This is a genomic window from Methylocaldum sp. 14B (assembly GCF_002005105.1).
Classification (GTDB): domain Bacteria; phylum Pseudomonadota; class Gammaproteobacteria; order Methylococcales; family Methylococcaceae; genus Methylocaldum.
On the sequence record NZ_MSCV01000021.1, the window covers coordinates 57534 to 101875 of the forward strand.

At 57.3% G+C, this 44342-nt stretch carries 40 protein-coding genes, 1 tRNA gene, 1 pseudogene and 1 riboswitch (1 of these 43 only partly in view); of the genes and pseudogenes, 26 read left to right on the forward strand and 16 right to left on the reverse strand.

Annotated elements, in window-relative coordinates:
* Positions 1–984, forward strand: the 3' portion of a protein-coding gene (locus B2A78_RS15660; RefSeq protein ID WP_077730946.1) for a potassium transporter TrkG. Its footprint begins 474 nt before the window's first position; the window shows 984 of its 1458 coding nt (coding positions 475–1458); the start codon falls outside the window, past its left edge; it ends in the stop codon at positions 982–984.
* Between the two features lie 182 nt (positions 985–1166).
* On the opposite strand, the gene B2A78_RS15665 is transcribed toward B2A78_RS15660, so the two are convergent.
* Positions 1167–1242: transfer RNA gene (locus B2A78_RS15665), tRNA-Glu, on the reverse strand.
* A gap of 187 nt (positions 1243–1429) precedes the next feature.
* Positions 1430–2455: an isocitrate/isopropylmalate family dehydrogenase gene (locus tag B2A78_RS15670; protein WP_077730947.1), complete on the reverse strand. Its 1026-nt coding sequence runs from the start codon at positions 2453–2455 to the stop codon at positions 1430–1432.
* Between the two features lie 162 nt (positions 2456–2617).
* On the opposite strand from B2A78_RS15670, the gene grxD reads away from it, so the two are divergent.
* Positions 2618–2953, forward strand: a complete 336-nt coding sequence (gene grxD, locus B2A78_RS15675; RefSeq protein ID WP_077730948.1) for a Grx4 family monothiol glutaredoxin — start codon at positions 2618–2620, stop codon at positions 2951–2953.
* Here grxD and rnt read toward each other — a convergent pair.
* Entirely contained in the window at positions 2942–3592 is a 651-nt protein-coding gene (rnt, locus tag B2A78_RS15680) for a ribonuclease T (protein WP_077730949.1), read from the reverse strand. The genes grxD and rnt overlap by 12 nt on opposite strands.
* A gap of 151 nt (positions 3593–3743) precedes the next feature.
* Between rnt and B2A78_RS15685 the strand changes: the two genes are divergently transcribed.
* A complete protein-coding gene (locus B2A78_RS15685) occupies positions 3744–4550 on the forward strand; it encodes a VacJ family lipoprotein (RefSeq protein ID WP_077730950.1) in 807 nt (268 codons plus the stop codon).
* Positions 4551–4899: 349 nt separating this feature from the next.
* On the opposite strand, the gene B2A78_RS15690 is transcribed toward B2A78_RS15685, so the two are convergent.
* From B2A78_RS15690 to B2A78_RS15700, 3 genes are all read right to left on the reverse strand, one after another.
* The gene (locus tag B2A78_RS15690) at positions 4900–6060 is read right to left on the reverse strand and encodes a nucleotide pyrophosphatase/phosphodiesterase family protein (protein WP_077730951.1); all 1161 of its coding nucleotides are present in this window, start codon (positions 6058–6060) and stop codon (positions 4900–4902) included.
* An 85-nt stretch (positions 6061–6145) separates the two neighbouring features.
* Positions 6146–6556, reverse strand: coding sequence for a DMT family transporter (locus B2A78_RS15695; protein ID WP_077730952.1), 411 nt, complete (start codon positions 6554–6556; stop codon positions 6146–6148).
* Positions 6553–7425 carry an aldo/keto reductase gene (locus B2A78_RS15700; protein WP_077730953.1) on the reverse strand — a complete coding sequence of 291 codons (873 nt, stop codon included), beginning with the start codon at positions 7423–7425 and terminating at the stop codon, positions 6553–6555. The genes B2A78_RS15695 and B2A78_RS15700 overlap by 4 nt, the downstream gene beginning before the upstream one ends.
* Before the next feature lie 200 nt (positions 7426–7625).
* On the opposite strand from B2A78_RS15700, the gene minC reads away from it, so the two are divergent.
* From minC to B2A78_RS15720, 4 genes are all read left to right on the forward strand, one after another.
* Entirely contained in the window at positions 7626–8363 is a 738-nt protein-coding gene (gene minC, locus B2A78_RS15705) for a septum site-determining protein MinC (protein WP_077730954.1), read from the forward strand.
* A 29-nt stretch (positions 8364–8392) separates the two neighbouring features.
* Positions 8393–9202, forward strand: coding sequence for a septum site-determining protein MinD (gene minD, locus B2A78_RS15710; protein ID WP_077730955.1), 810 nt, complete (start codon positions 8393–8395; stop codon positions 9200–9202).
* Between the two features lie 2 nt (positions 9203–9204).
* On the forward strand, positions 9205–9483 hold the full coding sequence (gene minE, locus B2A78_RS15715; protein WP_077730956.1) for a cell division topological specificity factor MinE: 279 nt from the start codon (positions 9205–9207) through the stop codon (positions 9481–9483).
* A 474-nt stretch (positions 9484–9957) separates the two neighbouring features.
* Positions 9958–11646 (forward strand): AarF/UbiB family protein, encoded by a 1689-nt coding sequence (locus tag B2A78_RS15720; protein WP_077730957.1) that lies wholly within the window; start codon positions 9958–9960, stop codon positions 11644–11646.
* Between the two features lie 112 nt (positions 11647–11758).
* Here B2A78_RS15720 and B2A78_RS15725 read toward each other — a convergent pair whose 3' ends face one another.
* Positions 11759–12157 (reverse strand): hypothetical protein, encoded by a 399-nt coding sequence (locus B2A78_RS15725; protein ID WP_077730958.1) that lies wholly within the window; start codon positions 12155–12157, stop codon positions 11759–11761.
* A 218-nt stretch (positions 12158–12375) separates the two neighbouring features.
* A complete protein-coding gene (gene thiC, locus B2A78_RS15730; protein WP_077730959.1) occupies positions 12376–14250 on the reverse strand; it encodes a phosphomethylpyrimidine synthase ThiC in 1875 nt (624 codons plus the stop codon).
* A 57-nt stretch (positions 14251–14307) separates the two neighbouring features.
* Positions 14308–14456, reverse strand: a riboswitch (TPP riboswitch).
* 149 nt (positions 14457–14605) lie between these two features.
* On the opposite strand from thiC, the gene B2A78_RS25710 reads away from it, so the two are divergent.
* Complete coding sequence (locus tag B2A78_RS25710; protein ID WP_133716295.1) at positions 14606–14785, forward strand: hypothetical protein; 180 nt, start codon at positions 14606–14608, stop codon at positions 14783–14785.
* Positions 14786–14812: 27 nt separating this feature from the next.
* On the opposite strand, the gene B2A78_RS15740 is transcribed toward B2A78_RS25710, so the two are convergent.
* Complete coding sequence (locus B2A78_RS15740; protein ID WP_077730961.1) at positions 14813–15238, reverse strand: hypothetical protein; 426 nt, start codon at positions 15236–15238, stop codon at positions 14813–14815.
* 559 nt (positions 15239–15797) lie between these two features.
* Here B2A78_RS15740 and B2A78_RS15745 point away from each other — a divergent pair.
* From B2A78_RS15745 to nhaD, 7 genes are all read left to right on the forward strand, one after another.
* Entirely contained in the window at positions 15798–18044 is a 2247-nt protein-coding gene (locus tag B2A78_RS15745) for a CHASE2 domain-containing protein (protein WP_077730962.1), read from the forward strand.
* Positions 18045–18573: 529 nt separating this feature from the next.
* Positions 18574–21921 carry a tetratricopeptide repeat protein gene (locus B2A78_RS15750; RefSeq protein ID WP_077730963.1) on the forward strand — a complete coding sequence of 1116 codons (3348 nt, stop codon included), beginning with the start codon at positions 18574–18576 and terminating at the stop codon, positions 21919–21921.
* A 678-nt stretch (positions 21922–22599) separates the two neighbouring features.
* The gene (locus B2A78_RS15755) at positions 22600–23148 is read left to right on the forward strand and encodes a transposase (protein ID WP_077730964.1); all 549 of its coding nucleotides are present in this window, start codon (positions 22600–22602) and stop codon (positions 23146–23148) included.
* A gap of 369 nt (positions 23149–23517) precedes the next feature.
* On the forward strand, positions 23518–24117 hold the full coding sequence (locus tag B2A78_RS15760; RefSeq protein ID WP_077730965.1) for a hypothetical protein: 600 nt from the start codon (positions 23518–23520) through the stop codon (positions 24115–24117).
* 709 nt (positions 24118–24826) lie between these two features.
* Positions 24827–25078, forward strand: coding sequence for a hypothetical protein (locus B2A78_RS15765; RefSeq protein WP_077730966.1), 252 nt, complete (start codon positions 24827–24829; stop codon positions 25076–25078).
* Positions 25079–25326: 248 nt separating this feature from the next.
* Complete coding sequence (locus tag B2A78_RS15770; protein ID WP_133716301.1) at positions 25327–25992, forward strand: Crp/Fnr family transcriptional regulator; 666 nt, start codon at positions 25327–25329, stop codon at positions 25990–25992.
* Positions 25993–26582: 590 nt separating this feature from the next.
* On the forward strand, positions 26583–28022 hold the full coding sequence (gene nhaD, locus B2A78_RS15775) for a sodium:proton antiporter NhaD (RefSeq protein ID WP_077730967.1): 1440 nt from the start codon (positions 26583–26585) through the stop codon (positions 28020–28022).
* A gap of 181 nt (positions 28023–28203) precedes the next feature.
* On the opposite strand, the gene B2A78_RS15780 is transcribed toward nhaD, so the two are convergent.
* Positions 28204–28512: a hypothetical protein gene (locus tag B2A78_RS15780; RefSeq protein WP_240502555.1), complete on the reverse strand. Its 309-nt coding sequence runs from the start codon at positions 28510–28512 to the stop codon at positions 28204–28206.
* Positions 28513–28754: 242 nt separating this feature from the next.
* Here B2A78_RS15780 and B2A78_RS15785 point away from each other — a divergent pair, with 242 nt between their 5' ends.
* From B2A78_RS15785 to B2A78_RS26115, 3 genes are all read left to right on the forward strand, one after another.
* Positions 28755–29126 carry a cupin domain-containing protein gene (locus B2A78_RS15785; RefSeq protein WP_240502556.1) on the forward strand — a complete coding sequence of 124 codons (372 nt, stop codon included), beginning with the start codon at positions 28755–28757 and terminating at the stop codon, positions 29124–29126.
* Positions 29127–29141: 15 nt separating this feature from the next.
* Positions 29142–29417 (forward strand): cupin domain-containing protein, encoded by a 276-nt coding sequence (locus B2A78_RS15790; RefSeq protein WP_077730968.1) that lies wholly within the window; start codon positions 29142–29144, stop codon positions 29415–29417.
* An 84-nt stretch (positions 29418–29501) separates the two neighbouring features.
* A complete protein-coding gene (locus B2A78_RS26115; protein WP_166642451.1) occupies positions 29502–29660 on the forward strand; it encodes a hypothetical protein in 159 nt (52 codons plus the stop codon).
* A gap of 462 nt (positions 29661–30122) precedes the next feature.
* Here the strand turns inward: B2A78_RS26115 and B2A78_RS15795 are convergent, their stop codons facing one another.
* From B2A78_RS15795 to B2A78_RS15810, 4 genes are all read right to left on the reverse strand, one after another.
* The gene (locus B2A78_RS15795; protein WP_077730969.1) at positions 30123–30809 is read right to left on the reverse strand and encodes an HAD family phosphatase; all 687 of its coding nucleotides are present in this window, start codon (positions 30807–30809) and stop codon (positions 30123–30125) included.
* Positions 30806–31084: a hypothetical protein gene (locus B2A78_RS15800; RefSeq protein WP_077730970.1), complete on the reverse strand. Its 279-nt coding sequence runs from the start codon at positions 31082–31084 to the stop codon at positions 30806–30808. The genes B2A78_RS15795 and B2A78_RS15800 overlap by 4 nt, the downstream gene beginning before the upstream one ends.
* Before the next feature lie 130 nt (positions 31085–31214).
* Positions 31215–32177 carry a nucleotidyltransferase domain-containing protein gene (locus B2A78_RS15805; protein ID WP_077730971.1) on the reverse strand — a complete coding sequence of 321 codons (963 nt, stop codon included), beginning with the start codon at positions 32175–32177 and terminating at the stop codon, positions 31215–31217.
* 7 nt (positions 32178–32184) lie between these two features.
* Positions 32185–33435: a multifunctional CCA addition/repair protein gene (locus tag B2A78_RS15810; protein WP_077730972.1), complete on the reverse strand. Its 1251-nt coding sequence runs from the start codon at positions 33433–33435 to the stop codon at positions 32185–32187.
* Between the two features lie 68 nt (positions 33436–33503).
* Here B2A78_RS15810 and B2A78_RS15815 point away from each other — a divergent pair, with 68 nt between their 5' ends.
* From B2A78_RS15815 to B2A78_RS15850, 8 genes are all read left to right on the forward strand, one after another.
* Positions 33504–34310, forward strand: a complete 807-nt coding sequence (locus tag B2A78_RS15815) for a sulfite exporter TauE/SafE family protein (RefSeq protein WP_077730973.1) — start codon at positions 33504–33506, stop codon at positions 34308–34310.
* A gap of 91 nt (positions 34311–34401) precedes the next feature.
* Complete coding sequence (locus B2A78_RS15820; RefSeq protein ID WP_077730974.1) at positions 34402–34689, forward strand: SelT/SelW/SelH family protein; 288 nt, start codon at positions 34402–34404, stop codon at positions 34687–34689.
* 403 nt (positions 34690–35092) lie between these two features.
* Positions 35093–35647, forward strand: a complete 555-nt coding sequence (locus B2A78_RS15825; protein ID WP_276205401.1) for a GspH/FimT family pseudopilin — start codon at positions 35093–35095, stop codon at positions 35645–35647.
* The gene (gene pilV, locus B2A78_RS15830; RefSeq protein ID WP_077730976.1) at positions 35647–36114 is read left to right on the forward strand and encodes a type IV pilus modification protein PilV; all 468 of its coding nucleotides are present in this window, start codon (positions 35647–35649) and stop codon (positions 36112–36114) included. Before B2A78_RS15825 ends, pilV begins: the two co-directional genes overlap by 1 nt.
* 2 nt (positions 36115–36116) lie before the next feature.
* Complete coding sequence (locus B2A78_RS15835) at positions 36117–37211, forward strand: PilW family protein (protein ID WP_077730987.1); 1095 nt, start codon at positions 36117–36119, stop codon at positions 37209–37211.
* Entirely contained in the window at positions 37208–37741 is a 534-nt protein-coding gene (locus B2A78_RS15840; RefSeq protein ID WP_077730977.1) for a PilX N-terminal domain-containing pilus assembly protein, read from the forward strand. The genes B2A78_RS15835 and B2A78_RS15840 overlap by 4 nt, the downstream gene beginning before the upstream one ends.
* 14 nt (positions 37742–37755) lie before the next feature.
* Positions 37756–41778 carry a PilC/PilY family type IV pilus protein gene (locus tag B2A78_RS15845; RefSeq protein WP_077730978.1) on the forward strand — a complete coding sequence of 1341 codons (4023 nt, stop codon included), beginning with the start codon at positions 37756–37758 and terminating at the stop codon, positions 41776–41778.
* Positions 41779–41790: 12 nt separating this feature from the next.
* Positions 41791–42243: a type IV pilin protein gene (locus B2A78_RS15850; protein WP_077730979.1), complete on the forward strand. Its 453-nt coding sequence runs from the start codon at positions 41791–41793 to the stop codon at positions 42241–42243.
* A 768-nt stretch (positions 42244–43011) separates the two neighbouring features.
* On the opposite strand, the gene B2A78_RS15855 is transcribed toward B2A78_RS15850, so the two are convergent.
* Both B2A78_RS15855 and B2A78_RS26120 read right to left on the reverse strand, forming a co-directional pair.
* Positions 43012–43449, reverse strand: coding sequence for a type IV pilin protein (locus B2A78_RS15855; RefSeq protein WP_276205400.1), 438 nt, complete (start codon positions 43447–43449; stop codon positions 43012–43014).
* A 10-nt stretch (positions 43450–43459) separates the two neighbouring features.
* Positions 43460–44342: pseudogene (locus B2A78_RS26120) on the reverse strand (hypothetical protein); the annotation flags it as partial.

Below are 44342 nucleotides of genomic sequence, written 5' to 3' on the forward strand. Positions count from 1 at the left end.
CAGCTGTTTATGGCTGAAACGCCCGGCCCCATGAAAGACAGCCAGCTCACGCCGCGCATTACCGAGACGGCCAAGAATCTCTGGCTGGTTTACGGCAGCATCACCGTGGCCTGCATTTTTGCCTTGAAATGGGCAGGGATGACGTGGCTGGACGCTGTCTGCCATGCATTTGCAACCTTGTCGCTCGGCGGGTTCTCCACCTACGACGCCGGTGTCGGCCACTTCAATTCGCCCGCAATCGAGGCGGTTTTGATCGTTTTCATGCTGCTGGCGGGGATGAACTTCGCCACGCATTTTCTGGCGCTCCGCGGCAGGAGCCTGATGCCGTACAAGCATGATGTCGAGTTGCTACCTTATCTGGTGCTTGTGGTGGGCAGTTGCGTGGCAATTGGGCTTTATCTGTGGCTTCAGGGCACTTATGCGGATTTTCCGACCGCCCTTCGCCACGCGAGCTTCAGCTTGGTGTCCATCGGCACCGACTGCGGGTTTGTCACCGCCGATTTCAACGAGTGGCCGATTTTTGCGCCGCTGTGGATGTTCTTCGTGAGTTGCGTTGCCGTCTGCACCGGATCCACCGGCGGCGGCATCAAGATGATGCGGACCCTGATTCTCGTCAAACAAAGCCAGCTCCAGATGTTCCTGCTGACTCACCCCACTTCGGTCAACCCGCTCAAACTCGGCAATATGGTCATTCAGTCACCGATCGTCCTGTCGGTGCTCGGATTTATTTTTGTCTATTTCATGAGCGTCGTGGTCCTTACCTTATTGCTCGTAATCAGTGGACTCGATTTCCTGTCATCGTTCTCCGCCGTGCTCGCCAGCATCAACAATGCGGGTCCGGGGTTAGGAGAAGTAGGGCCTGCCACGAATTATGGCGGATTGACCGACTTTCAAACGTGGATCTGCACCTTGGCCATGTTTCTTGGCCGCATCGAGGTGTTCACGGCGCTGATCCTGTTCACGCCGGCCTACTGGCGCAAATGAGCGTCACTCCAGAGGTTTGACGCGCTGGATGCAGCGCGATGTGGCCGCGGCACGAAAAGCGCTCCGGCAACTGCTCAAGGAACCGATTCGGTGTATTCCGGTGGAACGGAAAGGCAAGAAAGTATTGCGGGCGGAAGGACAAACGACCGTCGGGACCTTACTGTCCCAAGGTTATATAAACTTGGCGTCCCCAAGGGGGTTCGAACCCCTGTTGCCGCCGTGAGAGGGCGGAGTCCTGGGCCGCTAGACGATGGGGACGTAGCGGAAGGCCTAATAGATTAGCGCGAGACGTCCGATTGATCAAATCCAATTTTTCCTATTCGCGCCTTGGCGAACAAGGTCCGTCTGCGTTTGGCCCCATGTAAGTCGGTCATGGGGCCAATCTTGAGATACTGTGTTGGGCTGCCTGGCAGCAGAAAACTTCTACGAGAACGGTGCTTTCCGATCAGCCTTGCTCGATGAGCTCGCGGATTATGGCATCGGCCATATGTTGCGTTCCGTAGGGCGAATTCGCGTTTAGGTCGGGCGTCACGATTCTGCCGTCGCGGATGACCTTACGGACGGCTTGTTCGATCTTCCGGGCAGCGTCGAGCTCCCCGATATGTTCGAGCATCATGGCGCCCGCCAGGATCATGGCCGTCGGATTGGCAATGCCCTTGTCGGCAATATCCGGCGCGCTGCCGTGCACGGCCTCGAATAAAGCGGCATCGGTGCCGATGTTCGCGCCTGCGGTCAATCCCAACCCGCCGATGAGACCTGCCGCCAAGTCGGACAGAATATCCCCGAATAAGTTGGTGGTAACGATCACATCGAACACTTCCGGCCTCATGACCAGTTGCATCGAGCAGGCGTCGACGATCTTGTCTTCGAACTCGATCTCCGGATAAGCCTTGGCGACTTCCCGACCGATTTCCAAAAACAGCCCGGAGGTACACTTCAAAATGTTGGCTTTGTGCACCAGCGTCACTTTTTTGCGCTGGGTTTTGCGCGCATATTGAAAGGCGTATTCGATGATCCGTTCGGAGCCTTTCTTGGTAACGATCGCGATGCTTTCTGCTCCCAGTTTTTCCGCATCGACCTTGATGAAATGCTCGATACCGGCGTAGAGGCCTTCCGTATTCTCGCGAACCGTCACCAGGTTTACATTTTGAAACGGTGTGCTGGTGCCTTCGAAAGAAATGGCCGGACGAACATTCGCATACAAGTTGAATGTCTGTCGCAAGGTTACGTTGACGCTTCGGTAACCCCCGCCGACCGGCGTGGTCAGCGGGCCTTTGAAGCAAATTCGATTGTTCCGGATTGATTCGATGGTCGCATCGGGCAATGGATCGGCATGTTTTTCGACAGCCGCCATGCCGGCTAATTGCCGATCCCAGTGGATTCTTACGCCGGTCGCTTCGATCACGCTGACCGCGGCATCGACGATGGAAGGTCCGATACCGTCACCGGGAATGAGGGTAATCTGATGCATGCAGAGAATTCCTTATTTATTTTGAGTGATGAAATTGTCGCTTTAGCGGATTATCCAACAGTAAACGACAAAGTTTAAGCATCAGAGTCGGCCTTCCGAGCGCCGATCATTTCTGATAGATTCACTAAGGTATTTTATCCACTTTAATTTGAGACAGCCGGTATGGACGTTACAGAACGCATCAAGAAACAACTCGCCGAGAATCCGGTGATCCTTTACATGAAGGGGTCTCCCGATTTTCCTCAGTGCGGCTTTTCGGGACGGGCAGTGCAAATTTTGGAACGCTGCGGCGTCGAGTACGCTTACGTGAACATCTTCGAAGATCCCGAGCTGAGAGAGGGGCTGAAGGTATTTTCTCAATGGCCGACGTTTCCGCAGCTTTACATTAACGGCGAGCTGGTCGGCGGAAGCGATATCATGTTGGAGCTGTTCGAAAGCGGCGAGTTGCAGAAGCGGCTGAGCGAAGCGGCTCCTACTTCGGTGGATTCATCCGAGTAAATCCTCCGGGCTGCCTTTTTCAATCGTTACCAGGTCTTTCCAGCGATTTACGATCGTACAGAACAGGCGAGCGGTTTGCTCGGCGTCATAAATCGCGGAATGCGCTTGGTCGTTGTTCCACTCGAATCCCGCCGCTTGCACCGCCTTCGCCAGCACGGTTTGGCCGTAAACCAGACCGCTTAAAGTAGCGGTATCGAAAGTGCTGAAAGGGTGAAAAGGATTCCGCTTGATCCCGCACCGCGCCACTGCCGCGTTCAAAAAACCGATGTCGAAGGCGGGATTGTGCCCGACCAGGATCGCCCGAGTACACTCGGTGCGCCGGACGGCGGCGCGAATGGGCTGGAAGATCTTCGAGAGCGCTTCCTTCTCATCCACCGCGAATCGAAACGGGTGATAAGGATCGATCTTGTTGAAACTCAAGGCAGCCGGATCCATGCGAGCACCTGGAAACGGCTTGATATGAGTGGAATGGGTCTCACAGATCTGGAGATGGCCGTTGCCGTTCATCTCGGGAATAACCACGGCAATTTCCAGCAAAGCATGTTCCGAAGGGCTTAGACCCGAGGTTTCGACGTCGACGACGACAGGCAAATAGCCGCGGAAGCGGCGCGCCAAACTGGCGAGATGATGATCAGGCATTATTCGATCGCATTTTTTTCTCGACTAGGTTCGCTAAGCTCATTATATTTTCCCGTCAACTCGAATTTAAGTTCACGGTAGCTCGAAGCTTCGCCCTGGATATGCTAATTTTAGAGAAAGCCTGATCGACTTCGGGAAAGGAACAAAAAAAATGAAAACAACTCGCCAGTTACGCCCTTCATTGCCGGTCTTCGGACTCGCGCTTATCGTGAGTCTTGCCGGCTGCGCGACCGCCACCAAGCATGATCCACGCGACCCTTGGGAAGGGTGGAACCGCGGCGTTCAGAAATTTAACGATACTCTGGACGATTATGTCATGAAGCCCGTCAGTCAGGGCTATCAATATATCACGCCGTCGTTCGTCGATAAGGGTATCACCAACTTCTTCAGCAATGTGGACGACATTGGCGTAATCGCCAACGACCTATTGCAATTCAAGCTTCTCCAAACCGGGCAAGACACCGGCCGATTCCTGGTCAATACGGTTCTGGGTGTGGGCGGATTCATCGATGTCGCCTCCAAGCTCGATCTACCGAAACACAACGAAGATACTGATCAGACCTTGGGCGCCTGGGGCATTCCGTCGGGTCCCTATCTGGTTCTGCCGTTCATCGGACCAAGCACGCCCCGCGGCGCCCTCGGCTTGGCCGGAGACACCGCCGCCAACCCCATTAACTGGATCACTCCGGCCGCGATTCCCTATGGAACGGGCACTCTGAAAACGGTCGACATGCGCGCCGACCTGTTGAGCGCCACCAAAATCGTTGACGAGGCCTCGGTCGACCGTTACGAGTTTATTCGTAACGCTTACTTTCAGCAGCGCAATTACCTGATCCATGACGGCAACCCTCCTCTGGAGGATGAGTTCGAGCAGGAAATGGACCTTGAATTGGAAGGCTTGAGCCCAAGCAACGGAGATACCGAAAAGAAGGAAAAACCGGAAAACGAACAGCTTTAGCCCGTTTTCCGAATCGGTGTAAGGGATTCGGATATGTAGGTCGGCAATCCCTTGCCGACGTATCGGCTCGGCGAAGGGCTTTGTCGGCAAGGGATTGCCGACCTACGTTCTCCCCTCCTGGCACGAATCCGTACACCGGGATGGAAAACGCTCTAAGCGCTACGTCAGAAGACGCATAAACCGGCACCGGACGTTCCCGTGCCGGTTTTTTTCTTTGCACGCCTACCTTCGAATCCATTCGCATCGTGACAGACAAAGCTTCGACTCTTCGGGTCGAAGTGCGATCTCCGAGGCCGCATCTAACCGAGTGTCCGCATAACCCGAGCCTACTCGTACGCAGCCTTCCCGCCTAAGCCGCCGCCACGATAAGCGGGACGAACATCTCCTCCGGGCTCATGCCGCCGTGGACACCGATCTGCCGATATGGGCGTTCGCCAGGGAGCCAATCCTTTATCACGTAATTCTCCTTCATGATCAGCATGTAATCGCCTATGCGTTCGGTCAACCGCGGGTGAGGCGTGCCTGAACCGAAACAGCCGGAAGCGAGAAGATCCCGACTGAGATGCAATTCGAGATAAGCGGTCAAGTTATCTTGTACATAACGTTCGAAGCGTTGCGCCTCTCCCGATTTCACATAGCAATATGCAGCCCGTCTTTCACCGCATAAAGGTAATATCAGGCATTCATTCAGCTCCGAATGATCGTCCAACTCGATGGCACGCTCGGGGCTGGTATCGATTTGACCGTGGTCCGCCGCGACGATGAGCAGTGTATCGCTTCCCGCAATGTTTCCGAAAAACGCCTCGAAGGCGCTGTCCAGTTCAGCCAGATGCTGTTCCGCCTCCGGGCTTGCCGATCCATTCTCATGGCCGATATGGTCGAGCTCAGACCAGTAGGCATAAATGAATTTGCGATGAACATCCTTCCGGAGAGTCCGAACGATCACGCCGAAAAATTCCTCGATCGTATCGAAATCTCGCAATTCGGCTCTGCCTTGATGCGCCAAGTTGAAGTCCGAATGGGCTATACGGCGCGGGGAAACGATATAGCAAGGCAGCGGAATGCGATTGAAGATCGGCACATGGCCGAAAAATTTTTCGGCTTCGATGCCGCATTTCCCCAGCGGTATCCCGCCGTATCGAGGCACACCAGGCAATACCGACAGTACGGCACCCAACTCCTTGAAATACATGTGCCATCCGGTCAAACCGTGCTGTTGCGGCGCCAGTCCGGTCAAGAAGCTCGTTATGGCCGTCGCGGTAGTGGACGGAAAGACCGATGTCATGCGTCCGCGGAGATGTTGCCGCAAGAAACTGCCGCGGTCCTGCCTGATCAAGTATTCATAACCGAGTCCATCGACTACGATCAGAACAACATTGCGGTAAGCGCCCACCTCCGCCGATGACAGGCCGTTGAGGGGCGCATAGCCGTTCGGCTCACCACCGAGCCCGGTAATGAGCGAGCTGAGCAGATTTACGATGCCGGCGCCTTGATAGTCCGGTAATTGCATGCGCGTTTTATTCCCTGGCAAGCATCATTGCCGGTATGGGCTACGCAACCTTAAGGCGCGTTGTGCAGAACCGACTAATCGCTCTTCAAGTGCTAACCAATACCATCGCGATCAGACCTAGTACGATCCCGATCGCTTGCTTGAGAGTAACCGACTCGTTCAAGAAAAAATAGGCCAGAACCACGGCGACGGTCGGATACAAGGCCGTAGCCGTGGAGACCAACACAACCGGGCCTTTGGTCATGGCATAAAGATAAGCGAAAGCTCCCATGGCCCCGAGGATCCCGGTGCTCAACGCCAACACCATGCCGCGCGGCTCCGTGGCCGGCTTGAAGACGAAAAGGGCCAGAACAACCAGCGCTACGACGAGCCCGCCGGCAGCCTCGTAAATAATGGCGCTTTTGGGATCGATATAGCGCGTGGTGAGTTTCGGCAGAAATGCCCAAATTCCCCAGCAGATGAATGCCGTCGTCGCGGGCAAAAGCCAATGAGTCACCGAAGTTCCGGTATGTTGTCGATTGCGCGAACATCCTCCGGATCGAGGTGGACGTGCAAGGCGCGCATGCTGTCCGCGATGCTGGTCGGCTTGCTGGCTCCCGGAATGGGAATGATATGCTCGCCTTTGGCCAGCAGCCAGGCCAAGGCGATGCCATAACGGGACGATCGGTACTTTTCGGCCAGACGTTCGAACAATTCGCTGTGACCGAGACGAACGTGACCGTAGTGTCCGCCTACCGGACTATGAGGGATATAGGTGATGCCTTTCAAACCGCAATAGTCGATCACGCCGTTGGCGAAATCCTGCTTTTCGAACGGATTGCAACGGTTCTGGACGGAAACGATAGGCGCGTGATCGAGAGCGGCCTGGAGAATGTCCAGGCTAGTGATATTGGATAGCCCGATATGCCTGATTTTGCCTTCGTCCCGGAGCTTTATCAGCTCTTCCAGAGAAGGCAGCAAGCCGATATTGGGATCGACGGCATGAAGCTGATATAACTCGATGCAATCCGTCTTCAGGTCTTTGAGGCTTCGTTCGCAGGACTCCCGCAAAAATTTCGGGTCCCCGTCGATCACCCACTCGCCGCCCGGGCGCCTGAGACCGCCTTTGGTTGCGATGACAACCTGATCCCGTTTGCCGAGTTGGTCCAGAACTTTGGCGATGAGGCGTTCATTGTGCCCGATGTCGGAATCGTCCAGACAATAAACGTTTGCCGTATCGATAAAATTGCCGCCCTCGGCGAGAAAGGTCTCGATGACTTGAAACGCTTGTTCTTCGCTGGGCCTGCCTTGGATGGACAACGGCATGGCACCTAGCCCGACGGGCACAACCCTAATGCCGGTACCATCTATCTCTCTTTGGCTCATGAAGCTTCCCTCCTGGCTACGCGCGACGCAGCAAACTGGCGATCGTTTCGAAGATCATAGCATCGTTGGCGCGTGCCCTGCTCGCTCGATGGAACCTCAGTCGGGAAATTCGCTTTTCGCGGCTTGCGTTTACGCAAATTTTAAGGGAGTGATAGAATGCGCCCATCGCAAATTCCGCCGATGAGCCCCGCCCAATCAGGATGCCCGTCAAGTCTAACGAACAGTCGGCCCGGTCCGTTTCGCTCGAAATCAAATCGGGTTCCATTACGCTGCCGATCCTGAAGCTTTCGAACAGCGACACCGCGCTTGTCGCCCAACAGCTCAGAGACAAGATCCGGCAAGCACCGGAATTTTTCCGTAATGCCCCGGTGGTGATCGATCTCAGCGACCTGCCCAACAACGCCTATGTCGATTTCTTCGATTTGATCGACATCCTGCACGATCATCATTTGGTTCCGGTCGGCACCCGCGGCGGAAGTTCAAGGCTGCAAGCGGCGGCGCAAGACGCGAAACTGGCCATATTTCCGGAACATAAGCACGAAACCGTCGCCGGACCAGCGCCTGCGCCTTCCGCTTCGAAATCCTCATCGCGCGCGACGGCCAAGCTGCCGAGCGGAAGCAAACTGATCGAGCAGCCGGTCCGTTCCGGGCAGCGGATTTACGCCTCCGGCGCCGACCTGATCGTTCTGTCCCAAGTCAGTCCCGGGGCGGAGGTCATGGCGGACGGAAATATCCATATTTACGGCTCACTCCGCGGACGTGCATTGGCGGGGGTACAGGGAAACCTGGATGCGCGGATTTTCTGCGCGGACCTGCAAGCAGAACTGATTGCCATCGGCGGACACTACAAGATCAGCGAAAATTTGGACGAATCCATGCGCGGCAAGCCGGTGCAAATTTATCTGCGCGACAGTTCGTTAATCATCGAAAACCTGTAAACAAAGCTTTTTGAATCTGGAGAGCACGAGTGGCGAGAATTATCGTTGTGACTTCCGGAAAGGGGGGTGTTGGCAAAACGACCACCAGCGCCGCCGTTTCCATGGGATTGGCGTTGAAAGGCCACCGCACCGCTGTCATCGATTTCGACATCGGGCTGCGCAACCTGGATCTCATCATGGGGTGCGAGAGACGCGTGGTCTATGACTTCGTGAACGTCATCAATCAGGAAGCCACCTTGAATCAGGCCCTGATCCGAGACAAACGCTGCGAGAACCTTTACATTCTGCCCGCTTCGCAAACCCGCGATAAGGATGCGCTCACCCTGGATGGTGTCGAGCGAGTTCTGAACGAGTTGTCCGAAACCTTCGAATACATCGTCTGCGACTCCCCCGCCGGCATAGAACGCGGCGCGAATCTGGCGATGTATTTTGCCGACGACGCGATTGTCGTCACCAACCCGGAAGTTTCTTCGGTCCGCGACTCGGATCGCATGCTGGGCATACTCGCCAGCAAGTCCCGCCGCGCCGAACAGGGACTTGAACCGATCAAGGAATATCTCCTCTTGACCCGCTATTCCCCGCAACGGGTCAAACTGGGCGAAATGCTCAGCGTGGACGACGTACAGGAGATTCTCTCCTTGCATCTGCTCGGCGTAATACCGGAATCGAAAGCCGTGCTCAGTGCATCCAACGCGGGAACGCCGGTCATTCTCGACGACAAGAGCGATGCCGGCCAGGCATATGCCGATGTGATACGCCGGTACTTAGGCGAAAATGTCCCCCATCGCTTCCTCGAAGAGGAAAGGAAAGGCTTGTTCGGTCGGCTGTTCGGGGGTTAATTATGGGACTCTTGGATTATTTTCGAAGTTCTCGGCCGTCGAGTGCGGCTATCGCCAAAGAGCGTCTTCAGATCCTGGTGGCGCACGAACGCTCGCAGCGCTCTCAACCCGAATATCTCGCCGCCATGCAAAAGGATTTGCTGGAAGTGATCCGCAAATACGTGAACATAGACCAAAACGCCATCACGGTTTCCATGGAACAGGATGAAAACCGCGAGATTTTGGAACTCAATATCGTCCTGCCCGAAGATAACGAGCGCAAGCGAAGTCCACGGCGCTGAATGACACGCCATAATGACCCTCAGCCAAGCGTCGACGCCGCTGCCGACGAAAGCTGAATGCGCCCCGACGCGCAGCCGGGAAACCGACCTAGATAGGTACGATGTCCAGCAGACGCTCGGCTGGCTGGCGCGATAAGCCAATCGTGTAACATAAGGTAAGAAATATCCCCCTTGGCAACCGATCTAAGGGTTCGGCGAGCGAATCGGCGTCCGCAGCGGGATGGGCATCTCTGGCGCTCCCAGAGATGCCGTTTGCGATTGGAAGGGGCGCTTCGGTGCTCCCGAAGCGACCGTTTGCGATTGGAAGGGTCGTCCGGGTGTTCCCCGGATGACCGTTTGCGATTGGAGGGTGTAAGGAATGCGGGCTAGGATAGCGGCGTTCAGGCAGCCCGCCACACAACCGCGCTCGTCGAATTCCGTCGCGGCGATCGGCACGGATTTTGAGCGTTTCCTCCAATAGCGAATCATTCGACGATGATACTTGAAACTCTGAGTGCAATGCGTGATCTCGGGCGATTGCACGACATCGCGTCCATCCTGATCCGCTATGGTTTCGGCGACATGGTCAAGCGCCTGGGACTCGAGCGGCTGCTGGAAAAGGCCGGGCGGGCGCTCAACTGGACCCGCTTCGAGGAGCTGCTTCGCCTCGATCCGCCGCAACGCGTGCGCAAGGCCATGGAAGAGATGGGGCCGACCTTCATCAAGTTCGGCCAAATCCTTGCCACTCGCGTGGACTTGTTTCCACCGGACTGGATCACGGAATTCGAAAAACTGCACGACCGGGTGCCGCCGCTTCCTTTCGAGAAACTGCGATCGCAGATCGAGGAAGATTTGAGCGGGTCGGTCAGCGAAGTGTTTGTCGAGTTCGACGAAACGCCTTTGGCCGCCGCCTCCATCGCACAAGTCCATCGAGCCCGTCTTCCCGACGGTCAACAGGTGATCGTCAAGATTCGCCGCCCCGGTATCCGCCCGACCATCGAAGCGGATTTACGCCTGCTCGAGCGTCTGGTTGGAATCGTCGAGCACGAATTCCCCGACGTCAGTCGATTCCATCCGCAAGAAGTACTGCGGCAATTCAAGATCTCCCTGCGCAACGAGCTCGATCTGCTGACCGAGGGACGGAACACCGAGCGGGCCGCCGATAATTTCGCGGGCGACCCCACGATCGTGATCCCCAAAGTTTACTGGGAATACTGCGGCGAGCGGATCAATGTTCAGCAATATATCGAAGGGATAGCCGGACGGGATCTCAAGGCGCTCGACGCCACGGGACTCGATCGCAAGATTCTGGCTCAACGCGGCGCGGACGCCGTGCTCAAGATGGTATTGATCGACGGCTTTTTCCATGCCGACCCACACCCCGGCAACTTTATTTTTCTACCCGAAAACAGGCTGGCTTTCATCGATTTCGGCATGGTCGGCTCGCTGTCGGAATCGCGGCGGGACCAAGTGGTGGACATGCTCAATGCCATCGTGGTCCGGGATGCCGCCACGGTGGTGGACGTATTGCTGGATTGGGCAGGCGAAGCCGCGCCCAGCACCGAGCGACTGGTCGCCGAAGTGGGCATGTTCATCGATAAATATCACGGCGTCGCGCTCAAACAGCTCCGTCTGGGCGACATGCTCACAGAAATGACGAGTCTGATGCGGGACCACCAGCTTACCCTGCCGCCAGATTTGACCATGCTGTTCAAGGCGCTGATCACACTCGAGGGTACCGGACGCCAGCTCGATCCCGATTTCGACATCGTCGCGCAAGCGACTCCGCTATTGCAGCAAGCCAGCGTGCTTCGGTACCACCCGGACACACTGCTTCGAAAAGGCCGGCGCAATCTGGCCAGCCTGATGTCGGTCCTGAGTGCCCTGCCGCAAGACATCCGAAGACTAATGAGGCTCCTCCGGAGCGGAGCCGTCAACGTTCACGTGGACCTCAGCCAGTTGGACCGTTTCGGGATGCTCATGGACCGGGCCGCCAGCCGATTAACCGTAGGCATGGTGACCGCTTCGCTCATCATCGGATCGTCCATCGTCATGACCGTCAGCGGCGGCCCCACCCTGTTCGGCCTGCCCGCCCTCGGCGTTTTGGGGTTTACCGCCGCCGGCATCGGCGGATTATGGGTGCTGATCTCGATTTGGAAAACCTCGCGCAGAGGGGAAAGATAGCCTCGAATCGGTTCTTAGGGCAGATTTTCGTCGCGCCGCCGGAGACCGCCCGCGGCGGAATCGCCGTCGCGATCCGCTCGATCCCTGCAGGCGGGTCTTCGTTCTCCGAGGCTTATTGGTGGTGTACCGGACGCGGCGCGCTGGGAGCGGTGGTCGCGGCTACATCGTTCTCGATGATGGTGCGGTCGTCGATCTTCAGAAGGGTGATGCCCTGATCCATGACGTAACGGCATTCGGCGCGTTTCGCCGAGCCGACGTTGTTCCAGATCAAGGTGACGTATTTAACGTGATCGCTGTCGGATTCGGACGGGCTGTAGGGATGAGTGCCGATTTCACTCTTTACCGCCTCGGTGCATTTGTCCAAAGCCAAACTGCTGAGCAGGTTCGATGTTTGCAGGAAGGCGCCTTGCATTTTTTCCTGCTGAGTTTCGCGCGTCGTGCCGACGATGATAAAACCGACGATCATGACGATGGCGAACCCGATTGCGCCTTTGACGACGTTCGATTCCATGATTTCCTCTCTTTTCTTATGGTTGGAAACGCAGGCGACTATAGCAAAAAACACGATACATTAGGTCACCTGCCGTCAACTCAACCGCCGCCTCAATAAAATTTTTCTGCGTGGCACGGCACTGCGATGGGGCATCAGAGAAGGGACAGCCTGCAACCGCGTTTTGCGACCGCAGGCGAGTGTCACCATGATATGAGCAAGATTCCATTCGGCAACGGTCACGCCTTACGGTAAATCTCCGCCCCGCTCTTCACGAATTCCTCCGCCTTCTCCTCCATACCCGCCGTCAAGGCCTCGTTTTCCTTGAGTCCATGGGTTTGCGCGTAATCGCGCACGTCCTGGGTAATCCTCATCGAGCAGAAGTGCGGGCCGCACATGGAGCAGAAATGGGCCAGCTTGGCGCCTTCCTGGGGCAGTGTTTCGTCGTGGAATTCCAGGGCCTTCTCCGGGTCCAGGCTGAGATTGAACTGGTCCGCCCAGCGGAATTCGAAACGCGCCTTGGACAAGGCGTTGTCGCGAACCTGCGCGCCCGGATGGCCCTTGGCCAGATCGGCGGCATGAGCGGCGATCTTATAGGCGATGATGCCGTCGCGGACATCCTGCTTGTTGGGCAGTCCCAAATGCTCCTTGGGGGTGACGTAGCAGAGCATGGCGGTTCCGAACCAGCCGATCATGGCGGCCCCGATGGCCGAGGTGATGTGATCGTAGCCCGGCGCGATGTCGGTGGTGAGCGGCCCCAGGGTGTAGAAGGGCGCTTCCCGGCAAAGTTCCAATTGTTTTTCAACGTTTTCCTTGATCATGTGCATGGGCACATGGCCGGGACCTTCGATCATGGTCTGCACGTCGTGCTTCCAGGCGATCTCGGTCAGCTCGCCCAAGGTCTTGAGTTCGGCGAACTGGGCCTCGTCATTGGCATCGGCGATGGAGCCGGGCCTAAGGCCGTCGCCCAGGCTGAAGCTAACGTCGTAGGCTTTCATGATCTCGCAGATTTCCTCGAAATGCGTGTAGAGGAAATTCTCCTTGTGATGGGCCAGGCACCACTTGGCCAGAATCGAGCCGCCGCGCGACACGATGCCGGTCACGCGTTTTGCGGTCAGCGGAATGAAGCCTAAGCGCACGCCGGCATGGATGGTGAAATAATCCACGCCCTGCTCGGCCTGCTCGATCAGGGTATCGCGGAAAATCTCCCAGGTCAGTTCCTCGGCTTTGCCGTCCACTTTTTCCAAGGCCTGATAAATGGGTACCGTACCGATCGGCACCGGCGAATTGCGGATGATCCACTCGCGCGTCTCGTGGATGTTTTTGCCGGTGGACAAATCCATCACCGTGTCCCCGCCCCAGCGGATCGACCACAGCATTTTTTCCACCTCTTCCTCGATCGAGGAGGTGACGGCCGAGTTCCCCAGGTTGCAGTTGATCTTCACCAGGAAATTGCGGCCGATGATCATCGGCTCGGATTCCGGATGATTGATATTGGCCGGGATGATGGCGCGGCCGCGGGCGACTTCGTCCCGGACGAACTCCGGGGTGATGACCTTGGGGATGGACGCGCCGTAGGATTCGCCCGGATGCTGGAGCTTGTACATCTCGCTGACCGCTTCCAGGCGCTGATTTTCGCGGATGGCGATGAATTCCATCTCCGGCGTGACGATGCCTTTCCTCGCGTAATGCATCTGAGTCACGTTAGCCCCGGTTTTGGCCCGGCGCGGCCGGCGGATATGCTCGAAGCGGAAATGGGCGAGAGCGGGGTCGGCCTGGCGCTTCCGTCCATACTCGGAACTCGGCCCGGAAAGCTCCTCGGTATCGCCGCGCTCCCCGATCCAGGCTTCGCGCAAAGGCGGCAAGCCCAGACGCAGATTAATACTTACTTGCGGATCGGTATAAGGCCCGGATGTGTCATAGACATAAATCGGCGGGTTCTTTTCGGCGCCGAAACTGGCCGGAGTGTCGGATTGAACGACCTGGCGCATGGGCACGCGGACATCGGGACGGCTGCCCTGGACATAAATCTTTTCTGAAGCGGCGAACGGCCGTATGGAAGCTCGTTTGGCGGTTACTGCTTCATGCAGGAATTCTTCGGGAAATGCGCTCATCGCTTTCTCCTGGTTCAAAAACGGAAAAAGGGGGCGCAGGCAAGACGGGTCCATCGCCAGGCTCAGGACAGGCTTTCCTACGCCGGTGTTAACCGGATCAGGTTCGAAGGGTGTTTCTCAGCCCTGCGGGACACGGTCGTCGGTGAGCCGGTTCGCAAATGATCGACCACGCCGAGAACGGCAGCAGGGCACCCCCAGCCTTACGGATATGGGGCTAAGCTAAAGCATGAAAGGGGATTTGGCAAGGCAGGGGGCCGCCGAGTGCGAGGCGATCGGAGCGTTTCGATTCTTCCGCCCATCGAGCGGATTTATCTGCCGAAATGAATGGCGTACGCAGATTGCCAAGGAGGTACCGATGGAAACGGTAATCAAAAATGTCATTCGCATGTTTAACGGATATGGCTATGCCGTTGCGGGCGTCGTGATCGGCTTTTTCGACGATCCCGCCCAGGCACAGGCATGTGCCTTTCAGATCATTAATCTGACCCATTACGAAGTCGACGTTTTCGGAAGTCAACTGATCATGGTGCTTTGAGCGTGGAGACAGGGTGCTACGCAGCCCCTACCAGCTCTGAATGGCGGCTTGCGACCGTCTCGGCCGTCCGAGCGCAAACTGTCGGTATATGAACCAGAATCGCCACACGGATTCCGGAATTTCCGGCAGAGTGTGATGCCGCAGTCCGGGATCGAATAGCGCTCGCGGCTCGAACGCATCGTACGACCGCAGATCGTCAGCCGTGAGCCGGCCGGTGCGAAACGTGTCGGGAGATACCGGGGCAATGAGCAAGCGCCCATGTTTGAGCTCCGGTTCCGTCAGCGCCAGCAGCAGTTTCCCATTGACCGCATCGGCACCCTCGATCAGGCGCCCCTCCGCATCGCACCAATACCCGCCGGTCTCGAGGGGAATATCGGTGGAACCTTCGAAACGCAAGCGAAACGTATAAATCTCCAGGTCCGACGCCCTTTCATTATGCGGATTTGTCTTCATCGGCCGGGCCCCTCCAACGTTTCGTAGATGCCTTAGGCTAGGACGAAGCAAACGATAATTCCGTGACGTATTTCCCAATTTCACTCCGTATAATGTAGCCGGCTCCGGGAACTAGCCCGCATTTCTCACACCTTTTCGTAGCGAGGGCCTCGAGACGCCGCCGTGGCGCGCCGCACGGACTGAGCGACGGCGAAGGCGTAGCCGACACTACGTCGAGATCGCGAACGATGCCCGTCCTGAGCTTAGTCGAAGGGCGGTTCGTTCCTCACGGCATCCTACTGCCTCTGTTTGCGATTGGAAGGGTCATTCGGGTGCTCCAATCGCAAACGACCTGGCCGGGAGCGCCGGCCAGCCCCTTCCCCGGATGACCGTTTGCGATTGGAGGGTGTGAGAAATGCGGGCTAGTGCCGGCGGGACCGTGGACTGTTCTGGACAGCTCCCCCCAACCGGCGAAGGATTCTTGCGATCAGGACGGATTCCTTTCAGGATTTGTTGTAGTGACATCAGCCAATGACCGTTCCCCTCGTCAAAGTGCGAATCACGGGACTCGAAACACCTTATGAGCATTCGTATCCGCCTGGTACTTGAGGGCCTTCGGCGCGTCCGAGCGCCGCTTCTGATCGCGCTCAGCGGTTTAATGCTCGGCGTCGTACCCGCACTGACACAACTCGAACAGGAATTCGATCTCGGCCTGCTTTACCGTCTGAGAGGCGCAGAAAAACCTCCCGAGGATATCGTGATCGTCGGCATTGATCACGAGTCCGCGTTGCGCCTGCAGACGCCGAACGATCCGCAGTCATGGCCTCGCCGGCTCAATGCGCAGGTCATTCGGAACATTCAAGCATCCGATGCCGAACTGCTCGCGTTCAATGTGTTTTTTTTCAGTCCGGCGTCCGATCCGGACGACGACCGGGACATGGCCGACGCCATGCGCCGGATGGGGCGCGTCGTACTGACCGATTACGTCAAGCCGCGCCAGGTTTCCGAGGGCGTATACCTGGAATCGGTGGTACATTCCACGGACCGATTGGCCGATGCGGCTCTGGCGACCGCGCCGTTTCTGCTGCCGAGGGAGGACAATGGGATAAACCGCTTTCTCACCTTCTTCGGAGAAGAAGGTCAGGCGACCTTGCCCACCCGGCTGTTGTTGGCCCATGCCTTGCTTAAGGCCCGTGACGATTTGTTACGCGTTTTCGGGGACGCTGCACCGGGCGCCGCAGACTTCCTCAAAAATCAGCCGACCGAGCGGGAGCAATTCGATACCTTGCAGAGGGAACTCACCGCACTGCTCCAATCGCGGTCCGATCTGCTTTCAATTCTCGAAAAGACCCTACAGCAAAGACTCATACCGGAAAAAACGCGCCTGATGCTGCGCGCCCTGTTCCGTGTTCATGAAAACGGGCGGTCGCGTTATTTCAATCACTACGGACCCACTCGCACCTTTCCGACCATTCCCTATTACAAACTTGCCGAGTCGTCATCCGAAGAACTCTTGAAGTCGCTCGGGGGCAAGATCGTCCTGATCGGGTATCTCGAGGATTTTCAACCCGAATATACCGAAGGTCTGTTCAATTCACCGTACTCCACGGTCAGTTCGGTGGAGCTGGCGGCGACGGCGCTGGCCAACCTGCTCGAAGACAAATCGGTGCTGCCGGCGCTTACACCGCTGAAGGAACTCATTTGGCTATTCCTTTGGGGACTTGCGCTCGGTTCATGCGCTCAACTGCTCTCGATTCAAAGGGCTATGGTCTTTATCGCGGCGCTGAGCGGCGGGTATTTGTTGACGGCATGGGCGCTATTCCGCGCCGACGGCTTGTGGCTGCCCCTGTTCATCCCGCTGATTTGGCAGGCACCGGCAGCCGTAATGAGCAGTGTGCTCATTAGCCACCTACGGCGGGTTCGGCGCGAGGAAAAAATGCAGTCGGTGATCGAGCGTTTCATTCCGGTCGACGTGTTCAGCCAGCTCACCCGCGATGAGGACATAAAAGCATTGCCGTCGTACGGACGTTTGACCCACGGCATCTGCCTCGCCACCGACGCGGGGCGCTACTCATCCTTGGCCGAGACCATGGAGCCGATGGCCCTCGCCGATCTTATGAACGATTATTACCGGGTCATCTTTCAGCCCGTGGCGCGGCACGGGGGTTGGATCTCCGACGTAATCGGGGATGCCATGCTGGCGATTTGGATCACCGAAGGAGACGATTCGGAAACGAGGCGCAACGTGCTGCAGGCCGCCTTGGAAATCCAGCAAGCGGTCCGCCGGTTCGAACAAACTCATGGGCTCGATTTTCCGGTGCGGATCGGGATTCACTGCGGCGAGCTCCGCATCGGTTATATCGGCACCGACAGCCGCGGCGAAATCCGGGCGGTCGGCGATACGGTCAACATCGCCGCGCGACTGGAAGCCTTGAACAAGATACTCGGCACCGAAATCCTGGTGTCGGAAGCGGTGCTGGCGGACATTGCCGAGATCCGGGCCAGACACTTGGGACAATTTCTCCTGGCCGGAAAAACCAGGCCGGTATCCGTAGCGCAGTTGATTTCTCCCTCGGAACCGGAAATGTCCCGCTGGCAAGAACTCAATGCCCGGTTTCAGATTGCCCTGGGGCACTTCGAGGCAGAACGGTGGCCCGAAGCCTATGCCGATTTCAATCAGCTTGTCCTACAATTACCCGATGACGGACCGGCCCGGTTTTATCTTAAGACATGCGAGACGCGTCTCGGGGGAGCGCATGCGGCCGGCGGCCAGCCGCTCGGCATTCGCATCGAAAAATCGGACTCGGCCCGTCCGTTGACCAAATGACGCGGTAGCGACGCAATGGGTTTTTAATTCACCAGGCAGGCACCGGCGTTTAGACGTAGGTCGGCAATCCCTTGCCGACAAAGTCCGCGGGCTGACTCGTTACGTCGGGAAGGGATTCCCGACCTACAGGGTGCTCAGTCGTAGGTCGGCAATCCTTTGCCGACGAAACCGTGGGCCGGGCCGTGGCGTCGGGAAGGGATTCCCGACCTACAAAGCGGCACGATCGTAGGTCGGCAATCCTTTGCCGACGAAGCCGTGGGCCGGGTCGTTACGTCGGGAAAGGATTCCCGACCTACAAAGCGGCACGATCGTAGGTCGGCAATCCTTTGCCGACAAGTCGCCGTTTACGATTGGAATGCGGGCATCCAGAGCACAAGGATGTGATTCAAGGCCAATGTCATCCCTGGCTTCTGGATTCATGCCGGAATGACGAGGTCGGGCTTAATTAACGGCATTGGAGCTTACCTGGGGGACCGGAGCACATGCGTAAGTCCATTAACAATAACTCAATAATACTTTTCGCAGCTCGATGCACATATCTGCCAAATTGTTCCTGACGATCGCTGCCGCACTCGTCGCAAGCAATCCCGGTATCGCCGCCACATGCGAACAATGGGCCGCCCGGCTGGTGTCGGCGCAGGGCCAGGTCGAGATCCAGTCCTCGGGAAAGCCGTCATGGACGCCGGTGGAGGCCGAACAGGTCTTCTGTCCCGGCGACAAAATCCGGACCATGATTCGCAGCCGCGCATCGCTGCTGTTGCCGAATCAAACTTATATTTCGCTCGACCAGGACACCACCGTGGTGTTTTCCAAGGTGAAGGCGGAAGAGCCGTCCTGGCTCGAGCTGCTTACCGGCGCCTTGTACGCCCGCAGCCGAACGCCCAAGCCCCTCGATATCCGGACCCCGTTCATCAACGCCGCCATCAAGGGCACCGAGTTCCTCATCAAGGCCGGGCCGCAAGGCGGCCAGGTCACGGTATTCGAAGGCGAGGTGGAAACCTCGAACGCCGAAGGACGAGTCGTGCTCAAGGACGGCCAGACCGCCGTCGCTGCTCGCGACGAGGCGCCGCGCCTGGCTCTGGAAATCCGTCCGGAAGACGGCGTCCAGTGGGCGCTTTATTTCCCGCCGCTGGTGGATTACGCCGCCCTCCAGGCCCGAGTCCGCGACCCGAACGTCGCCGAAGGCATTCGCCTCTACGCCGACGGGAACATCGCCGGAGCCCTGGCTGCGCTGGACCGCGTGCCGGAAGCCAGCCGCGACGCCGACTTCGCCGCCCTGTACGCCGGTTTGCTGCTGAGCGTGGGGCGGGTGGACGAAGCGGAACCGCTGCTGGCCGTATATATGGTGGGCGAGAAAACGCCGGCGCCCATAGACGCCTTGCGCTCGGTCATCGCCCTGGCCCGTAACCAGAAAACCGAAGCGCTCCGATTGGCGAATGCCGCGGTTCAAACCGATCCCGCTTCGGCTCCGGGCTGGATGGCGCAATCCTACGCGCGCCAGGCCGATTTCGATCTCGAAGGCGCGCTCGAAAGCATCGACCGCGCGGCGCGCCTCGACAGCAACGACGCCCTGGTCCAGGCGCGCCGGGCCGAACTGCTGGCCGGTCTCGGCCGCTGGTCGGATGCGAGGAAAGCGGCCGAAAACGCGGTCCGGATCAACCCGCACAATCCCCGAGCCCATGTCGTCTTAGGCTTTGTCGAACTCATGGACGGGGACACGTCCGAGGCGCTGACGAGCTTCCGCAAGGGAGCCGAGCTGGATTCGGCCGATCCCCTGGCCCGCTTCGGTTCGGGGCTTGCTTTGGTCCGGCGAGGCGAGCTGAAGGAGGGCACGTCGGCCATCGAAACCGCAGCTAGCCTCGACCCCAGCGACGCCCTGATCCGCAGCTATCTCGGCAAGGCTTATTACGAGCAAAAGCGCAACGCGGTCGCCGAAAAGCAGTTCGATCTCGCCAAGACCTTCGATCCCAAGGACCCCACGCCCTGGTTCTACGAAGCCATCAAGAAGCAGACCGAAAACCGGCCGGTGGAAGCATTCAAGGATCTGCAACACGCGATCGAATTGAACGACAACCGCGCGGTCTACCGCTCCAAACTCGCCCTGGACGACGATCTGGCCGCCCGCAGCGCCGCCCTGGGTCGTATCTATACCGATCTCGGCTTCGGCCAGCGGGCCGTGGTGGAAGGCTGGCGCTCGCTCGGCATCGAACCGGCTAATTATTCCGCGCACCGGCTCCTGGCCGATACCTACTCCTCGCTGCCGCGGCACGAGATCGCCCGCGCCAGCGAAGTGCTGCAATCCCAGTTGCTGCAACCGATCAACACCACGCCGATACAACCCCATCTGGCCGAGGCCCGGCTGCTGATCCCGGACGGGGCGGGACCTTCGCGGCTCTCGTTCAACGAGTTCAATCCCATGTTCACCCGCGACCGCTTCAGCTTCCAGGCCTCCGGCATCGCCGGCAGCAATGACACCTTCGGGGAAGAACTGGTCCATTCGGGGCTTTGGGACAACTTCTCCTACAGCCTGGGCCAGTTCCATTACGAAACCAACGGCTTCCGCAAGAACAACGATCTCCGCCAGGACATCTACAACGTTTTCGCCCAGGGCATGATCAATCCCGGCCTCAGCATCCAGGCCGAATACCGCCATCGGCATCTGGAGCACGGCGATTTGTTTTTCAACGGCGACCTGGAGTTCGTTGACGACACCTTCAAGCGCGAACTGACCACCGACAGCGTGCGGACCGGCCTTCGTTATTCGCCCACTGCGAACTCCGACCTTATTTTTTCGGCAATGTATCTGGATACTTTGCGAAGTAATGGTCAGCAAGCTTCGTTTTTCGGAATGCCGATCGACATCTCGACGACTGCCAGCCAGCGCGGCTTCATGGGCGAAGCCCAGTATATCTACCGGCGCAACCCTTTCGATCTGATCCTGGGCGGCGGCTCCCGCGACATCTCCGCCGATGTAGCCGATGATTTCAGCTTTTTCGCCCAGCGGATCGCTTACGACATCCGCCACAGCAATGCTTATCTCTATTCCCATATCCGCTTTCCGAGCGCCATGACCTGGACGCTTGGGGTCAGCTACGACTCGTCCCGCAATCAATGGATCGGCGATTTCGACCAGGTCAATCCGAAACTGGGGCTGATATGGGAGCTCACGCCCGACACCGTCCTGCGCCTTGCCGCGTTCCGCACCTTCGACCGGGGCATCGAGGAAGATGTGACCATAGAGCCGACCCAGATCGCCGGGTTTAATCAGTTCTTCGACGGTTACCCGGCCACGGATGCCAGGCGTTACGGCGTTGGTCTGGATCACAAGTTTTCGTCCCATCTCATGGCCGGCTTAGAGGCCTCGTTACGCGACGTAATTGTTCCTTTGCCTCTCGCCACGGCTTTGGACGCGCCGATCTTTATCTCGAAACGGGAGGAAATGCTGTATCGCGCCTACGCCTATTGGGCGATCAACGACAATTTCTCCGCTAGCCTCGAATATCAATACGACATCTTCTCGGTCGGAAGTTTGACCTCATACAAGAACCATATTGCCCCGCTCAGTTTGAGCTACTTCCATCCGTCCGGCCTATCCGGCACTGTCACGGTCACCTATGTCAATCAGGAAGCCTTCGAGGCCAACAACGAATCCTTAAAGGGCCATGACGACAACCAATTTGCGCTGCTCGATTTTTCCTTGAAATATCGTTTACCCTATCGCTACGGCACGGCAGGATTCGTCGTCAAGAACCTGCTGGATCAACGATTCGATTTCCTGGGGCAGAATGCCTTCGGTCTTCGAACAAGGCGCCTGGAGGAGACGCCTTTGTTTATTCCGGAAAGGACGATGTTTTTTCAACTCACGCTGGCATTCTGAGGACATCGTGACAATGTCCCGGAATGTCTATCAAATTGAGAGGGACATATATGAGCGATCAGGCACCACAACAACAAAAAGGTAACGCGGCTTGGGAATTCGCTAAGCGGTACAAAAAGTCGCTAATAGCGACTGGCGCAGGGGGCGCAGCACTCTATGCTGCATCTATATGTGGCCTCGCGTGTCCGGCAGGGTATTGGTTTTATTGGGGATCCGGAACTTGCATACCGTGCTGAACTGACCGGGAGGGTGCGCCATGCGCACCCTCCGTCTTGCCGCCGAATCCGCCCGCCGCTCCCCGCACCGCAAACCGCCCACCCCGTCTTCTTCCACCCGCTCTCCAAACTCCCCCGATTTTGTAGGTCGGCAATCCTTTGCCGACGCCACGGCCCGGCCAACGGCTTCGTCGGCAAGGGATTGCCGACCTACGAACTTTTCCCGCCCGTTCTCCAAACTCCCCCGCTTTCGTAGGTCGGGAATCCTTTCCCGACACAAAGCCGTCGACCAGCGCACTTGTCGGCAACGGATTGCCGACCTACGACCGTGCCTCCCTGTAGGCCGGGAATCCCTTCCCGACACAAAGCCGTCGACCAGCGCACTTGTCGGCAAAGGATTGCCGACCTACGATTGTGCCGCCAAGTAGGTCGGCAATCCCTTGCCGACACGCAGGGCCGGCTAATGATCTATATTTCGGCTACCACTGATTCTTTTACGCTCATGCCTCGCTATCGACGGTATTGTCTTGCCGGCCACCCCGTCTTCGTTACCTTGGTCACCCATGGCAGGAATCCATGGCTCGCCGACGAAGCTTCCGTGCAGATCTTGCTCGCCTCCATGAGGTCGGTTAAGGCGGTTTACCGCTATAGGCACTTGGCGCATGTCGTATTGCCGGACCACTTCCATTGGCTGTTCAAACCGGATGACGCGGCCCATCTGCCAAAGATCGTGGCCGCCGTAAAACGGGAGGTGACCTGGCGTTTCAAAACCGTCGCCGGTTTGCCGGGCTCTTGGTGGCAGAACCGATTCTATGATCACATCGTTCGTGACCAGGACGATTTAGCCCGACATTTGGATTACATCCATTTCAATCCGGTCAGGCATGGGATTGCCCGGAATCCAGGCGCATATTCGCACTCCAGCTTCCATGAATGGCGAAGACGCGGCGCCTATCCCGAAGGTTGGGGAGCGAGCGAGCCGCCGTCGATCCAGGGAATGGATTTGGATTAGCGAATGGTCGCGAAAAGGGTTTGTCGGCAAGGGATTGCCGACCTACGACTGTGCCACCTGTAGGTCGGGAATCCTTTCCCGACGCAAAGCCGGTCGATCAGCGCCTTCGTCGGCAAAGGATTGCCGACCTACGACTATTGGGGCACACCGGCATCGGCTGCGTCATCCAAATCCTACAGAAAAATCAGCCGTGGATGACAAGCCTTTTTGCCTCAGTTGAAAGAAGATACGCCGGGTTACACGCCGCCGAATCGTGCGGACGCAAGCCGTCGGCAAGCTTTCACGAATCAGTCCAATAACAACACGCAGAAGGGATTCACTCTCACGGGTTTTTAGACACTTCATACCAACTGATTTGGGAGAACTCGAATGTTATGGAATCGACATCATCAGGCATTGTTAGGTTTGTTCGTGATTTCGATGGCGATCGCACCCGCCGCGCAGGCGGCGGACGGCACGTGCGGCGTCCATAGCCTGAAAGGCCGCTACGGCTTTCAGGCGTCCGGTCGCGTGGAAGTGCCGAGCAAAACGAAGTCCGGGCTCGATTTTTCCGATACGCAGACGGTTCATTTTGCCCAGGTGGGCACCATCGATGCGGACGGCGAAGGCCATGCCTTGATCACAATGACATCGACCAGCGATAGACCCAAAGGCAGCGCCGTTTATACCGTCAACCCCGATTGCACCGGCACCATCCGCTACTTGCTGGGCGATCCCGAGGCCGACGCGGCCGAGAACGGTCCGGGCTATGCCTTCGTCCTCAAACCCGACAACACCTTCAGCTTCATCAGCACTATCACCAACATGGTCCTGACCGGTTCCGCTTGGCAAATCAGCGATGCCGCCAGTGAACCGGTTTCGGGCGGCGCCGGCGGCGGGGGGCTGCTCTATGCGGCAGCGCAATGCAGTCTTATTTGTCCGGCCGGGTACTGGTTTTGGGTTGGATCCGGAACTTGCATACCGTGCTGAACTGACCGGGAGGGTGCGCCACGCGCACCCTCCGACTTGCCGCCGAATCCGCCCGCCGCTCCCCGCACCGCAAACCGCCCACCCCGGCTTCTTCCACCCGCTCTCCAAACTCCCCCGATTTTGTAGGTCGGCAATCCTTTGCCGACGCCACGGCCCGGCCCACGCATTCGTCGGCAAGGGATGGCCGACCTACGACTGTGCCTCCCTGTAGGTCGGGAATCCTTTACAATCGCAAACGGCGTCTCCGGGAGCGCCGGAGACGCCCTTCCCGACGCCACGGCCCGGCTCACGGCTTCGTCGGCAAGGGATTGCCGACCTACGACCGTGTCACCCTGTAGGTCGGGAATCCTTTCCCGACGTAACGGGTCCGCCCGCAGCCTTGTCGGCAAGGGATTGCCGACCTACGACCGAGCTACCCGGTAGGTCGCGAATCCCTTCGCGACATTACCCCACTCGGCCTGCCGACCTACGACTACTGTCATTACACCGAAAACGCCTCGCCCCCTAGACCTCCGAGCGCACTGCACCAAAAAGGGGAATATTTCACAGAATTCCGTTCTCCGGGCGCGTAAGTTGAGTCTAGTTCCCGCAAGAACATCGGCTCATTCCGAAGGGACGATATGCGCGGTTCCGTTCCGCGTCTTCGGACGAGCATTTTGAAAATATCCGACACGATCAGCCTGGGCGATCAACTCAAACGAATAGGCTTATGACATACATGGTTCAAAGAGGCTTTCCCGGACGCCCTACCAGGCTTCTCTATATCGGCGTGTCGGTGATAACGACGATCTTTGCCTTCATATTGGCCCTGGTGCTGTTCGTCTTTCTGCCGCGGGATGGCTTCGAAACCTCGGCGCGTGCGAAAGAACGTTCATCCTCCGGAGTAGTCGTGAACGCCACCGGTATCGATAATCCGGCGAAAGCCGCACTCCCCGAAAAACCGGAATCGGAAAATGAATGAATTCGCTAAGGCTGTGGCCGGCGGAGCTAAACGTACAGGCAGTCCAACCGTCCTCCGCCTTAGATAATCCGATTACGCCTCCGAGGCGACTCTTCGGGACCGAAATTCAGCGCCGGTCCCCTTTTTTTGAGGCCGATGGATCGAATATAAACTAACATTTAGATCTATCGCCCGTCGCACCGTACCTCGAAACTCGAAAAACGACGGGAGAGATCGAGTGTTTTCGTTTTCTTCAGTTGAACGCGATTGTGTCGAAAGAAACGCTTCAGGGGTTAAAAAGCGTCCCCTATTTTTCCGAAGTGCCCGACACCGCTCTGGCGGAACTGGCTTCCTGCGCGGCCATAAAAAGCTATCCCAAGAATTCGATTATCATTCGCGAGGGCGAAGAAGGCGGAGCGCTGTTCATTATTTTGTCCGGCAAGGTGCAGGCTTATCTGAGCAGCGCAAACGGGCGCATGGTGATTCTTTCGACTCAGGGTGCGGGCTCGTTTTTCGGGGAGCTGTCCTTGCTGGACGGCGAACCCCGTTCGGCTTCGATAGCCGCCCTGGAGCCAACAGTGTGCAGCCTGATTCCGCGGCTCGCATTGAAGACTTGGCTGAAAAGCCATCCGGACGCCGCATCCAGCATCATCCGGAGCCTCACTCAGCGGATCCGCAGTTTGACCGAGAACGTTCGAGGGCTCGCGCTGTCGGATGTGTACGGGCGATTGGTTAAAACCCTTTACGACATGGCCGTCGAGAACGAAAACGAATGGATCATCCGGGAAAAACCGACCCACCAGGATCTGGCCAACATCATCGGCTGCTCGCGGGAGATGGTCAGCCGGATCATGAAAGATTTGGAACGCGGCGGCTATCTTTCCGTAGAACGCAAATTCATTCTCATCCGGCGCAAGTTGCCGGCATCCTGGTAACGGAATCGGCGGCCTTCGGCGGTTATGTCGGCAAAGGATTGCCGACCTACGACCGTGTCGCGAGTAGGTCGGGAATCCTTTCCCGACGCCACGGCTGGCCCACGGCTTTGTCGGCAAGGGATGGCCGACCTACGAACCGGTGCCGCCAAGTAGGTCGGGAATCCTTTCCCGACGCCACGGCCCGGCCCACGGCTTCGTCGGCAAGGGATTGCCGACCTACGACCGTGTCGCGAGTAGGTCGGGAATCCTTTCCCGACGCCACGGCCGGGCCAGCGGCTTCGTCGGCAAGGGATGGCCGACCTACGAACCGGTGCCGCGAGTAGGTCGGGAATCCTTGCCCGACGGAGCTGTCTTCAATCGTGCCCATCCAATCGCAAACGTCGCTTTAGCCGCGACCTTCCCTGCCGGAATGTTGGCCCGAGGTTTTGTGTAGATATCCCGGCTCCGGGGAGCCGGGGCATAAAACACATGCTCGGACTCAGAAGCGGCAAATGCTACCATTCTCTACTGAAACACTAAGAATTGTTTGACGCCGCGCTGTTGGCCAGACGCGGCGTGGTTTTTCGCACCGGAAGAAAAAAGGTTCTCGAATGGTTTTGAAGCAGAAGATTTTACTGGCGTTTTTTTTGGCGATCTTTCCGCTCACTGCCCTGGCCATCCCGGCTGAAGGTCAAGCTTTGGATCTGACCGGGCATTTAGTCGGCTATCTGGCGATCGCCGCGTTCGTGCTGGCTTATATCTTCGTCGTCTTGGAAGAAGTCACGGAACTCAAAAAATCCAAACCCATGATGCTGGCGGCGGCGATCATCTGGGCCGCGATCGCCGTCGTCTACAACCTGCAAGGCCAGCCGCAGCTCGCCGAAGACGCGGTGCGGACCTTGGTGCTGGATTACGGCGAACTGCTCCTGTTCCTGATCGTGTCGATCACGTACGTCAATGCGCTCGAGGAACGGCAAGTATTCGAGGCTGTCAGGGCCTGGCTGGTCAGCAAGGGTCTCGGTTATCGCTCATTGTTTTGGATCACCGGGATTCTGGCCTTTTTCATCTCCTCCATCTCCAACAATATGACCACGGCGATGTTGATGACCGCCGTCGTAATGGCCGTCGGCAAGGATAACCCGCGCTTCGTCGCGCTGTCCTGCGTCAACACCGTGGTCGCCGTGAATGCCGGCGGCGCATTCTGCCCTTTCGGCGACATCACGACGCTGATGGTTTGGCAACAGCATAAAGTTACTTTCTGGGGCTTTTTCGTTCTGTTCGTTCCGGCGGTCATCAATTTCGTGCTGCCCGCCGCCATCATGCATTTCGCGATACCGGACGCGCGCCCGGCGGAAATCAAGGATGTCACCAAAATGAAGCGGGGCGCCAAACGGATAGTCGCCTTGTTCCTGCTCACCATCGCGACTGCCGTGGTGTTCTCCAATATCCTGCATTTGCCCGCCGCGGTGGGAATGATGGCAGGTTTGACGTATATCCAGTTCTTCGGCTATTACCTGCACATCACCCATCGAGAAGAACCCGAGGTGCCGACCGAGCTATTGGAAAGGCACGAGGAGGAAGAAGAGGCAGAAGCCCCACCTGGCGAAGAGCGGTTCGATATCTTCCAGAAATTGGCACAGCTGGAGTGGGACACGCTGCTTTTTTTCTACGGCGTGGTGCTGTGCGTGGGCGGACTCGATTTTCTGGGCTATTTGGGGCATGTCTCGCAGTATCTCTACGGCGAATTGGGAGCGACTCCGGCGAACATTCTGGTAGGCATCGCCTCGGCCTTCGTCGACAACATCCCGGTCATGTTCGCGATCTTGTCGATGAACCCGGATCTCTCTATGGGACAATGGCTTTTGGTAACCCTGACCGCCGGAGTCGGCGGCAGCTTGCTGTCGGTCGGCTCGGCGGCGGGCGTCGCGCTCATGGGGCAGACGCGAGGCGCCTACACGTTTCTGAGTCATTTGAAGTGGATGCCGGCGATCGCGCTCGGCTATGCGGGCAGCATCGTCGCCCACTTCTGGCTCAATGCCGCGCTGTTCTGAATGGCGTTAAGCCTACTAGTTTGCGTCGGGAAAGGATTCCCGACCTACTTCGCGGCACCGGTTCGTAGGTCGGCCATCCCTTGCCGACGAAGCCGTGGGCCAGGCCGTGGCGTCGGGAAAGGATTCCCGACCTACAAAGCGGCACAATCGTAGGTCGGCAATCCCTTGCCGACAAAGCCGTCTAAAAAGACGTCTCGAACGGCTTCCGGCCCTTTTTCATCATGACCCCGTAACGGAACAGCACGGCGCAGACCGCTCCGGCCAGAATCGCCGTGACATCCATGCCGATTCCCAGCCAAAAGCCGTGTGTATGAAACGACTCGCCCAGTAGCGAGCGGAGCACGACTTGCATCCAAAACAGGAAACCGCCGTAATAAACGATGACCCCGGCTATGGCCCAAGCCAATGCGGGCAGATTCAACCGTTGAGCGGTTTGATAGAACCAAACCGCGATCGCCAAGATGACGATCATCGATAATGCCGCAATCATAGTTGTAGTTGCCTCCCGTTCGATTTTTTCGGCACTCTATCAAACCGGACAGCGGGCGTGAAGAAATGGAGGCGACCACCAGAGCACCCTGTGCAAAAATTTTGTGCAATCGTGTGCAGCCCTTATGTCATCGGGTCTGGAAGAAATTGTTCTAGGCTTTTGCAGAACTTTATCCACAGATTTTGTGAATAAGTGTTTCATTAGAGTGACAGCCATCGTTGCCTCTAAAGGAATTTTTCAGAATGCTCGAACTGCCTGAAGCATCGATGACCACATTGCTGGCCGACCTGCCGGAGGACTTGCCCGAGGAAAAATTCGAAGTTCTGCTGGAAACGCCGGCTTTCCGGCTGGAGCGGATTCTTTCCAAGGGACATGCCACACCGGAAGGACAATGGTACGATCAGGACTGGGACGAATGGGTGCTGCTGCTTCAAGGTCAGGCAAGACTCGCGATCGAAGGGCGGAATGGCGAAACGTTTTTGCACCCCGGCGATGCCCTTTTGCTTCCGGCCCATTGCCGTCATCGCGTAAACTGGACTCCGCCGGATACGATCACCGTATGGCTGGCTTTGCACTATGGCCGAGGCTCTACCTCGAAACCGATCACCAAATGAATAGGAGAGTACGAGATGAGCGATATCCGTATCGAAAAACAAGTCGGCGAAGACCGGCTCAAATCGTTGGGCGTACGGCAATGGCCGGTGTGGAGCAAGGAACCGTCCGAATTTCCGTGGACTTACGACGAGACCGAAACCTGCTATCTCTTGGAAGGACGCGTGATCGTGACGCCCAAAGGCGGCGACCCCGTGGAATTCGGCAAGGGCGATCTGGTGACCTTCCGGACCGGCCTGCAGTGCACCTGGAAAATCCTCGAAACCGTGCGCAAGCACTACAACTTTTCTTGAGACCGGCTCGGGAACCGATCCTGTTCGGAGCGGTCTGAAGGGCGAGCCGGTATCCGGCGAAGACATTCAAACGAGAGCAACACCATGAGCAAGAAAACCAAGCGACCTCAGATCCCCCAGACCAATCCCGTCGCCAAATATGCCGGGAAGTTCAACCGAGCCGCCACGTTCCGCGACGGCCGCACCTATACCCGCAAGCTCAAACACAAAGGCCAGGAGCCTTTTCCGATCCGCGCCGCCTGATCGGAAAAGGCTCTTGGATGGAGAAACAGCACGTCGGGAATCCCTTCCCGACCGACCGGCTGACACGGCCGTAGGTCGGCAATCCCTTGCCGACAAAGCCGCTGGCCCGGCCATGGCGTCGGGAAAGAATTCCCGACCTACCGAGTAACACCGATCGATCGGTCGAGCGGCAAGGCGACCGAACGTTGCCATGGTGGGTTACGGCGCACGCGAAGCATCGTGTTCTACGGCCAGCCTATACCGGAGTGCGCCTAACCCACCCTACGAAATCCCGGTTTCCGTCGTTACACCAAAGCGAAAAATGACCCGTGGTAGGGCGGGTTAGGTGCGCCGTCACGCAACCTGCGTGTAGCCCAGCGAGTCAGGCGCGCACCGTAACCCGCCAAACGAGCGGCAAGGCCACCAAGGAAAAAAGCGCATGGAACATTACTCGCGCTCCCGTCCCTGTGGAAACTTTTCCTCTCATCCGGTTGTTTCGAGCAACTGGGCCAGATCCAGCAAGCTAGGAAAGCTGAGCGCCGCCCATTTCGACAGTTTCCGGCGGATTTCGTGGCGCCGTTGAATCAGAACCGGAACGGTTCCCGCCGCACGGGCCGCTTCCAAGCCGGTTTCCGAGTCCTCCAGCACCAGGCATAGGCCCGGCGGAACATTCAAACGCCTCGCCGCATCGAGAAAGAGGTCGGGCGCCGGTTTCCCCCGTTCGACCTGGTCGCGGGTCACGACGACCTGAAAGGTCTTTTCCATACCCGACAGCCGCAGGCACTCCCATGCGTACGGGCCGTCGCTGTTGGTAGCCAGCGCATAGGGGATCGCCCGGTGTCGCAGAATAGCGAGCAGCTCTTTCAGGCCCGACATCGGCCCTATGCCGTGTTCGTCGAGATAGCGCCGCCAGTGCCGTTCGGCGGATTCATGAAACGACCTGCGATCGAACGCATCGCCAAGTGCAGTCTTAAGCGCCCGTTCCACGTCATCGGCATGGCGGCCGAACAACCCAAGGCAGAATTCTTCGCTCAGATCGAAGCCCAGATCGGCCGCCGCCGAACGCCAGGCGTGGCAATAAGTCGATTCGGTGTCCAGGGCCAGACCGTCCATGTCAAGAATGACCGCCCGGAAATCGGGAAGCGCCGACCGCGCACGGGCAAAAGTCATCGGGCCTGCTTGAGCATGACCAGGTTGCGAAACAGCGCAGCGCCCAAAGCGCCGAGCAGGGCGCCCGACACCTCCATCATGATGCCGGCGGTCGCGCTGTAATACGTGAATGACCCGCCCAGCAAAGGCTTGAGGATAGCGTACATCCAGATCGCCTTGATCCCGTAGTAGACGATCAAAGCGCCGACGATCCATTGCAGCACGTTGAGGTTGAGACGCAGCGCCGTGCGATAAAACCATATGCAAACCAGCACCGAAATGACGCCACCGATCATAGTTTTCTCCTCCGAGTTCGTGAAAACCCCCCGTGCGACGGTTCTTTCGCGATCTCTATATATCGATAATTGGTTTAAGGGATGCAGGGGCGGAAATGTAACAAACGCAATGACGTTTGCCTATTCGGATTCAGGAGGTTCGCCGCTCGGACACCACCTTGATATATTCCCCCGCAGCTTCTCGGCTGGAGCCCACTACGATGCGCCGCTGCCCCGAGTGCGATTCTTCCAGCAGACCCGAAATCTCGACGGTTTCTCCGGTCAGGGCCTGGCCCGCATAGGTGTGGGTAAAACTGACCGCTTCCGTGAGCTCGGGATGCGTCAATCGGTACACGGCCGGATAGTCGAACGCGTATGCCGCATCCGCTATTTGGGTCCGAAGCAGGATCGGCCCCAACTTGCGGACGGGGCCCGATGCTTTGGACGGTAGTTCGTCCACCAATGTGATATCGAACTTCGTCCCGTCGATCAGCGCCTTGTTCAACTTGCGCCGCTCGTGCCAGAGAAATTCCTCGAACGTGAGCGCACAACCGCGCCGGTCATAGGCGTCGCGCCATGCCGCATTGTCCAGGTCTTGCAGTTCTCCGGCCTCGATCAAGCGTCCGACGATCTCGCGAGCCTCGAAAAACGCTTCACGTCCGTAGATGACGAAATCGAGATCGGACTTCCGCGTTTGCGCGCCGATCAACAAAGAGCCGGTCAAACCGACCCGGCCCAAGTCCAGCCCGCAGGCACCGAATTTTTGCAGCAATCGAATCGCTTTCCGCTCGATTTCGTCTCGTGGCACCGAGTTCAGCAAATCTTGCACGCGATCCCGCGGTCGGAGATGGCGGCGTATGTTTTCCTGCGGCACGGCATGAAGTCGTGCGTCCAGCCGCTTCGACGAAAACAGATACCGGGGCGCCCGAGCTTGCAGGTAAGCATTGGCTTCGTCAGTGCCCATTTTGGCGAGCTTTCCTCCGATCGGCGCGTATCGGAGAAAACAGAGCACGCGATCATCCTCGAGCATCCCGTCCACGACGGCGAAAATCAGCCCTTCGTGGGTTTCGATGAAATCGCGCGGCTGATAAATGTCGGCAGGTTTTGGATTCATTGCCACGCTACATTCGACCGGAATTTCGGCTTTCCAAAAATTGCCGCCGACACGACGTCACGGCGTCGATCCGCTGCCGGCGCAGCTCTCGGCCCAGACTCTCTCCTTTGAATCCTTTCTCCAACAGCGGTTGAACCGGAATCGCCAGAGCTGTTTCCCGCGCCGTCCGCAGCCATTCGGCTTGCGGATAAGGCCGATTCTCGAAACCGGGGCGGCCCTTGGCATCGGCTTCGCAGGCGAGAAGAAAACCCTCCAGGGAGGCGTGGGCTCGGAGCGCATCGAGCCGCTGCAACAAATCCACCACGGTCGCGGGGCGCAGTTCGAGCGCCCGGTGACAATGGCCGTGGTAGCGCATCACTTTTTCAGCCAGCTTGCGGTAGGCATTGGGCACCTTCAGCCGCAGGCAAAGGTTCTCCAATGCGCCAAGCCCGAGTTTTTCGTGGCCGTGGTGCTTCGGCCACAATTCCTTGGGCGTCAGTCCTTTGCCCAAGTCGTGAGTCAGGGCGGCGAAACGCACTACCGGGTCGGGACTCAGCCGGACCGCCTGGTCGAGGACCAGCAAGGTATGAATACCGGTGTCGATCTCCGGATGATGCTCGGCGGGCTGCGGGACACCGAACAGCCGGTCGATTTCCGGGCACAGCCTGGCCAATGCGCCGCACTCCCGCAGGACCTCGAAAAAAGCTCTGGGAGTCGGCTCGGACAGGGCACGGGCGAGTTCCGCCCAAACCCTCTCCGGCACCAGAGCGTCCACTTCGCCGGTGGCCACCATGCTCCGCATCAGATCGGACGTTTCCGCCGCCACCCGAAAACCGAGCTGCGCGAAACGGGCAGCGAAGCGGGCCACTCGGAGGATGCGCACCGGGTCTTCGCCGAATGCCGGCGAAACATGGCGCAGAATCCGGTCCTTGAGATCCCGTGCGCCGCCATAGGGATCGACGAGCCGGCCTTCCTCGTCCAGGGCCATGGCGTTGATGGTCAGGTCGCGGCGGAGCAGATCCTGTTCCAGCGTCACGTCCGGCTCGGCATGAACGACGAAGCCTCGGTAGCCCGGCGCGGTTTTCCGCTCCGTGCGGGCGAGCGCGTATTCATCACGGGTCTCTGGATGCAAGAACACGGGAAAGTCCTTGCCGACCGGTTTAAAACCTCGGGCAATCATGCTTTCCGGCGTTTCGCCCACGACCACCCAGTCACGTTCCTCCACCGGTCGCCCGAGCAGGCTATCCCTTACGGCGCCGCCGACAAGATAAGTTTTCATGGGTTTTTAGCTTGGACCCCGGTTCCTGTTAGCATACGGCCCCTATTTTAAACGCGGATGAGCAGCGCATGTGGGAAGAACTGGGACTGTACCTGGCTTTCGGCAGCCTGGCCGGCGTGTTGTCCGGCTTGTTCGGGATCGGCGGAGGGGTCGTGATCGTGCCGTTTCTGGTCTGGTTTTTTTCAATACGGGGCTTTCCACCGAATTCCGTCATGATCATGGCGGTGGCGACTTCGCTTGCTACCATCGTGGTCACGTCCATTTCAGCGGTTTATGCGCATCATCGCCTCGGTGCGGTACGCTGGCATACGGTGTTCCGGCTGGCACCCGGCGTACTGATCGGCTCCATCCTCGGTTCGATCATCGCCGACCGATTGCCGGCACATTGGTTTAAACTGATTTTCGCGCTTTTTCTGCTTTATGTTGCCGCTCGTCTTCTAATCGATGTGAAGACTAAAAGCGATCAAAGTCGAACACCAAGCGGGTGGCTATATTCAGCCGCCGGCTTAGGGATAGGCGCGGTTTCTTCCATCCTCGGGATAGGTGGCGGGACACTGAGCGTGCCCTTTCTCGTCAAATGCCGTTTTCCGATCCGAAACGCCGTCGCCATCTCCAGCGCCTGCGGTTTTCCCATAGCGGTCGCAGGCTCCCTGACCTATATTGCCCTGGGTTGGGAAAAACCAGTGTTGCCGGCTTGGAGTCTAGGCTATGTTTACCTGCCCGCCTTTGCCGGCATCGTGGCGACCAGTATTCCGTTCGCGCCGCTCGGCGCTGAACTCGCGCATCGGCTACCGACGCGGAAACTCAGGCGAATGTTCGCGATCGTCGTACTGATCGTGGGAGTCAAACTGTTTTGGCAGGCCATTCAACCCTGAATCTGAATTTAAGTGCCGTAGGTCGGCCATCCTTTGCCAACAAATCCGCTGCGTCGGGAAGGGATTTCCGACCTACAAAGAGAGAGAAACTATGACCGCAAAACCCCGCATCGAAATCGAATACTGCACTCAATGCCGCTGGCTGCTGCGCGCAGCCTGGCTGGCGCAGGAACTTCTGACCACGTTCGAGGAGGAGATCGGCGAAGTGGCGCTGATTCCCGGCACGGGCGGAGTATTCGAAGTGCGCCACGGGAACACGGTGCTATGGTCCCGAAAGGAAGAAGGACGCTTCCCCGAAGCGAAAGAGCTTAAACAGCGGGTAAGGGATGAAATCGTGCCGGGAAAAGACCTCGGCCATTCAGATAAGGAGAAAAAATAGGCTCCCGTAACAACATCCGCAAACGATACCTAACCGGAAACACGAGAAACTACGTCTAATGTTTCGCTCCAAATATTTCCGGGACTGAAAGCGCCGGCAAGATTTTCAGCAATGTCTCCTAAAGGGCTCTTGTTCAAGTATGCAAAGGGAGACATGGCTGGACAAACATAACAAAGTCACAAAGTACACTACACTTCTTCAAGAAATCACAATTGTGTGACAGCCGTCATACAACGTTCGATCCGGACACACTAGATTTAGGCGTATCCGGAGCTCGGAGCTCCACTCCCTTTTCTCGATAAAGTCGCAGGCTATCGCCACGACAGCTCCCAGGGTGATCGGCGCCGCCGACGGATGGATTTTCAAGACACGGGAATAGTTTTCAAAGGTGCTTCAAATGATGATGTGGAGCAAGCATCGGCCACCCCGAGCTGCAAGAAAATCACGGGGGGTCACATTGATCGAACTGCTGGTGACGGTGTCGGTCCTGGCTATTCTGTCGTCTATCGCTGTGCCCAGTCTCCAGAATTTCACGAACACTAGCCGTGCCGTCGCCCTAACCAACGAACTTGTGGCAGCGCTCAACTTCGCCCGTTCCGAAGCGATCAAGCGCGGCGTCGCCGTAACGATCTGCAAGACCGCCAATCCCGACAATGCAAGCCCCACCTGTACGACCGCAGGAGGTTGGCAGAGCGGTTGGCTGACGTTTACCGATCCTACCAATCGAGGAACCGTGGATGCGAACGAAGCCCGCCTACGGGTCAAGCAGCCGACCGGCGGTACCGGCACCATCGATGGCGGCACCGAATTCAGCAACTACATCACCTATCTTCCCGGTGGGGATTATGTGGGCAGTGGCGGAACGAACGGAACGCTGACCGTGTGTGTAGGCGGCGTCAAACGCGATATTGCCGTGAAAAACACTGGCCAGATCCACATCGAAAAAGGAACTTGCTAATGAAGCGCAGAAACGTTTCGAAAGGCCGATTCGGCCTAAAGGCGGGGCAAAAAGGCGTTAGCATGATCGAAGTGCTGGTGACTATGGTTGTCATCGCATTGGGCCTTTTGGGACACGGCAGACTGCTCGCCACCACTCTCAATCACAACAACTCGGCTTATATGCGAAGCCTTGCGACCATGCTGGCTTATGACATAGCCGAGAGCATGCGCGCCAACCGCGCCGCCGCGATAGGCGGCAGCTATAACGTTGCGGTCGGCAGCAGCCCCAGCGGCGGCACCGTGGCGGGCGACGATCTGGTCTCATGGAAAAACCGGCTATCCGAGTTGCTTCCCGCTGGAGACGGCTCCGTCACCGTCGACATTCAGGGCAACACTACCATCGTCATCCAATGGGACCAAAAAGAGGATCGCGACGGCGACGGCAATAACGATCTGATATCCCTGACAACCCAGACCGATCTTTAGCCATGCGCACTCCCATTTTCGCGATGACGGTACCGCCGAACTCCTGCCGAGGCGTGACCCTGATCGAGCTGATGATATCCCTGACAATCGGCTTATTGCTGACCGCCGTTCTCGGCTACGCATTTCTGGGCAGCCGACAGGCTTTTCGTACCACGGACACGCTGTCCCGCATGCAGGAGAGCGCCCGCTACGCTTTCGAACGCATCTCCTCCGACATCCGCATGGCGGGATTCACGGGTTGTTCGTTCTCCACGATGGCCAATGTGCTCAACAACCCGAACGACTGGTATAAAAACCTGTTCGGACAACCATTGATCGGTTACGAGGAAGGAGTCAGCATCTTTCCCAACGACAGCGACGGTAACGCGTTGCCCGTGCTGCGGGGAGACGCCGTCACAGTGCTCCGCGTGGACAATTCCCGCGAGTACATCGTCGACGACCACAACCCACCATCGGCTCAGTTGCAACTGACAGCCAACCACGACATCAAGCAAGGAGAAATCCTGGTCATTACCGATTGCCAGCATGCCGCTGTCTTTCAGATGACCAACGTGAACAACAACACCATCGCCACTGTCAACCATAACAATGGAAACGCTATCGATCCGGGCAATTGCACGAAAGGACTGGGCAACCCGGTACCCAACCCATGCACAGCCAATGGCACTCCATACACCTTCGCCCGAGGCTCCCGAATTTTACGGTTGAGCGCCGTGACCTATTACATCGGCACCAACGATGTGGGTGAACCCGCACTTTTTCGCCAAAGACTCATAGCCAGCGGCCTCATAGCCAGCGGCGGCAATGCCGCCACCACGGCGGAGGAAATGGTGGAAGGCGTGCAGGACATGCAAATTCAGTATGGAGAGAATACCGATGGAGCTCCCGGCGTCGATACCTACGTCACGGCCGATGGGGTTACCAACTGGACGAATGTTCTGAGCATACGCATCAGCTTGCTGATGGTCAGCCTTTCGGATGAAAGCATCACTACCGCCCCCCAGGCGTATACCTACAACGGGGCCACGATCACACCGACCGACCGGCTTTTGCGCAAGGCTTTCACCACCACCATCTCCGTAAGGAACCGACTATGACCAGGCGGTTTGAGAATGGCGCCGGCTTGCCTAGAAGGCAACGAGGCATCTCGCTCGTGATGGCGTTGATCTTTCTGACCATTCTGATGCTGTTGGGCACCAGCGCTACGCTGAACACCAATCTTCAGGAACGCATGGCGGGTAACACCCGCAATCGCGATTTGGCTTTTCAGGCCGCCGAAGCCGCCCTGAAGGACGCCGAAACCACCCTGACGGCTTGGCGCACCTTGATGTTCGACGGCAGCGTGGACGGCCTTATTACTTATGACGCCACCCATGGTAACGACGCCGACTACTGGGGCAGCACCGTCAATCTGGACAGCTTGGTCGACGCCGACTATCCCAATTGGTCGAGCTCTCGCAGTCCCGCCCAGAGTCTGAGCCAGGTTGCCGAACAGCCGAGATACATCGTCGAAAGAATGCCCAATGTCGCGGCCACGGAGTATTACCGTGTCACCGCGCGCGGCGTCGGCGGCGATCTTAACGCGGTAGTGATTTTGCAAGCTCTTTATACGTATACGCCACCTTGAAACGGAGAGGCAACATGCATCAATCCGCCAAAGCCATCCGCCTGACTTCGTTGTCTTTGGGGCTGCTCGCTTCAGGCTGCCTGGATTTGTCTGCGTACGCGGCGCCTTTGACGCTGTCCGATCAGCCGCTTTTTCTAACCGTTCCGGTCGCGCCGAATCTGGTCGTCACACTAGACGATTCACTCAGTATGCCGTCCGCGGCCGTGCCGGACAGTATCGAGGCAAATCAGGCGACCAATCGTTTCAAGTCGGCCTATTTCAATGCCCTTTATTACAACCCGGCCATTACCTATCCGCCGCCGCCGAAGTACAACGGAACCAGCAATGACTGCACGCTCAGCAGCGCCCCAGCAGCCATGTGCTACCCCAATATTTCGTTTACCGCCGCTCCGATTAACGGTTTCGACACGTCACGCGGAACGGTGAACCTTGCAACCAATTATTGGGCAACGAGACAGTACTCGCCACAGAACACGAACCAGACTAACGCCGGCTCTCCGAATGGGAGCAGCGACCGCGGATACTACGGTTCAAACACAAGCATTACCTACAACTATGGACCTTCCACCTGCCAGGTGGATTTCGACAACAACAGCAGCAACGACCGGATACATATCGATTCCGGATGCTCGGGTATCTTCGCTAATCTTGCATCGGGGGCATCGCTTACGGTTACCGGTTCTTCCCGGGATGGGACCTATACGGTCACCAGCGTCAACAGTTCACAGCAGTACATTTACGTCGGCAATCGCTGGTCCAATGATCTCAACAACCAAACGGGCGTAAGCCTTTCCTGGACGCTCGACACTACGGCAAACACTTACCCGGCCTATTACTACCTTTTTTATACGCAAGCCGGCGTCCCCAGACCAGCCGCTTGCACTCCTACCGCCTCCGGCCAGAAGGACGATGATGATTGCTACGTGAAAGTGACTGTCGGTTCGGCGTCGGACACCTTTGCGGGCACAGCGGAACAAAAGGAACAGAACTTCGCCAACTGGTACTCCTATTACCGCACCCGGAACCTGGCTACGGTGTCCGGCGCAATGCGCGCTTTTGCAGGCCTGGATGGCGAGGTGCGCGTGGCATGGCAAGATCTAAATAACTCGGGCATTACGTGCAATACGTTCGGGACAAATTGCGAGGGGTGGGATGGCAGCACCACAGACAATCGAATTCGACGATTGAACGCTACGCTCCCGAATGGGAAGACTCATAAGCAGGAGCTTTACGACTGGCTTGCCCGTTTTCCGGTTGCTGGAAGCACTTATTTGCGTACAGCCGCCGTCCGTGCCGGTGATTACTTTACGGGAGCCATCAACATCAACCATCCTTTGGCAGACGACCCGCAAATCCGGGACAAGCCTCTCAATCCTGACGGAACGGTAAGAGGTTATGATGCCTGCCGTCGAAACGTCCATCTGTTGATGACCGATGGAGGGTGGTGCGGAGATTCGGTAACCGTCGGCGACTTGAACAGCTCCGGGGTTACCTTGCCCGAACCCATGCCGACCTCGGGCGGTGGAACCACTTCGAGCTGGACCCCGGGCCCCCCTTACAGGGATTACCAAAGCAACAATCTGGCGGATATCGCGTTCAAGTATTGGGTTACCGATCTTCAGTCAGGTCTAGATAATAATGTCCCCGCGAGTTTCAAAGATCTTTCCGGCGATGCGGCGGCTCAGTGGCTCAACCCCAAGAATGATCCGGCGACTTGGCAGCACCTGAATACCTTCATCATTGGACTCGGCTTGGGTACGACGATGAGCGGCACCCCGGTATCCGGCACGGGAACGTACCCGATATGGGGCGGCAGCACCTTCGCTGGGGACTATTCCAAATTGGCCGAGGGTGCTAGCTGCCCCAATCCTCCAACGAGCTCGAGTTCCGGCTCACCCTATTGTTGGCCTTACACTCAGACCAGCGAATCTTGTCCTCCGAGCGACCTGAATCAGCAGCGCAAAGTATACGATTTGTGGCATGCCGCCATTAGCAGTCGGGGAGAGTTCTTCAGCGCGGAGAACGCTCAGGATGTCGTGGATGCATTCAATTCGGTCGTGAATGCCGTTACAGCAGCAAATCCTTCTTTCGCGGCACTGGCCGCAAATTCCACCAGCATTCAAAGCGGTGCCGTACTTTTCCAAGCCCGCTTCGACACTAGGGATTGGCATGGCCAGCTCATCGCCTATCCGGTACAGGGCGACGGCAGTGTCGGTTCGCCCTATTGGGATGCCGCCACAATTCCCGCTCCGGGTTCCCGGAACATCTTCACCTGGACCGGTGCTTCAGGCCAAAGCTTCAGCGACTGTACCAACCTTAGCGCCTCACAGAAGGCGGTTCTGGATACTGACTCCAGCGGGGTGGTGGACAATCTCTGTAGCGATCGGCTTAATTGGCTGCGGGGCAGCCATAGCGACGAGCAACGGAATGGCGGTGCCTTTCGGAATCGGGTAGCAAGCATTGTCGATATCGCCGATTCGGACGGGGACGGCAATCGGAGCGAATCGGTCAATGTCGAATGGTGGCTGGGCGACATCATCGATTCCGATCCGGCTTTCGTAAAAGCAGAGGACTACGGTTATAGCGAAGGCACATCGGCGTTGGCGGAACCGGAAAGATCCTCATATTCAGCATTTGTAAGCGGTAAATCGTCGCGCACCCCGGCCGTATACGTAGGTGCAAACGACGGCATGCTGCACGCTTTCCGAGCTGATGTCGGGAGCGCCGATTCCGGCAAGGAACTATTCGCTTATGTTCCAGCGGGAGTTTACGACAATCTCAGCAAGCTCACTAACCCGGCCTATACACATAAATATTTTGTAGACGGTTCGCCTCAGGTAAGTGATGCCTACTTGTCAGGCGATTGGAAAACCGTATTGGTTGGAGGACTTGGCGCTGGGGGTAAATCGATCTACGCTCTGGATATCAGCGATCCTGACGGCTTTAACGCCAGTAACGTGCTGTGGGAATACTCGGATGCGACCGATTTGGGTTATACCTTCAGTCAGCCACAGATCGCCAGACTAAATAACGGTCAATGGGCGGCTATTTTCGGCAACGGTTACAACAGCGCCTCGGACAAGGCCTTTCTGTACGTGGTGAATCTGAGTAATGGGTCTCAGATCGCAAAGATTGCCGCAGGCGACAGCACCAGCAACGGTCTCTCCACCCCGGTTTTGTACGATGCCAACAACGACAAAATCATCGATTATGCCTACGCCGGCGATTTGCAGGGCAACCTCTGGAAATTCGACCTGAGCGCTTTAACGCTGGCCAACGGCGGAAATCCTCTGTTCACCGCGACTAATGCAAACGGCGAGGTTCAACCGATTACGGTTCAGCCCGTAATCGGCAACCACCCGAACGGCGGTGTGCTGATCTACTTCGGAACAGGGCGCTATCTCACAGCCACCGACCCGTCCAATATCGAAGTGCAAAGCTTTTATGCCATTTGGGACAAACCCAATGAGATTGGAACAGTGCCCCGGGATAACGATCATATACAAGCTCAAACAATCACCACCGAAACAACGGAATTCGGCTTCGGCCAAAGAGAAACCAGCAACAACACAGTAGATTGGGGCAGCAAGCGCGGCTGGTATCTCGATCTGGTGCCGCCTAGCGGCGCCGCCGGCGAGCGCGTGATTTCACGAGCTTTGCTGAAGCACGATCGCATCATCTTCGTTACCGTCATCCCGTCCTCTGATCCCTGCGTTTCCGGGGGAGACAGTTGGCTCATGGAACTCGACGCGGTCACCGGTGGGCGCACCAGTATTTCTAACTTCGACTTCAATGCAGACAATGTTTTTGATGACGCGGATAAACTGGCTAGCGGCAATGTTTCGTCGGGGATAAAGTCGACGGTAGGCATTGCCGAAACCCCGACATGGCTACAGAGCGAGACTCCCGGCGTGGCATATAAGGAATTATCAGGCACCACGGGCAATATCATGAGCATCAAGAATCGGGGGCCTTTAGATGACGAAGGTGGCGGCAGCGGGAGCATAGAACGGAAATATTGGATGCAAATCCAATAGGAGTAACGCGAGATGAACTCCCAGACGACGCCAAGAGGGTTCACGCTGATCGAACTGATGATCACCGTGGCTATAGTGGGTATCTTGGCAGCCATCGCTCTGCCAGGCTATCAAGAATATGTCAAACGTGCGGCCCGATCCGAAGCAAAGTCTGACTTGCTGGAAGATGCGCAGTTTCTCGAACGTCTGTTCACGGAAGCGAATTGCTACAATTCCGGTACTGATCGAATTTGCGGCGATGCGAACGACGGAAACCCGATGTTGCCGGTAATTCAATCTCCACGGAATGGAACTGCGAAATACAACATCACCGTTGCTGCTGGTGCAACAACATTTACTTTGACAGCAGCTCCGGCAAGCGGCAGCACCATGGACGGTGACGCATGCGGTTCGTTCACGCTGAATCAGCTTGGACAGAAGGGACTTACGGGCGCATCGAAAACTGTCAGCGAATGTTGGAATTGACCCTGAACAGGCAGCTCTCTGAAGGTTTTACTACCGACTCTTTACAATTGTGAGCAATTTGCCAATCAGGCGTAAAATTTACAGCGTTTCTCACCACTGTTCACCGGCGTTCACTCAGAAGCCGCCCCGCGCCCTCTAATGGACGCTGAGATGAGTAGTCGTCGGCAATTCGTTGCCGACGAAGTTGTCTGTGAAACGGCCAATTCCTCAGTGCATCTTCCGGTTTGGCGTAGCGGTCCAGGGGATAGTAGATAGTGGGTTGGGAATCCTTTCCCGACGCAACGGCCCGGGAAGCGGCTTCGTCGGCAATGGATTGCCGACCTACTCCACTGGGCAGCTCACTCGCTTTGCCAAGAACCGTTTGCATCCCCGATCATGGCGCAGCCGGTAATAGTCGTTGAGGTCGCGGTAATCGCAACACCAGCGTAGAGTCATCGGGCAGTTAGACTTCGACCACGCGCGTTGTTCGGCCCATTCGCCACGGGCTTGGAGAATGGGAGGAGCCAATCGACTGCCGGAACTGATCACCCCGTCCGGAAACTAGCTTCAATCATCCAGCGCCCGAAGCGTCCTGATTCCATCGCGCTGCGGCAAGCTGACTTTGGCATCGGGACACGGCTCCCACAAAATCTACTTCTCTAATCTGATTTATGAGAGTTTAGCGGCTGTGCAGATATACTTAGCGAAATATTCGGTTTAGGAAATGGATAGGTTACGCTGAAGCATCGGCTACCCCCTACGAATTACTGGGCTGATGTCTGCAGCGGATCACCAGCAGTTAGCAACGGTTCCGGTTCCTGTAATTCCCTTAGCTCCCGAACTGCTTAACGTTAGATTGCCGCAAACGCCATCGCTTTGCTGGCTGCCTTGTCCAGTCGCCGTTAGTGAAAAGCATGTCGCGATCGGGCATGCCGCCGTAGCGGCAGCGATGCTGATCTGGTAATAACCTTCTTGAGAATTTGCCGGGTTAGCGGCATAGCCGAGTGCCGTCATAGAGTTGGCATAAGTTTTATTGTCCAGATAGTACTGTTCCTGCTTGGCGGCGGCGGCCATCAAAGCGGCTTTGCCGTCCGAGCGCCGAGTTTTAATTACTTGGCTTTGATAGCTGGGAAAAGCGACCGCCGCCAGTATTCCTACCACGGCAACCGCGATCATCAATTCCATCAGGGTAAAACCCCGAATTTTTCGAATACCTTGCATCGTCATGATCGATCTCTCATTCCTTCTCATACCAGAATGTTTTCCAAATCGCCCTGCTTTCCAAGGGATGCCTGAACTCTTCTTCCGGTGGGATATTCCCTGGAGTAATAAATTGTTTTCCGCCCAATGACATGTAGATCGGATCGCTGGGGATGCCCGATCCGGTATCGACAGAACGCTCCTTCGTTTCACCGTTGGAATCATTGCTGGTGTCGAAGTCGTAAACGCCAGCCGCAGTAAACAGATTTACGACATAAGTATAGGCTTTGCCCTCCGCCGGTCCGCACGTCAGGTTGTCGTCTTCCCCAGAATCCCCCACGGGCACATAAGTGCTGAAGAATATTTTTCCGAAGAACGTCAACGGTGAAGCCAGAGACTTTTCGCCACCGTCCGCGCCAAGTCCAAGATTGATATACCACCCACAGTTACACGCATTGCTCGCCGTCGCCGCCGTGTCGGTCAAATTGTCGAGATTGCTCACCTGTTTTGTGGTAGACGGAGGATTTCCAGTGAGCGTGTTACGGTCCTTGAACATGTAAAACTGATTCTGAATATTTGTGTCCAGCGGATGTTCGCGGTCTCCGGAACCAATGATTACAGCGTCAAAGGTTCCGGTATTGTCTTTTGCCTGAACGAAATCTGGTCTGTGGAAGAACCGGCGGTCGGCTTGCCCTGCATGCCGTCCAACGGAAAGAATGGGTGATATCGTCCATTCCGCACGCTTATCGAGGTAAACCGGTGGATCGACTTCAGGATCCGGAGGGGGGGGAGCAATCAAATCCGCACGCCATATCACACCGCCGGTATCGCCAACCAGGATTCTATCGGTCAGCCCGTCGCTGTCTGTATCTACGGCGGTTACGCTGGAGGGTATGCTGTCCAGAAGATCGGCGTGCGCT

What these genes read in the sequence shown, in the direction of transcription:
- grxD (WP_077730948.1), top strand. Translation starts at nt 2,618, where the DNA reads ATGGACGTTACAGAACGCATCAAGAAACAACTCGCCGAGAATCCGGTG.
- B2A78_RS15795 (WP_077730969.1), bottom strand. Translation starts at nt 30,809, where the DNA reads ATGACTTTTGCCCGTGCGCGGTCGGCGCTTCCCGATTTCCGGGCGGTC.
- B2A78_RS15835 (WP_077730987.1), top strand. Translation starts at nt 36,117, where the DNA reads ATGCGCACTCCCATTTTCGCGATGACGGTACCGCCGAACTCCTGCCGA.
- B2A78_RS15685 (WP_077730950.1), top strand. Translation starts at nt 3,744, where the DNA reads ATGAAAACAACTCGCCAGTTACGCCCTTCATTGCCGGTCTTCGGACTC.
- B2A78_RS15690 (WP_077730951.1), bottom strand. Translation starts at nt 6,060, where the DNA reads ATGCAATTACCGGACTATCAAGGCGCCGGCATCGTAAATCTGCTCAGC.
- B2A78_RS15850 (WP_077730979.1), top strand. Translation starts at nt 41,791, where the DNA reads ATGAACTCCCAGACGACGCCAAGAGGGTTCACGCTGATCGAACTGATG.
- B2A78_RS15755 (WP_077730964.1), top strand. Translation starts at nt 22,600, where the DNA reads ATGATCTATATTTCGGCTACCACTGATTCTTTTACGCTCATGCCTCGC.
- minC (WP_077730954.1), top strand. Translation starts at nt 7,626, where the DNA reads ATGCCCGTCAAGTCTAACGAACAGTCGGCCCGGTCCGTTTCGCTCGAA.
- B2A78_RS15780 (WP_240502555.1), bottom strand. Translation starts at nt 28,512, where the DNA reads ATGATTGCGGCATTATCGATGATCGTCATCTTGGCGATCGCGGTTTGG.
- B2A78_RS25710 (WP_133716295.1), top strand. Translation starts at nt 14,606, where the DNA reads ATGGAAACGGTAATCAAAAATGTCATTCGCATGTTTAACGGATATGGC.
- B2A78_RS15670 (WP_077730947.1), bottom strand. Translation starts at nt 2,455, where the DNA reads ATGCATCAGATTACCCTCATTCCCGGTGACGGTATCGGACCTTCCATC.
- B2A78_RS26115 (WP_166642451.1), top strand. Translation starts at nt 29,502, where the DNA reads ATGAGCAAGAAAACCAAGCGACCTCAGATCCCCCAGACCAATCCCGTC.
- B2A78_RS15800 (WP_077730970.1), bottom strand. Translation starts at nt 31,084, where the DNA reads ATGATCGGTGGCGTCATTTCGGTGCTGGTTTGCATATGGTTTTATCGC.
- B2A78_RS15815 (WP_077730973.1), top strand. Translation starts at nt 33,504, where the DNA reads ATGTGGGAAGAACTGGGACTGTACCTGGCTTTCGGCAGCCTGGCCGGC.
- B2A78_RS15840 (WP_077730977.1), top strand. Translation starts at nt 37,208, where the DNA reads ATGACCAGGCGGTTTGAGAATGGCGCCGGCTTGCCTAGAAGGCAACGA.
- B2A78_RS15720 (WP_077730957.1), top strand. Translation starts at nt 9,958, where the DNA reads ATGATACTTGAAACTCTGAGTGCAATGCGTGATCTCGGGCGATTGCAC.
- B2A78_RS15760 (WP_077730965.1), top strand. Translation starts at nt 23,518, where the DNA reads ATGTTATGGAATCGACATCATCAGGCATTGTTAGGTTTGTTCGTGATT.
- rnt (WP_077730949.1), bottom strand. Translation starts at nt 3,592, where the DNA reads ATGCCTGATCATCATCTCGCCAGTTTGGCGCGCCGCTTCCGCGGCTAT.
- B2A78_RS15740 (WP_077730961.1), bottom strand. Translation starts at nt 15,238, where the DNA reads ATGAAGACAAATCCGCATAATGAAAGGGCGTCGGACCTGGAGATTTAT.
- B2A78_RS15790 (WP_077730968.1), top strand. Translation starts at nt 29,142, where the DNA reads ATGAGCGATATCCGTATCGAAAAACAAGTCGGCGAAGACCGGCTCAAA.
- B2A78_RS15820 (WP_077730974.1), top strand. Translation starts at nt 34,402, where the DNA reads ATGACCGCAAAACCCCGCATCGAAATCGAATACTGCACTCAATGCCGC.
- thiC (WP_077730959.1), bottom strand. Translation starts at nt 14,250, where the DNA reads ATGAGCGCATTTCCCGAAGAATTCCTGCATGAAGCAGTAACCGCCAAA.
- B2A78_RS15805 (WP_077730971.1), bottom strand. Translation starts at nt 32,177, where the DNA reads ATGAATCCAAAACCTGCCGACATTTATCAGCCGCGCGATTTCATCGAA.
- minE (WP_077730956.1), top strand. Translation starts at nt 9,205, where the DNA reads ATGGGACTCTTGGATTATTTTCGAAGTTCTCGGCCGTCGAGTGCGGCT.
- B2A78_RS15845 (WP_077730978.1), top strand. Translation starts at nt 37,756, where the DNA reads ATGCATCAATCCGCCAAAGCCATCCGCCTGACTTCGTTGTCTTTGGGG.
- B2A78_RS15785 (WP_240502556.1), top strand. Translation starts at nt 28,755, where the DNA reads ATGCTCGAACTGCCTGAAGCATCGATGACCACATTGCTGGCCGACCTG.
- nhaD (WP_077730967.1), top strand. Translation starts at nt 26,583, where the DNA reads ATGGTTTTGAAGCAGAAGATTTTACTGGCGTTTTTTTTGGCGATCTTT.
- B2A78_RS15825 (WP_276205401.1), top strand. Translation starts at nt 35,093, where the DNA reads ATGTGGAGCAAGCATCGGCCACCCCGAGCTGCAAGAAAATCACGGGGG.
- B2A78_RS15765 (WP_077730966.1), top strand. Translation starts at nt 24,827, where the DNA reads ATGACATACATGGTTCAAAGAGGCTTTCCCGGACGCCCTACCAGGCTT.
- B2A78_RS15750 (WP_077730963.1), top strand. Translation starts at nt 18,574, where the DNA reads ATGCACATATCTGCCAAATTGTTCCTGACGATCGCTGCCGCACTCGTC.
- B2A78_RS15725 (WP_077730958.1), bottom strand. Translation starts at nt 12,157, where the DNA reads ATGGAATCGAACGTCGTCAAAGGCGCAATCGGGTTCGCCATCGTCATG.
- B2A78_RS15810 (WP_077730972.1), bottom strand. Translation starts at nt 33,435, where the DNA reads ATGAAAACTTATCTTGTCGGCGGCGCCGTAAGGGATAGCCTGCTCGGG.
- B2A78_RS15855 (WP_276205400.1), bottom strand. Translation starts at nt 43,449, where the DNA reads ATGACGATGCAAGGTATTCGAAAAATTCGGGGTTTTACCCTGATGGAA.
- pilV (WP_077730976.1), top strand. Translation starts at nt 35,647, where the DNA reads ATGAAGCGCAGAAACGTTTCGAAAGGCCGATTCGGCCTAAAGGCGGGG.
- B2A78_RS15745 (WP_077730962.1), top strand. Translation starts at nt 15,798, where the DNA reads ATGAGCATTCGTATCCGCCTGGTACTTGAGGGCCTTCGGCGCGTCCGA.
- B2A78_RS15700 (WP_077730953.1), bottom strand. Translation starts at nt 7,425, where the DNA reads ATGAGCCAAAGAGAGATAGATGGTACCGGCATTAGGGTTGTGCCCGTC.